Raw genomic sequence first — 57,671 nt, forward strand, 5'->3', positions numbered from 1 at the left:
AAGTGATTAAACAAGGTGCTGGCTCAGACCCCGCAGCAGTCATGTTTGATGCTATTCAAGCTGCCAAATCTCGTAAAGCCGACATCCTTATTTGTGATACTGCTGGTCGGTTACAAAATAAAGTTAATTTAATGAAAGAGCTTGAGAAGGTGAAACGAGTTATTGAACGTGAGGTTCCTGGGGCACCACATGAAGTTTTACTTGCACTAGATGCAACTACTGGCCAAAATGCAATGGTTCAAGCGAAAACCTTTAAAGAAGCAACAAATGTAACTGGAATCGTGTTGACTAAGCTTGATGGAACGGCAAAAGGTGGGATCGTGCTTGCTATTCGGAATGAATTGGACATCCCTGTTAAATTTGTTGGTTTAGGCGAAAAAATGGACGATTTGCAGGAATTTAATGCTGAACAATATGTATATGGTTTATTCGCGGATTTAATCGAAAAAGAAGAAATAGAATAAAAATAAAATCAAAACAGCTGAAAATATTCAGCTGTTTTTTTTGTCCAAGTTCAAGTTGACAAGTTTTACAAAAAGTGTAATATTACACAATAGAGAACGTTTTATCTTGTAGTAGTTCATCATACAAAAAACGTCTATTTATATAAAAGAAAAATTATGACAAAACTTTTTCTTTTTTTTATCGTCTAATTAATATGGAAATTACTTGCTGGAGGAGATTAACATGCACAGAAGTGCACGGGTCATTATCTTATTATTATGTTTTTTCTTATCATTCAATCTAGTTCAAACTGTAAGTGCAAAAGATGAGAAAATCAACATCACGATTAATGAAGGATTTAATGGGAAAATAAAATCTGGAAAGGGATTCCCATTATCTATTAAACTTGAAAACTCTGGAGAATCATTTAGCGGGGATTTATTAATTAATTTTTTCCCGTCATGGAATACTGGAGGGGCTATAGCAATAAATGTTGAGCTTCCTGCAAATAGTGAGAAAACATACGAATTATCAGTACCTGGTATTTCAGAGGATAATCCTTATACATATCAAAATGAGCCTCTCATTTATCTATATAAAGGCGATATGAAAAAGGGGAAAAAGGTTGAATTCAACGGTGCAAATAAATTTAAACCGAAATACATTGATTTGAATGAAACGGTTATCGGTGTGTTAAGTGAAAATTATGATCGTTTAAAAGAACTTCGAATTCTTCCTGCCACATCCATTCAAATGCTTGAAATAAAAAAAGAACAAATGCCGAAACAATCGCTTGGCTTAGAAATGCTCGACTATTTAATAATTGACGAATTTGCCATTTCTCAATTAAACAAAGAGCAGCAGGAGGCAATTAGAGGATGGATTGAAGCTGGAGGCACTTTAATTGCAGGAGCCTCTCCAAATGGTAGTCAAGGCTATGGACAGCTATATTCTCTTTTACCAATGAAATTAGAAAATGAATCTTCTGCAGGAACAGATTTTCTTCGCGGGATGACAAATGTGGAGCCATCTTTTGCTCAATTGCAGTTTTTTACGGGACCAGTTGAGGAATCAGCTATCATTATTGAGAAATCTAGTGATCTTCCAGCCACCATTAAAAAACAATACGGAAGTGGAACGATTTTACAAACAAGTTTCTCACTTGGTGATGAACCATTGTCATCATGGAAAGGCTATAGCGCTTGGTTTGCAGCATTTATTCAAAATGCTAATCATTCAACAATACAATCGGGAAAATATGGACCTGATTTCTACGGATCATTATATTGGGAATTCGTTGATGCAAACGAGTATTTTCCAGCTAGCCATTTTTCAATAGGACAACTAATCGGAATGTTAGCTGGATACCTTTTTATTATCGTTCCGGTCCTTTATTTCATTTTACGAAAATTTGACAAGAGGGAGCATGCTTGGTGGGTTGTCCCAGCCTTAGCCATTGTAATGGCCTCGCTTATTTTTGGAATCGGAGCAAAAGATCGAATTGCCATGCCACAGCTTAATCAAATGGGTGTTTTTAAGGCAGTTGATAACCAATTAACCGGAATTCAGACATCCACTTTATTATCCAATAAAAGTGGTGCCTATACACTGAGCTTTCCAAAAGCAAATTACAATGCAGTAGCTAGCACCCAAAATTCAGGAGGAACATCAACGCTTGACCCATTAAGGAATGCCATCTTTGAGGAAAAACGAGAAAAAATGAACATTATTTTTTCAGAGGTTGGCTATTGGTCGCAGAAATCAATCTTTGGTCAAGCTCAACAAAGTGTTGAAGGTGGATTTATTACGAATCTGAATGTGAATAATGGAAAAGTAACGGGAACAATCGAAAATGGATTTGATTACGATTTTAAAGAAGTGTTCATTTGGTCGGGCAATGAAAAAATTAAACTTGGTTCATTGAAAAAGGGAGAAAAATTAAAGGTTGATAAGCAATTAAAACAATCCTTTTTAACGAGACCGATTGTTTCAGGATACGCAAACTATTCTCAAAATCATACGGATATAGACAAAATGAAATCGGAAAGATTAGAATATGTTGCAGAAAATTATGTGATCGGTCGAAATAATTCAATAAATGAGCCGGTTATAGCAGGTTTAACTAAAGCCTCTATTGTCGATGTAGAGATAACTGGTAAAAAAGCGAAGGAGGATAACCTCAACTTGATACTTGCACCATTTAAGGCGAATAATGAGTTCTCTGGCGCTTTTACCATCAGAAATGAATTTCTTAGTTCAAAATTAAATGCAATAAACGGCAGGATTCAAGATGCTGGAAATATGGAGATCCACCGTGAAGTATGGATTGAAAATGGGGAATATGAGTATATCCTACAATTGCCAAAACAACTTGCTGAAAAATCTATCAATATTGATGAAATATCATTTGTATTTAACAATCATTTCGCTAAATACTCTCTGTACTCTAATGAAACAGGTCAGGAACTTCTGCTCAATGGAAATCAAAATCAGCGGGCAGTTAAGATTGGAAAAGATGAAAATGTAAATCAATACGTATCCAAAAATGGAGAAATAATGATAAAGCTAGTAAAAGAACCAAATGGTGATCAATATGTTCAATTGCCAACGATCACGATTAAAGGGGAAGTGACACCGTGATAGAAATAATAAATTTAACGAAGCGATACGGGAATTTTACAGCTTTAGATTCCCTTAATTTACAAATAGAAAAAGGTACAGTTTTCGGTTTTGTTGGACAAAATGGTGCTGGGAAATCGACAACTTTTTCAATATTAGCGACATTACTCGCTCCAACATCAGGCACTGCTTATGTGAATGGTTTTAATATTCAGAAGGAGCCAAAAATGGTCAGACGGCAGCTCGGGTACATGCCTGACTTCTTCGGGGTTTATGATCAATTAAAAGCGAGTGAATATTTACATTTTTACGGTGCGAGCTATGGCATACCTGTAAAAGAAAGGGAAAAGCTCATTCCGCAATTACTAGAACTTGTGAATTTATCCCATAAACAAGATTCTTATGTTGATTTGCTATCTAGAGGGATGAAACAGCGTCTATGTCTTGCAAGAAGTTTAATCCACGATCCAGATGTACTAATTCTTGACGAGCCAGCTTCTGGGTTAGATCCGAGAGCACGAGTTGAAATGAGAGAAATATTAAAGGAATTAAAAATGATGGGGAAAACGATTCTTATATCATCACATATATTACCCGAGCTTGCGGAAATGTGTGATGTTATCGGGATTATTGATCAAGGTAAACTTGTCGCAGAAGGATCAGTTGCTGATATACAAACACAGCTACGTGGTGAAAAGCTAATTATTGTTAAGTTAGTAGATGATTTTGCTAAAGCAGTTGCCTTTTTTGAAGACGAGCCAAATGTTTCAAAATTACAGCTTCGTGAAGAGGAAAACTATCTTCAATTCACATATAAAGGTACAGATCAAGAACAAACTGAATTATTAAAAAAGGCTATCATGAAAAATTTGGCGATTACGAGTTTTTCTGAAGTAGAAACAGACCTTGAAGATGTGTTTATGGAAATAACAAAGGAGGTAGAGCTGTCTTGAAGAATTTTGTCATCAATCCTGTACTTAATAAAGAATTTAAGCTTCGCTTTCGGTCCTTTAAAAGCTTCTTAGGGATTCTCTTTTATTTATTGGCGCTCGGAATCATTATTGTTGGCTTTGTGTTTATCCAATCGTTTTCAAATACACAAGGTTTTTTTAAACCTGACCAAAGCCGATCCATGTTCATCATGCTCTCCTTTTTACAGATGGCATTAATTTTGTTTATTACTCCAGGATTAACCGCTGGCGTCATTAGCAGTGAACGGGAAAGACAAACTTTGAATATTATGCTAACGACTACACAAAGCTCAGCAAGCATTATCGTAAGTAAGCTAATTTCAGCTATTTCGTATTTACTATTATTAATTATTGCAAGTTTGCCGCTCTATAGTTTTGTTTTCTTATTCGGAGGAATATCTCCGATGCAAGTATTAATGACAATTGGTTTTTATGTATTTACAATGATCGCTTTTGGAAGTATCGGAGTCCTTTTTTCAACATTAATTAGAAAAACGATTGTATCGATGGTGACAACATATGGAGTCACATTGTTTTTAGCGGGAGGAACAGCATTTTTGACAATGATTTTTATGCAATTTGCGAATCGTTATGGATATTCTCCAACAACAACAACGACGAATCCTGCAGCCTACTTTGCGGCAATGTTCAATCCGCCCATTATTTTACTAAGCGCATTTGAACCAAGTTTTGTAGATGAAATTGCAAGGAGTACTGGAATTAAATTTCCCCTTTGGATTTCGTATTTAATCTCATATACCGTAATTTTTATTGTTGCAGTGCTTTTTAGCATCAAGAAACTTCGTCCTAATATGAAAAAAGGGTAAAAAGGATGATTAATATGTCAGAGCGCACCCAGTTTATTAAACTTATTAAGCCGATTAAAAGACAGCTATTTATTGAACATATTCTGAAGGAAGGTCAGCTCCTGCTCGCAACGGCTGGAGCTGCTTCTTGTCTTTTACTAATAATAGCTCGCTTATTTGTTATTCCCTTTATCATTTACTATTTTGCTATAGCAATTTGTATCGTATTGCTTATTTTTTTAGTACGAATTTGGAGGCAACGGCCTAGTTTAAGAGCCGCAGTAGTTATTTATAATCAATTTGTTCCAGATGATCGTGTAATGACTGCATATAGTTTTATAAAAGACGAAGGAGCTATACCAGCACTTCAACTTGCCGATGCTGTAAGGCATATGAAGCAAGCAAGAGAAAAAGTGACTAAACGAAAAAGAATCTATTTTTATCCGAAATGGCTGTTTATTCTCTTTCTATTTGTTGGAGGCTCATTATTAATGCTTAACATGCCGAGTGAAAAAATGGACGAAGCAAGAAAAATTGAGAAAGAAATCAAACTAGTTGCTGAGGAAAAAGAAAAGCTCAAGGAACAAATAGAAAAGGAAAAAAATCCTGTTGTGAAAAAAGAACTTGAAAAAGCACAAGAGAAAATTGAAAACATGAAATCTGCTGAGGACGTTCTGAAGGAGCTTGCCAAGCATAAGAAAGAGTTAGAGCTAAAAGCGATAAAGGAAAAGGAAAAGCAAGTTGCTTTTGAGAATTGGAAAGCAGAGTTAACGAATAAAGGCTTAGCAGCTCTCGAAAAAATGTTAAATGATAAAGATATAGCTGCGATTGAAAAAGAGCTGACAAAATTAAATGAGAAATGGAATGCACTTACTGAGGAACAAAAGGAGATGCTAAGCCAATTATCACAGCAAGATCGGGAGCTTACAGAAGAGGAACTTGCAAAAATGATCGAGCAACTTGAAAAAGCTCTTGAATCAGAAGAGTTTCTTAAGCAGCTTGCCGCTGCCCAAGCTGCTCTTCAAAATGCAGGAATGGCCATGCAAAACCAAATGAATGCGAGTGGTATGCCACCTTCACAATTAGCTTTCTCACAGAGCGGGCAAACAGGGAGTCAAAGCAGTAGTGCGGGCGGCCAACAAGGACAAAGCAACGGGCAAGGTCAGCAGTCAGGTCAGAACGGTCAAAATTCTAATAACGGAAATGGTTCAGGTTCAGGTTCAGGCTCAGGAAGTGGTTCGGGAAGCGGTAGTGGTTCAGGCTCTGGCTCAGGGGCAGGCTCAGGATCAGGGAGTGGGTCCGGTCTTGGGGGCTCTGGAGCTGGAAAAGGTCAAGGCTCACGAGACCTGCTGACAATTCCAGAAGGTGTAGACGGCAAAACGAATATTGAAACAGATAATGGAAGCATTGGGGAAGGGCAATCTGTCGAGCAATCTGAAGGTACAGGCCCAATCTTAAAGGGAAGTATAAGGCCATATAGTGAAGTATTCGGCCAATATGAGAAAACGTATCGCCAAAGTACAGAACGTTATAAATATCCTGCTGATTTAGAAGAAGTCGTCAAAAACTATTTTACGAATATTGATCCGAACAAGGAGTGACGGAAAATGTCTACAACGATAGAAAGAGAACAACAATTTTCAATGGCTACAGATACGATTCAAAAGGTGAAAACAGAAATACAATCCTTTATTGTGGGACAGGAGGAAGTTATTGATCAAGTTTTATGGAGCATTTTTGCTGGCGGCCATGTACTTTTAGAAGGTTTGCCAGGATTAGGGAAAACAATGCTCATCAAGACGATATCTGATTGCCTTGATTTGCGTTTTTCTCGAATACAATTTACACCTGACCTTATGCCATCTGACATAACTGGAACGATGCTTTTGCAACCTGATGAATCAGGAAAGCAAAATTTTGTCTTTCATAAAGGTCCTTTATTCGCCAATATTATTTTGGCGGATGAAATTAACAGAGCGACACCAAAAACACAAAGTGCACTTCTCGAAGCAATGGGCGAGAAAACGGTCACAACGATGGGAGAAACGAAGCGAATGGAAAATCCCTTTTTCGTTCTTGCTACGCAAAACCCAATTGATATGGAAGGAACATATCCACTTCCTGAGGCTCAAACCGATCGTTTTATTTGTAAAGTAAATGTTCAATATCCGACAAAAGAAGAATTAAAGGAAATTGTTGTACGAACAACAGGTTCACAATCAATACAATTACAAAAAATGGCTACGATAGAAGATGTACTCTCTCTGCAAAAATTAACGAAAGATATTCTCGTTTCAGATGAAATGATCGATTATGCTGTTAGAATTGTAACTGCAACACATCCAAATTCAGAAGATTCGCCAGAAATTGTTAAGCAGTATGTTCAATATGGAAGCGGTCCACGTGGTCTTCAAAGTTTAATAAGTATGGCAAAAGCTAGGGCTCTTTGTCTTGGGAGATACCATGTTTCAACTGGTGATATGAAGAAAGTTGCACATCCAGTTTTAAGACATCGACTCTTATTGAATTTTGAAGGGGAGGCAAACGGGATGAGTGCGGATACAATCATAAACCATCTATTAGATGGAGGAGCTAAAGACTAATGAATATACAGCAGGCACTCATTAGTAAATTGCAAAAAAAGAGACTGATTGTGAAGACGAGAAAGAGAGGGATTCATAAAGGCTCGAGACAATCAAGCAAATTCGGTTCTTCCTTAGAGTTTTCAGACTTTCGTGTTTATCAGCCAGGAGATGATGTGCGACTTATCGATTGGAATGTTTATGGCAGAACGAATAAACACTATATTAAAAGATACTTAGACGAGCAGGAGTTATCGATTGCCATCTATCTTGATACGACTTCATCAATGAGAGAAATTAAATCGAAATGGCTGCTAGCTAAACAGCTTGCAGCTGCTTTTAGTTATATTGTGTTAAATAGCGAAGATCGGCTGTATTTTTCAACCGTTTCTTCGGTTCGTGTAGAGCCTATCAAAAGAAAAGGCGCCGTTTATGGGAGAAAAACATTTTTAGAAATCCTTCAACTTGAGGAAATAGAAAGAGCAGGGGGATTTATTCATCATTTGTTAAAAACGGCTGTAAAAAAGCAACAATTATCAATTATCATTACAGATGGGCTAGAGCCTTTGGAGGAACTGGAACAATTATTAAAAAAACTGGCGTCATTTAAACAAGAAATTTGGTTTATCCAAGTACTTAGCACTGAAGAAATCGAACCAAAGCTATCAGGAGACATGAAACTGGTAGATAGTGAGACTGACAAAATAGTAAATGTAAGTATAAGTCCAGTTATTCTAGCAGAATATGAAAAAAGACTAGCTGAGCATAATCGAAAACTTGAACGATTATGTCGGAAATTTGGTGGACATTATCTACTTGCTAGCGATAATCGTGATGTTCAGTCGTTTATTTTCCACGAGTGCTCTGGAAAAGGGTTAGTGAATTGAGGTGAGGCAATGCAATTTTTAAATCCAATCTTTTTTCTCTTAAGTATCTTTATTGCTGCCGTCATTTTGTTTTACTTTTTCCGGAAACAGTATGTTGAGCAATCAATCTCCTCGAATTATCTGTGGGAACAAGTTTTAAATGAATGGCAAGCATCTCCATGGTTAAAAAAGCTGCAGCAAAATCTCTTATTTTGGTTGCAACTATTAGCTTTACTATTATTAATGTTTGCACTTATTAAACCATTTTGGTTTGAAAATTCATTGCGTGGCGAACATATTATTTTAATAATGGATCCTTCTGCTTCAATGTCAGCTAAAGCTGAAAAAAGCAATAGGTTCGAGAGCGCAAAGAACGAGTCACTTGAACTGATTAATCGGCTTTCTGGGCAAGAAGTTACTATCATTAAAGCTGGTGAAAAACCTGAGATACTATTAAGCCAAGAAACCGATCAAACGGTCATCCGAAAACTTATTAACAGTTTGGATTTATCGTATGAGCATGAACAAATGGAAAAAGCAATGAATTTAGCAGTGTCACTTTCATCTGGGAAGGATACTTCGATTCATATATTTTCAGATGCGGTTACAAAACAACAAGTAAATGATCATATGAAAGGACAATATGTTGAAGTTCATAATATTGGCGAAGAAATTGATAATCTTGCACTTCTTTCATTTGGTGTTTCATCTGTGAATGATCAAATTGTTGGAGTTGCAGTTATTGAAAATCAATCTTCGAATGAAAAGGAAGTCGAATTTAACGTAAATAGTGAAAATGAAGTACTGTTTGAGCAGAAAGTAGTCATTGGCGCTAATGAGCAGTTTATCATGCAAATACCACCTCTTCGTGATAAGCCTTATTATGAGGCAATCATATTAACCGAGGACGGCTATATGGCAGATAATTCTGCTACGTCCATACAAACTGATTCCAATAAGAAGGTATACACTGTTGGTGAAATAAACAACTTTGCAATTAAAGGATTCCAAACGCTCGGAACAGAATTACTGCGAACGACTATGGAAAATTTAAAGGATTTGAATCAATCAGGTATTTTAGTTGCAGAAGAAAGTTCATTGCAAAACTTACCTCCTCAGCCACTTATTTTATTTAATAACAATGCTGAAAAAACGAAGCTGACAGAACGAATCGTTGGAACGGATGATCGCCTTCTTCAATATGTCGATTATGAAAAGATTTTTATCGATTCTGCAGTAAAAGCGATAGAAGGTGAGTGGGAAACAATATTATCTAGTGGTGAAGTCCCATTAATTCAAAAAGGAAAAATAAATGGCCAACCGATTATTATTATCAATTTTTCCTTAGCAGATTCAGATTGGCCTTTACAGCCTGGGTTTCCTATCTTTCTCTATAATGCTTTTGAATGGCTTTCACAGCAAACTGATTTTCTTGGTTATTTTTCACCAGGTGAAGAAAAATGGCTGAATATTGATGAAAGAAATAAAGTATGGGAAATATTTACGAATGACAATGAAAACCTGTACACATTAGATTTGACGAAGATGAGCTTTAAGGCCCCATTAGTACCTGGGACCTATCAGGCAGTTTCAGGCGAAAAAATTTATTACTTTTCTGTATTACTAGATGATCGAGAGAAGCAAGCAAAAATTGAACCGGCTTTTACATTAAACGAACGACAATCTGAGGAAAAAGGTCAAATTGAAAGGCCGAATGACAAGCTATGGTTTATCTTTGCTTTAATCGCTCTTTTCTTAATCGCTATAGAATGGGAGGTATATCGTCGTGGGCATCGAGTTTAAATATCCCGTTCTTTTTCTTTTACTAATCCCAGCAGGATTGTTTATTTTTCTTTTTTTAAAGCAGAAAAAACAAATACAAATGAATGAAGCTATATGGATTTCTAGTATAAGAATGCTTATCTTTATGTTGATTATTTCAGCGATTACGATTCCACAAATATTATTGCCGATAAAAGGTGAAACGGTTATTTTTCTTGCTGACCGTTCAGCAAGTGTAAAAAATACAGGTGATGAAGCACTTGCCTGGATTGAAAAAAGTTTATCTCATAAACAAAAAGAAGATGCGTTTGCAGTCGTTTCGTTTGGAAATAATATTGCGCTTGAGCAAAATGTGGGAATAGGCAATCAATTAATTAATGAGTTTAATAGTGAAATAAATGAGGGCGAAACGAATATTGAGGCTGGTATTCAATTTGCTTCTTCATTAATACCTCGTAATTCTAGCGGAAGGATCGTTCTATTTTCGGATGGAAATGAGACGCTCGGGAAAGGTTTGGACGCAGCCAAACTTCTAAAAAACCGCAATATTGAACTTGATTACGTTCTATTAAAAAACCAAGTAGGGGAAGATATGTCATTAACTGAGCTTCATGTTCCACCCTCATTATATAAAGGTGAGGAAGCGCCTATTATGTTTACAATTAATAGCAACACCAACAAAAAGGCAGTCGTTCGGCTATCAGTTAATAACGAAGAAATCATGAAGGAAATCGTTGATGTGAAGGAAGGGAAGAACGTTTTTACTTTTCCCCACATAGCGAATACTTCTGGGCTAACTGTGTATAAAGGTGAAATTGTAACAGATAATGATACATTTATAGAAAATAATACGCTTCATTCTGTTACGAATGTTAAGGGTACGCCAAAAGTCCTGATTGTTCAAGGAAAGGAAGGCGGAAATATAAGTTCTTTAGTTGAGAACTCTGGAGTGGACGTTGATACAATTTCACCTGAAAAGCTGCCAACTGTATTATCTGGATATGTTCAATATCAATCGATCATCTTTAATAATGTCCCTGCAACAGTAGTTACGGAAAATCAGATGAATATGATTGAACAGGCAGTAAAGGAGTTTGGAACAGGTTTTATCATGGCAGGAGGTGATGAAAGCTTTGGGTTAGGTGGTTATTTTAAAACACCCATTGAAAAACTTTTGCCAGTTGATATGGATATTAAAGGAAAAAAGGAAATGCCGTCTCTTGGCCTCGTGATTGTAATGGATCGCTCAGGCAGTATGGCTGGTAATAAACTTGAGCTTGCGAAGGAAGCAGCAGCAAGATCAATTGAGTTATTACGCGATGAGGATACCCTTGGTTTTATCGCTTTCGATGACCGTCCATGGGTAATCGTCGAAACAGAACCTTTGAAAGATAAAAAGGAAGCTGCAGATAAAATTAGACAAGTAACTCCAGGTGGTGGAACAGAAATATTTACATCCCTGCAATTAGCTTACGAGGAGCTTGAAGATTTAAAATTGCAGAGAAAGCATATTATTTTATTGACTGATGGACAGGCTCCAGGTGGAGACTATGAAGGGTTAATCGAAAATGGGAAGGAAAAAAATATTACGCTATCTACGGTTGCTTTAGGCAGTGATGCGGATCGTGGGCTTTTAGAAGAGTTAGCGAACATGGGAACAGGGCGTTTTTACGATGTGACCGATTCATCGGTAATTCCTAGTATCCTCTCACGTGAAACGGTCATGGCTACAAGAACGTATATTGAGGATAATCCGTTTTATCCTGGAGTCCAGCCTTATCCAGATTGGATGAAGCTATTTGAAGCTGGAGTCCCGCAAATGAATGCTTACATCGCTACAACACCAAAGTCACGAGCGCAAGTGCCTATTTTAAGTGAGAAAGAAGATCCTGTTCTTGCGGAATGGCAGTATGGAATGGGATATACACTAGCCTTTACTTCTGATTTTTCTGGAAAGTGGTCAGGGGATTGGGCGCGTTGGCAAAATTGGTCAGCGTTTGTAAATCAACTTGTAACAAAGTCGTTGCCACAGTATGATAGCGAACCCTATCGGATATCTTTTACGAAGGAAAATGGAAATCCGCTGCTTACACTTGAATCGGCAAGAAAACAATCTTTTCCACTTGAGGCCGCACTTATTTCAGAGAATGGGCTAAAAGTAAATACGAATACAAAGCTTATTGCTCCTGGAAAATATGAATTATTATTGCCAAATCAATCTGGGATGTTTTTCTTAAGTGTCAAGCAAACGGATCAGAACGGTGAAATCCAAACATACCAAACAGGTTTTACTGTGCCTTACTCGGATGAGTATTTATTAAATGGGCCAAATGAAAAATTACTAAAGGACTTATCATCGATGACTGGCGGAAGTTTGATTTCAGCAGAAAAAGACATATTCCGGCCGCTGCAAAATAAAACATACAATAAACAGCCAATTAGTCAATGGCTTCTTTTAGCCGCATTTTTACTATTCTTTTCAGAAATAGCTATTCGTCGATTTGGACTAATTGCCTTAATTGGAAAATCAATTAAGAGAAAGAACAAGAAAGTATCTGAAAAAATCGAAAAACCGAAAAGCATTGAACGACTTCAAAAAGCAAAGCAAAATACAGATACTGCTAAAGAAATGATGACGATTGATCAAGAATCGCCTAAATCTTCAATCCGAGGGCAGGAAAGAGACAATAAAAAGAAGCAAAACCCAAAAAGCAAACAGGCTCCAATGGTATCACAAGAAGAACGGGAAGAAAGAATGAAACGGCTACTGGAAGCTAAAAGTCGAAAGAATAAATAAAATCGGATGATACTAGCCATTGAAGCTTGACAAAAGAAGATAAGTGGAAACGTCTTGACTTGTTGTAGTCTTCTCGGTAAACTATTGTTTGTAAAGGCTTTTCACTTAACAAAGAAAAGCTGAGACGGCTTGCAAAGGGCGACAAGCTTAAGACGAGACGTTGAGTAGGTTGTTCTTTAACCTACTCGGCGGATTGGCTTAAGACCTCGAGCCCTTAGCCGTCGAAGCTGGACAAAGAAGCTTGAGACGGCTTGCAAAGGGCGACAAGCTTAAGACGAGCTGGCAAAGCTAGACAATAGGGGGAGTGGCGATGTTAGAAAAAACAACGAGAATGAATTTTCTGTATGATTTTTACCAATCGTTGTTAACTCCTAAGCAACGAAGCTATATGTCCCTTTATTATCTGGATGATTTTTCTCTCGGAGAGATTGCTGAAGAGTATGATGTTAGCCGGCAGGCGGTATACGATAACATTAAACGAACAGAGGCAATGCTTGAAGAGTATGAAGAAAAGCTGTTATTATTTCATAAATTTCAAGAGCGAAGTAAGATTGTTGCTGAGATTAAAAACTTGCTTAACGAAGAGCTCGTAAATACAAAGGCAATGGTTGAAGCTATTGCAAAGCTTGAGAAATTAGATTAGGAGGCGGCAAGATGGCATTTGAAGGTTTAGCCGACCGTCTGCAAAATACAATCCAGAAAATCCGCGGAAAAGGGAAGATAAATGAAGCGGATGTTAAAGAAATGATGCGTGAAGTTCGTCTTGCTCTTTTAGAAGCAGACGTTAACTTTAAGGTCGTTAAAGATTTTGTAAAAAAAGTAAGTGAACGAGCTGTCGGGCAGGAAGTATTAAAAAGTTTAACTCCTGGACAACAAGTCATTAAAGTTGTTAAGGAAGAATTAACCGACTTAATGGGTGGAGAGCAAAGTAAAATTGCTGTTTCTAATCGACCACCAACTGTCATTATGATGGTCGGTTTACAAGGTGCAGGTAAAACAACAACGACTGGAAAGCTTGCTAACTTGCTGCGAAAGAAATACAATCGCAATCCGATGCTTGTTGCAGCTGATATTTATCGTCCTGCAGCAATTAAACAGCTTGAAACTCTTGGTAAACAACTTAATATGCCTGTTTTCTCTCTTGGAGATCAAGTAAGTCCAGTTGAAATTGCGAAACAAGCGATTGCAAAGGCGAAGGAAGAGCATAATGACTATGTTCTCATTGATACGGCTGGTAGATTGCATGTTGATGAAGCATTGATGGCTGAGCTTAAAGAGATTAAAGAACTCACAAAGCCAGATGAAATTTTTCTTGTCGTTGATGCGATGACAGGTCAAGATGCTGTCAATGTTGCCCAAAGTTTTAATGATCTCCTTGGCCTTACTGGTGTTGTGCTAACAAAACTAGACGGAGATACTCGTGGTGGGGCTGCTTTATCCATTCGTTCTGTAACGAACACTCCGATTAAGTTTGTTGGTTTAGGTGAAAAATTGGATGCCTTAGAGCCTTTTCATCCTGAACGAATGGCTTCAAGAATTTTAGGGATGGGTGATGTTCTTACCCTTATCGAAAAGGCGCAGGCAAATGTTGATGAAGAAAAAGCGAAAGAACTTCAACAAAAAATGCGAACGGCATCGTTTACATTTGATGATTTTTTGGAGCAATTAGGGCAGGTTCGTAGTATGGGACCCCTTGACGAGCTGTTAAAAATGATGCCTGGAGCAAACAAAATTAAAGGTTTAAATAATCTTCAAATTGATGAGAAGCAAATTAAGCATGTTGAAGCGATCATTCAATCGATGACAAAGGAAGAAAAAATTCATCCTGAAATGATAAATGCTGGTAGGCGCAAACGGATTGCAAAGGGGAGTGGTAGATCTGTTCCTGAAGTAAACCGTCTATTAAAGCAATTTGAAGATATGAAAAAGATGATGAAGCAAATGTCAGGTATGCAGCAAAAAGGGAAGAAAAAGGGCGGATTTAAGCTTCCGTTCAATCCTTTTTAAATTTTTTCTATGCTGTAAAGAAAAAACTCTTTACAAACTATTTAACAATTGATATTATACTATCTTGTGTGAAACTATTCGGAGGTGCTTATTTAATATGGCAGTAAAAATTCGTTTAAAGCGTATGGGAGCTAATAAATCTCCTTTTTATCGTATCGTTGTAGCTGATTCTCGTTCTCCACGTGATGGACGTTTTATTGAAACAGTAGGAACTTACAATCCGGTTGCAAATCCAGCTATTGTGGAAATCAATGAGGAACTAGCACTTAAATGGCTACAAACTGGGGCTAAACCATCAGATACAGTTCGTAACCTTTTCTCTAAACAGGGCATTATGGAAAAATTCCATAACGCTAAATACGGTAAGTAATTTTTAATCAAATGAAAGAACTTATCGAATCGATTGTTAAGCCCCTTGTTGATTTTCCGGAAGAAGTTCAAGTAAATGTTCTTGAAGAGAATCATCGCGTAACCTATCAGCTTTCTGTCAACAAGACTGACATGGGGAAAGTAATTGGGAAGCAAGGGCGCGTTGCAAAAGCAATAAGAACGGTTGTTTATGCAGCAGGTTCATCGCAACAGAAAAAAATCTTCTTAGAGATTAACGAATAAGAAAAGGAAAAGGAGGGGGAACCCCTCCTTTTTTCCAATTAATCGATCCCTGATTTTGAATTGTTGAACTATATATATCATTATTCGCTCTTAGGAGGGGTTGTTGGTGAAAATACTTCAAACGGTCGTTGTTAAACAAGTTCTAACGGAACATAGTAAACAAGAGCTCCTAAGTACTTACATTTCAAGGAAGCAGCAGCTTGAAAAAGAATGTGGCGAGCTCCATTTTGAAATGAAGAAACTTGAAAAAACGAAGAAGTTTCAGCCGGTTAGCTTAAGAAAGCATTTTGAAAAAGAAATTCAGATTCGCCAAGAAAAAACAAAGCTGCTCGATTTTCAAATCGAACAATTACATATACTACCTTTAGGAAGTGAGCTAAAGGAAAAAGAAGTAAAAGCAATTATCGATGTTAAACAAGGTGATCGTTGGGAAGATATACAAAGTGGAAAAACGATAATTATTAAAGATGGGATTGTTGAAGAAATACGCTAGAGGAGAGTTATGATGGAAAAATGGTTCAATGTTGGAAAACTCGTCAACACTCATGGGATTAAAGGTGAAGCAAGGGTTGTTTCGAAAACTGATTTTGCAGAGGAACGTTACAAGCCTGGAAACAAGCTTTATTTATTTATGGAAGGTAGTCACACACCAATTGAATTAACAGTTAAAACACATCGAACTCATAAATCATTTGATTTAGTCAGTTTTGAAGGCTATGAAAATATAAACGAAATTGAAAAAATGAAGGGCGGCCTTTTAAAAGTCCCTGAAAGCCAATTATCAGAGCTTGAAGAGGATGAATTTTATTATCATGAAATCATTGGTTGCACAGTGAAAACGACGACTGGCGAAGAAATTGGAAAGGTTCGCGAAATTCTTACTCCAGGTGCAAATGATGTATGGGTGATTAAAGGAAAGAGTGGAAAAGATATTCTCATTCCATATATTGCTGATGTTGTGATAAAAGTAGATGTGAAAGAGAAGAGTATTCTCATTGATCCAATTGAGGGCTTGCTTTCATGATGAAAATTGATGTCCTCACTCTTTTTCCTGAAATGTTCACTGGTGTTTTAGGACATTCCATCTTAAAAAAAGCCGCAGAAAATAATGCCGTCAATTATCAAGTTGTTAATTTTAGAGATTATGCTAATAATAAACATCAAACTGTCGATGACTACCCATATGGTGGTGGGGCTGGGATGGTGTTAAAGCCTCAGCCTATATTTGATGCGGTTGCTGATTTACGCGAAAAAGCAAATTCTACTCCAAAAGTTATTTTGCTTTGCCCACAAGGCGAACGGTTTACGCAAAAAAAAGCAGAGGATTTGGCTAAATGCAATCATTTAATCTTTATTTGTGGCCATTATGAAGGATATGATGAAAGAATTCGTGAAAATGTTATCACAGATGAAGTCTCGATTGGCGATTTTGTTTTAACAGGTGGCGAACTTGGTGCAATGGTTGTGATTGATAGTGTTGTTCGACTTTTACCAAATGTTCTTGGGAATGAAGAATCACATCAGCGGGATTCATTTAGCACTGGCCTACTTGAACACCCACACTATACACGCCCAGCAGAGTTTAGAGGGCTGAAAGTACCTGATATTCTACTTTCTGGTAATCATCGTCTAATCGATGAATGGCGAATGAAAGAATCACTGAGAAGGACGATACTTCGTCGACCTGATCTACTTGACCATATCGAGTTATCTGACGAACAAAAAAAATGGCTAGAAGAAATTAAAAAAGAATAGAAATAGCATTGAACTTGCCCTTCTGCTATGATAAAATACTTTTTGTGACTAAAGCTAATATTTTAGCATTTGTCTTAGTAAGATGTTCCGCTGCAATAGATTGTCGTGTGCAAGAGCATCTGTTGGAAGGAGTTGAAAACGATGCATAAATTAATCGAAGAAATCACAAAAGAACAACTTCGTACTGATGTTCCTGCTTTCCGTCCTGGTGATACTGTACGTGTACACGTAAGTATTGTTGAGGGTACACGTGAGCGTATTCAGGTGTATGAAGGAGTTGTGATTAAGCGTCGTGGTGGTGGAATCAGCGAAACTTTCACAGTTCGTAAGATTTCTTATGGTGTAGGCGTTGAGCGTACATTCCCTGTACACACACCTAAGATTGCGAAGCTTGAAGTTATTCGTCGCGGTAAAGTCCGTCGTGCGAAACTTTACTACTTACGTGAATTACGTGGTAAGAAAGCTCGTATTAAAGAAATTCGTTAATAAGAAATGCGGAAGGAGCTTGGTGAACAAGCTCCTTTTTCATAATTATTTATCACGTCTTTTTTCATTAGGCTGTTTTCGTAAAGTTTGTTGCTTTTTAGTGCAATTTTTATTTAGTTCTCTGAGTTGATTGGAGCGGAGGGTACTTGACTCCTGCGGGAATGGAGGGAAGCGTGAGACCCCACAGGCGCAAGCGCCGAGGAGGCTCACGTCCCTCCCCGCGGAAAGCAAGAACCCGCAGCGGAAATCAACGGGCAAAATTTGAAGGCAAAACAACAATATATGCGGAAAGAGTCTTAATCAATTATCGTACTACTATTAATTTAAGTTCCGAGCATGATATTTGCAGCGAACTTATGTAAAATACATAATAGATATACATTTCATAACATGGGAATATTTTTACTGAGGATTGGTGGGAATTATATGGAGGAAAAGAAAAAGAAAAATGAGCTTTGGGAATGGTCGAAAGCCCTCATTATTGCGGTTCTCCTCGCTGTGGTCATTCGATACTTTTTATTTGCTCCTATTGTAGTAGATGGGTTATCGATGATGCCGACACTTCATGATCAAGACAGGATGATTGTGAATAAGTTTAGTTATAAAATCGGAAAGCCGAAACGTTTTGATATCATAGTCTTTCATGCTCCTGAAAACAAAGATTACATAAAAAGGGTTATTGGTCTACCTGGTGATCGTGTTGAATACAAAGATGATACGTTATACATAAACGGTAAAGCCTACGAAGAACCATATCTTGATGAATATAAGAAACAAGTAATTGATGGTCCTTTGACAGAACCATTTACGTTAGAAGAAAAAATTGGTCAGGAGACTGTTCCAGAAGGACATTTATTTGTGATGGGTGATAACCGTAGATTTAGTAAAGATAGCCGGCATATTGGAACTGTTCCGATGGAGAAGGTACTCGGAAATACTGGAATTATTTATTGGCCAATAGAAGATATACGTATTGTGAAGTAGGAGGTGATAGCATTGACTATTCAATGGTTTCCAGGACATATGGCAAAAGCACGCAGACAAGTGACTGAAAAACTAAAACTTGTCGATATAATCTTTGAACTTGTCGATGCGAGAATCCCTTATTCTTCGCGAAATCCGATGATTGATGAAATTATCCAGCATAAACCAAGACTAGTTCTCTTAAATAAAGCAGATATGGCTGATCGAGAAAAAACGAAGCAATGGATTATGCATTTTCAGAAAAAGGGAATAAAGGCATTAGCGATAAATTCTCAAGCTGGTCAAGGGATGAAAGAAATCGTCCAAGCATCACAAGAGATTTTACAAGAAAAGTTTGACAGAATGAGTGCTAAGGGTATAAAGCCTAGAGCAATTCGAGCTATGATTGTTGGGATTCCGAATGCTGGGAAATCAACATTAATAAACAGATTGGCAAAAAAGAATATCGCTAAAACAGGGAATACACCTGGTGTAACAAAGGCTCAGCAATGGATAAAAGTCGGGAAAGAGTTGGAACTTCTTGATACACCAGGTATTCTTTGGCCTAAATTTGAAGATCAAGAGGTTGGCCTTAAACTAGCGCTTACTGGTGCCATAAAAGATACAATATTAAATTTACAGGATGTTGCTGTATATGCTCTGCGATTTCTAGGAGAAAATTATCCAGAACGACTCAAGGAGCGATTTAAGCTTGAGGTGATTTATGAAGATATCGTAGAAATGTTTGACAACATTGGGAAGCAAAGAGGTTGCTTCATGAGCGGTGGTCAAATTGATTATGATAAAGTGACTGAAATTATCATTCGGGAATTTCGAACCGAGAAATTTGGCTCGATCACTTTAGAACAACCAGATCATGATTCTTAATTATTTACCCTATTGGGCCTTCATTTCATGGAAGGCCTTTATTTTTTTATAAAAAAGTCGATATATTTAGTATGGAATTAAAAGGGGAATTATCATGGTGCAACTGAAAATTCAAGAAATTAAAGCTCAATTAGCGAATGAGTTTGATCGGGATAGTCATTTTATCCACTCATTAAAAAAAGATAATCGAAAAGGTGTAATACAACTACTTGAAAAATGGTATCGCCAAAGAGATCAAGAAAAACAACTATATGAAAAGCATGTACGGATGACTGAGTTTGAAATGAAACTTCGCAAGCAAGGTTTTCATCATATTGCTGGGATCGATGAAGTTGGCAGGGGGCCGCTTGCTGGGCCTGTTGTCGCAGCTGCGGTTATTTTACCGGATGATTTTTATTTACCTGGTCTTGATGATTCAAAAAAACTTTCAGAACAAAGGCGAAATGAATTTTATGACATTATTCGTTCAAATGCACTAGCAGTTAGTTCAAGTATTATTAGTGTTGAAGAACTGGATAAAATCAATATTTTTGAAGCGACAAAAAAAGCAATGCTCTCAAGCATTGTAGGATTAAAGGTGGAGCCTGATTTTTTGCTTATTGATGCAGTAAAGCTTAAAACACCTTATCCGCAAGAAGCTATTACAAAGGGGGATGCCAAGAGTGTCTCAATCGCAGCAGCTTCCATCATTGCCAAAGTAACACGTGACCGTATAATGGTGGAATTAAGTAAAGAATATCCTGAATATGGTTTTTCACAGAATATGGGCTATGGAACAAAAGCTCATCTTTCTGCTATTGAAAAATACGGTATTACACCCCATCATCGTAAAAGCTTTGCACCGATTAAAGACTATGTGATAATTTAGTTTACATTAGGTAGGTGAAGATATGAATCCTTTAGGCATTGGTCAAACAATATTGAGCCAAGGGAAGACTTCGGAGAATAGGACATTATCATTTAGAACAGGACAAATATTTAGTGGGAAAGTATTAAAGCTATATCCGAATCAAATTGCAGAAGTACAAGTTGGTTCTCAAAAAATTATTGCTCACTTAGAAACCTCCTTATCTGTTTCTGACCGTCATTGGTTTCAAGTTCAGGCTGGTGAAGGGAAGATTCACCTGCGCGTATTGGAAACTTTAAATGAAAATGGGAAATCTCCCTCTATCGAATCATTATTAAAACAATTTAATCTTCCTATTTCAAAAGATAATCTTTCCGTCATTCAATTATTTTTAAAAGAACAATTTCCCGTCACAAAAGATTCAATTGCGACTGCTTCAGAATGGTTGAAGCAAAGTGATTCACTACAAGATGGACTTCAAGTAATAAAGCTAATGCTATCAAAGCAGTTACCTTTTACGAAAGATGTCTTTCTTTCGTTGTCGACCGTCATAAAAAATGAGTCACTTTCCACATTATTAGCTAATTTGCAAACGCAATTAATGAGTGAGCAGACAGCAAATCATTCAGAAAAATTATTATCCTTGCTAAACGAAATAACGATGACGGAGAAAGAAAAGGTTAACAATATCGGTTTTGCTAAAATTACGAGTGAATGGCTCACCTCCGGCAATAACTCAAATATTGCCTTCAAACTCCTGCAAAATCTTGGTTTTATTAGTAAGACAGCTTCGAATGAGGAGACAGTAAATCAAGTAATGGCTAAATGGCTGAATAATGAACGACAAATTTCATCCTTACAAAATGGGAAGACTTCATTTGATCCGCAATTATTAAATGATATCAATAACCAGAATAATATGGGGAATCGTGAAGGGTTCATATTATCGGTTGTAAAGCTGATGAATCATCTAAAAAACACCCCAGATATAAATATACAAAATAATTATTTAAATGAATGGCAAAAAATCTTAAGTAGTGTTAGAGCAAACCAGCTGACTGTTCCTCTAGATGAAAGCAGACTTCTTTCACTAGAGAAAGAGATTTTTCGCGCTCTTTTTATAGATAGTTCACCGTCATTAAGTAAGAATATTGCTCTCTCACTGCCATCATCTAATCTTTCTGTGGAAACTGGCTTTAAGCAGTTAGAACAAGCTTTCTCGCTGTCGCATAGTACGTTATCGAAAGCTCTATCAAATGAAGAGCAAGTATTGCTCACAAAAATTCGTGATGAAATTCAAATTGAAACAGTAAGATGGGATGATTCTATAGCCGTTAAAGAGCATATGAAAGCCTTAATTAAAGGATTAGGTCTAAATTATGAGCATGAACTAGCTAATCTCTTAAAACAGCAAAATGGCGAGAGTATCGCTAAATTAGAGGCACTGAAACCGTTGTTAATGCAGCTATTAAAAGAGGAAGTAGCTGTACCAATAAAAGAAGCTGCAGAAAAATTAATGTTGAAAATTACAGGGTATCAAGTTCTCTCACAGGAAGCAGGGCCCGTTCAACAATATGTGTTTCAAATTCCCTTATCATTTTGGGAGAAAAAAACAGATTTGACGATGCAATGGAGCGGAAGAAAAACGGCTGATGGCAAAATTGATTCTAATTTTTGTCGTGTACTTTTTTATTTGGATCTTGATTACTTACAAGAAACAATCATTGATTTGCAGGTGCAAAATCGAATTATGAATCTTGCCATCATTAACGAGCGAACGGATTTAAAATCACTTGCAACACCATTTATTCTTCACTTAAAAGAAGGATTATCAAGCCTAAATTATCAGCTTTCATCTGTAACATTTGAACAACCAGCAGAACAAAAGCAATTAGATGAAGTGAATGATGTACTTTCAACGATGATCGTACCAAATACAGTTAGTGGGGTAGATTATCGAATATGAAAAATATGGAGAGGGAAATAAGAAAGGAAGCTGTAGCTTTATCATATAATAAATCTAGACAAGATGCTCCGCGTGTTTTAGCAAAAGGAAAGGGATTAATTGCGGAAGGTATTCTTGAACGTGCGAATGAGCATAATATACCTGTACATGAAGATGGATCATTAGTAGAATTGCTTGGGAAGCTTAATATAAATGAACAAATTCCTGAAGATCTATATCAAGCCGTTGCCGAAGTGTTTGCTTTTATTTATAAAGCTGACCAAGCTGCTAGTGGAAAAAAATAATATTTCTATAATAAAGGTGGACAAGGTTTCTGTCATTTAATAAAATGGAAGCGCAGTCTATTTTTAAAGAGATTGATAGGAGGATGGAAATGAATATTCATGAGTACCAAGGGAAAGAAGTCCTCAGAAAATATGGGGTAGCAGTACCGAATGGTAAAGTTGCTTTTTCTGTTGATGAAGCAGTAGAGGCGGCAAAACAATTAGGTACAGAAGTTTGTGTGGTTAAGGCACAAATCCATGCTGGGGGTCGTGGAAAAGCTGGTGGCGTTAAAGTTGCCAAAAATTTGGATGAAGTACGTACATATGCGAATGAAATTCTCGGAAAAACGCTTATTACGCACCAAACAGGTCCAGAAGGCAAAGAAGTTAAGCGTTTATTAATTGAAGAAGGCTGCGATATCAAAAAAGAATACTATGTTGGTTTAGTATTAGATCGTGCAACTTCACGTGTTGTATTAATGGCTTCAGAAGAAGGTGGAACGGAAATTGAAGAAGTAGCAGCTGAGACGCCTGAAAAAATCTTTAAAGAAGAAATTGATCCGATTGTTGGGTTAACAGCATTCCAAGCGCGCCGTATTGCTTTTAATATTAACATTCCATCAGAGCTTGTTGGACAAGCAGTAAAGTTTATGATGGGCTTATATAAAGCTTACATCGAGAAGGATTGTTCAATTGCTGAAATCAATCCATTAGTTGTGACTGGAGACGGCAAAGTAATGGCATTAGATGCGAAATTAAACTTTGATTCAAATGCTCTTTACCGTCAAAAAGATATATTAGAATATCGTGATCTTGAGGAAGAAGATCCGAAAGAAATTGAAGCTTCAAAATACGATTTAAGCTATGTAGCTTTAGATGGCAATATTGGTTGTATGGTTAATGGAGCAGGTTTAGCGATGTCTACTATGGATATTATTAAACATTATGGTGGAGATCCTGCAAACTTCCTTGATGTTGGGGGCGGTGCAACAGCAGAGAAAGTAACGGAGGCATTCAAAATCATCCTTTCTGACCAAAACGTAAAAGGTATTTTTGTTAATATCTTTGGTGGAATAATGAAATGTGATGTTATCGCAACAGGTGTCGTAGAAGCAGCAAAGCAAGTTGGTTTAAGTGTGCCTTTAGTTGTTCGCTTAGAAGGTACAAATGTTGAATTAGGTAAGAAAATTCTTGCTGAGTCAGATGTTGAAATCATTGCAGCTGATTCTATGGCTGATGGCGCACAAAAAATCGTTTCATTAGTTGGATAATTTAACGTTATTGGGTACAAGAAAGGAGAATTAAAGTGAGCGTATTTATTAACAAAGATACTAAAGTAATCGTACAAGGAATTACAGGCTCTACTGCCCTTTTCCATACGAAACAAATGCTTGAATATGGTACAAAAATCGTCGGTGGTGTAACACCAGGCAAAGGTGGCACTGAGGTTGAAGGAGTACCTGTATTCAATACTGTTGAGCAAGCGGTTAAAGCGACTGGAGCCACTGCTTCTGTTATTTATGTTCCCGCACCATTTGCTGCAGATGCTATTTTAGAGGCAGTTGATGCTGAGCTTGATTTAGCGATTTGTATTACAGAGCATATTCCTGTATTGGATATGGTGAAGGTAAAACGTTATATGGAAGGTAAGAAAACACGTCTTGTTGGACCAAACTGTCCTGGTGTCATAACTGCTGATGAATGTAAAATTGGAATTATGCCTGGATACATTCATAAAAAAGGCCATGTTGGTGTTGTTTCTCGTTCAGGAACATTAACATATGAAGCAGTGCATCAACTTACTCAAGCCGGAATTGGCCAAACAACTGCAGTAGGTATTGGTGGAGATCCAGTAAACGGAACGAACTTTATCGATGTTTTAAAGGCTTTCAATGAAGACCCTGAAACATATGCAGTTATCATGATTGGTGAAATTGGTGGAACGGCAGAAGAAGAAGCGGCAGAATGGGTTAAAGCGAATATGAAGAAGCCTGTTGTTGGCTTTATCGGTGGACGTACTGCACCTCCAGGGAAGCGCATGGGCCATGCTGGTGCCATCATTTCAGGTGGTAAAGGAACAGCTGATGAAAAAATCCGCATCATGAATGAATGTGGAATTGAAGTAGCTGAAACACCTTCTGTTATGGGTGAAACATTAATTAAAGTTCTGAAGGAAAAAGGGCTTTACGAAAAGTGTAAAACGCATTAAGAACATTATTTTTTTAATAAATACATGGCTAAAGTCCCCCTTTCTAGGGGGGGCTATTTTTGCATATTTCCTCATTCACTTCATTGTTCAATAAACTTTTAATAGTATAGGAGGATTCTAAATGGATGAATTTACATTAAGGCTTGCTCATTTACATCATTGCAGGGGGATAAGCTGGGAAACCATCTATCATATATTAAAAGCTGATCCTGAGCTTTTAAACCTCTATAAACTAACCCACGAAGAGACGCTTCTACAAGCCTATCCAACTTCCCCATTCACATTCTATGATCTACAATCAGAGTTTCTCCCAAAACAAATCAAACAGTATCCACTTAATGGAATTCAAATGATTACTCTATTTGACGAGAGATACCCTAGCTTACTAAAAGAAACGTATCAGCCGCCATGGGTTTTGTATGCAAAAGGTGACCTCTCTTTGTTAAACAAAGGCTTGCATTTAGCAGTTGTTGGAGCTAGACAGTATACGGAATATGGTGAAAATGCCATTAATTATTTATTTCCTAAACTAATTGAAAATGGGATTACGATCGTTAGCGGATTAGCTACTGGAATCGATGCAATTGCTCACCGTTCCGCCATTAGGTTTGGTGGAAAAACAATTGCTGTCATTGCGGGTGGCTTGCATCATATTTATCCTGAAGTCAATAAAAAGCTAGCTTTTGAACTAATGAAAAATCATTTAATCATTTCTGAATCTCCACCAGATGTAAAACCAACTCGTTGGCAATTTCCATTGAGAAATAGAGTGATTAGTGGAATAAGTAGAGGAACGTTAATTATTCAAGCAAAAAGTAAAAGTGGTTCCTTAATTACAGCAAATTATGCTGTTCAAGAAGGAAGAGAGGTATTTGCATTGCCAGGTAGCATATTCAGTACATTTTCGAATGGAACGAATGAACTAATCCAGCAAGGTGCAAAGTTAGTGAAATGCCCAGAGGATATTTTAGAAGAATTACATTATTAATGTATTATTTTTGAAAATTTGCTGTATAATTCTAAAAATAAAGGAAAGCTTTTCAAAAAAAATTAAAAAGGGTTGAAAAAGTTTCCAATTTGTTATACATTTTGCAACAGATGTTCGAAAATAAACACAACCGATTTAAAAGATGATTTTCACTAATAATTTGACAAAAACAAAAGAGATGTACAATAATAGGTGATATTTCATAACAAATATAGCGGTTGCAAAAATTTCCTCTTAAGGAGGCCTATTAATGTCGGAGTTTTTAGTAATCGTTGAGTCTCCAGCAAAGGCAAAAACGATTGAGCGTTATCTTGGAAAAAAATATAAAGTGAAAGCATCCATGGGGCATGTTAGAGATTTGCCAAAAAGCCAAATGGGTGTTGATATAGAAAATCATTTTGAACCGAAATATATTACGATTCGTGGAAAAGGTCCTGTCTTGAAAGAGCTAAAAACGGCCGCCAAAAAAGCAAAAAAAGTTTATCTTGCAGCTGACCCTGACCGTGAAGGTGAGGCAATTGCTTGGCACTTAGCACAAAGTTTGAATATGGACGTATCCTCAGATTGTCGTGTAGTATTTAATGAAATAACAAAGGATGCCATCAAAGAATCCTTTAAATATCCAAGGCCGATTAATATGGATCTCGTCGATGCTCAGCAGGCTAGAAGGCTGCTAGATCGACTTGTAGGATATAATATTAGTCCATTACTATGGAAAAAAGTGAAAAAGGGATTAAGTGCTGGTAGAGTTCAATCAGTTGCAGTTCGTCTCATCATTGATCGTGAAAAAGAGATTAAGGCTTTTATTCCAGAAGAATATTGGTCAATAGATGGAGATTTCCTAAAGGGAAAAGATCATTTTCAAGCTACTTTTTATGGGATCAACCATGAAAAACTCGAGTTGAAATCAAAAGATGAAGTTGAGAATGTTCTAAGCAAAATGAAAGGGAATAAATTTATCGTTTCTTCCGTTCTGAAAAAAGAACGAAAGAGAAACCCAGCTGCTCCATTTACAACTTCATCCTTACAGCAAGAAGCGGCGAGAAAATTGAACTTCCGTGCTAAAAAGACAATGATGTTAGCGCAGCAGCTCTATGAGGGGATCGATTTAGGTAAAGAAGGCACTGTCGGTCTAATCACATATATGAGAACAGACTCTACACGTATTTCTGAAGTTGCCTTAGGGGAATCTGAACAATATATTGAAAAAATATATGGAAAAGAATTTCTGCCGACAGAGAAGAAAAAGGAAAAGAAAAAATCAAACTCTCAAGATGCTCACGAAGCCATTCGGCCGACTAGTGTTTCTAGGGAGCCTGCTAGTGTAAAAGATTTTCTTTCACGTGATCAATTGCGATTATACCGATTGATATGGGAGCGCTTTATCGCAAGCCAAATGGCACCAGCAGTAATGGATACGATGAGTGTAGACTTAAAAAACGAAGATATTATTTTCAGAGCAACAGGTTCAAAAGTGAAATTTCCAGGGTTTATGAAGGTTTATGTTGAAGGAACAGACGATCAGTCAGAAGAAAAGGAAAGAATTCTCCCTGACCTGCAAGAAGGTGATGTTGTTCTTAAGAAAGATATCGAACCGAAGCAACATTTTACACAACCACCGCCAAGATATACAGAGGCACGACTTGTAAAAACACTTGAAGAATTAGGAATTGGACGTCCTTCTACGTTTGCTCCTACATTGGACACGATTCAAAAAAGGGGCTATGTTGCATTAGATAACAAAAGATTTATACCGACAGAGCTTGGAGAAATTGTTTTAGAACTTATATTAGAGTTCTTCCCTGATATTTTGGATGTGGAATTTACAGCAAAAATGGAAAGGGACTTAGATTATATTGAAGAAGGAAAAGTGAACTGGGTTCAAATTATCGATGATTTCTATGTTGATTTTGAAAAGCACTTAGAAATTGCAGAAAAAGAAATGCAGGAAGTCGAGATTAAAGATGAACCAGCTGGAGAAGATTGTGAGCTATGTGGAAATCCAATGGTATTTAAAATGGGTCGATACGGTAAATTTATGGCTTGCAGCAATTTTCCAGATTGCCGAAACACAAAACCAATTGTGAAAGATATCGGTGTTGAATGTCCAAAATGCAAAGAAGGTCAAATTATCGAAAGAAAAAGTAAGAAGCGGCGAGTTTTTTATGGCTGTAACCGATTCCCAGAATGTGATTTTATTTCTTGGGATAAACCTTTGTCACGTAACTGTCCAAAATGTGAGAATATATTAGTTGAAAAGAAGCTTAAAAAAGGTGTTCAAGTTCAATGCGTTGAATGTGATTATAAGGAAGAAAAGCAAAGTTAAGGAAGGAGTGAGCATAATGCTCACTCTTTTTTCTATTCTTAGTTGCTAAAGCTTTATTAATTTTCATTCGTATTGTAAAATGCTAGAGGACAATATATTGGGTAGAATATGAATGATACGCGTTCAGAATACAGCAATCAATAATATTAAATGTAGAAATAGATTTGGAGGTAACAACATGCAATATCCAAAAGTGAATGTCATCGGTGCAGGTTTAGCTGGAAGTGAAGCTGCTTGGCAAATCGCAAATCGAGGAATTCAAGTAAATCTTTATGAGATGCGGCCAGTAAAGCAAACCGCCGCTCATCATACAGATAAATTCGCAGAATTAGTTTGCAGCAATTCCCTTCGGGCAAATACACTAACAAATGCAGTTGGTGTATTGAAAGAAGAAATGAGAATATTAAATTCAGTTATCATACAATCTGCAGATGCATCTGCAGTTCCCGCTGGGGGGGCACTAGCTGTTGATCGTCATGAATTTGCTGCACGAGTTACAAACAAAGTAAAAGAGCATCCAAATGTAACCGTTCATCATGAAGAAGTGACCGATATTCCCGAAGGACCAACAATTATTGCAACTGGACCGCTAACGAGCGAGGCGCTATCAGCAAAACTTAAAGCGCTGTCAGGGGAAGAGTATTTATATTTTTATGATGCTGCAGCACCAATAATCGAAAAAGATTCCATTAATATGGATAAAGTATATTTAAAATCACGCTATGACAAGGGAGAAGCAGCTTATTTAAATTGTCCAATGACTGAAGAAGAATTTGAAAGATTTTATGAAGCGTTAATAACAGCAGAGACTGTTCCGTTAAAAGAATTTGAAAAGGAAGTTTTCTTTGAGGGATGTATGCCGATTGAAGTCATGGCGTCAAGAGGAAAGAAAACGATGCTTTTCGGTCCGATGAAACCAGTAGGACTTGAAGATCCAAAAACGGGAAAAAGACCATTTGCTGTCGTTCAGCTTCGTCAAGATGACGCTGCAGGTACGCTTTATAATATTGTTGGATTTCAAACACATTTAAAATGGGGACCACAAAAAGAAGTCATTCAACTTATTCCTGGTTTAGAACATGCAGAAATTGTTAGGTACGGTGTAATGCACCGCAATACGTTTATTAATTCTCCTAAAGTGTTGCGTCCAACCTATCAATTCATAAATCGCGAGGATTTATTCTTTGCTGGGCAAATGACAGGAGTGGAAGGTTATGTTGAATCTGCTGCAAGTGGGTTAGTTGCTGGAGTGAATGCTGCTCGTTATATTCAAGGAATGGAGCCGCTCGTTTTTCCAACTGAAACGACGATCGGAAGCATGGCACGCTATATTACATCAGCAAATGAGAAAAATTTTCAACCGATGAATGCCAATTTTGGTTTATTGCCTGAACTTCCAGTCAAAATTAGAGGGAAAAAAGAACGTAATGAAGAGCATGCGAAAAGGGCATTACATACAATTCAGAACTTTGTGAAAAGTAAGGAAGTTTAATTGCAAGGGCTTTTAAAATATGATACTATTTAGAAGCCCTTGTGAGGTGACAATGATGAGTGGAAATGTGAACAATTCGTTAAATATGTTTATTGAATATTTACAAATTGAAAAAAATTACTCACAATATACTATTGAACATTATCAACATGATATTGATGAATTCTTTATGTTCATGAATGAACAAGCAATAATAAATGTAACTGATGTAACATATTATGATGTTCGCATATTTTTAACTAAGCTTTATGATAAGAAATTGGCTAGAAAATCTGTCGCTCGAAAGATTTCTTGTTTACGTTCTTTTTATAAATTTCTTGTAAGAGAAAAAATAGTAGCGGAAAATCCTTTTACCCTTGCTTCAATTCCAAAGGCTGAAAAAAAGCTGCCGGAATTTTTTTATGAGGAAGAGTTATCACAGTTATTTAAAGCTTGTGAGACTGAAACGCCATTAGGGCAAAGGAATAAAGCGCTTTTAGAGCTTTTGTATGCAACTGGAATGCGTGTAAGTGAATGTAGTCAAATTCGGCTAAAAGACTTAGATATGAGCCTCTCAACGGTATTAGTTCGAGGAAAAGGGAAAAAAGAACGATACATTCCATTTGGAAGCTTTGCCTCTGATGCTTTGTATGTTTACATCCAAAATGGACGAAAAAGTTTACTTTATCAAAATAATGTCAATGATTTTTTGTTTCTTAATTTTCGTGGAGGGCAGCTGACTTCAAGAGGAATTAGATTAATATTAAATAAACTGATTGAACAATCTGCTTTAACTGGTAAAATCCATCCTCACATGCTTAGGCATACATTTGCGACACATTTACTTGCAAATGGAGCGGATATGAGAACTGTTCAAGAGCTACTAGGTCATGCTTTTCTGTCATCTACACAAATTTATACACATGTTACGAATGAATATTTAAGAAAAACGTATATGACCCATCACCCTCGTGCATAAAATAGAAACAATTTTTAATATGTATTAATAACTTAGAATTATAGGCCGATAAATAATATTGAAACAGGAGGTATAAGATTATGTCTCAATTCCATGCTACAACGATTTTTGCTGTCCATCATGAAGGCAAATGTGCAATGGCAGGAGATGGTCAAGTTACTTTCGGTAATTCTGTTGTGATGAAACACACAGCACGAAAGGTAAGGAAATTATTTAATGGTAAGGTGATAGCTGGATTTGCAGGATCAGTTGCTGATGCATTCACTTTATTTGAAATGTTTGAGGGTAAACTAGAAGAATATAACGGCAACTTACAACGAGCTGCTGTCGAGCTAGCAAAGCAATGGAGAAGTGACAAAGTGCTGCGTAGGCTTGAAGCGATGTTAATCGTAATGAATACTGAAAATTTACTGCTAATTTCTGGTACTGGCGAAGTGATTGAACCCGATGACGGAATATTAGCCATCGGTTCTGGTGGGAATTATGCTTTAGCTGCTGGTAGGTCATTAAAACGCTATGCTGGTGAGCATCTGACTGCAAAAGAAATTGCGAAAGCTTCTCTCGAAATGGCAGCAGAAATATGTGTTTATACAAATACAAATATTATTGTTGAAGAACTTTAAGGAAGGTGTGAATATCGATGATTAAAGGAACGAATTTAACACCCCGCCAAATTGTAGAGAGACTTGATCAATATATTATTGGTCAAAAGGAAGCAAAAAAAGCAGTCGCAGTAGCACTAAGAAACCGCTACCGTAGAGGTTTGCTCGAAGAGAATCTTCGTGATGAAATTAGTCCGAAAAATATATTAATGATTGGTCCAACGGGTGTTGGAAAAACTGAAATTGCTCGTCGAATGGCTAAATTAGTTGGAGCACCATTTGTAAAGGTAGAAGCTACAAAATTTACTGAAGTTGGCTATGTAGGACGAGATGTTGAATCAATGGTTAGGGATTTAGTTGAAACGTCCGTTCGACTTGTTAAGGAAGAAAAAATGGCAAGTGTGAAGGAAAGAGCAGAAGAAAATGCGAATAGGATTCTTGTCGAGTTACTAGTTCCTTCAAATAAAAAAACGGTTAATTATAAAAATCCACTTGAGATGTTTTTTGGAAGCGGTAACGACCAAGCTGAAGATGAATCAACTAAAACAGATGATTTGACACTTCAAGCAAAACGTAAAGTTGTGAAAGAAAAACTTGCGCTCAGTGAACTAGAAAATGAAATGATTACTGTAGAATTAGAAGAACAGCAACCATCAATGTTTGATATGTTACAGGGCTCTGGAATGGAACAGATGGGAATGAATATGCAAGATGCGCTTAGCGGATTGATTCCAAAACGTCGTAAGAAGAGAAAATTGACTGTCCGGGAAGCGAGAAAAGTATTAACAAATGAAGAGGCACAAAAATTAATTGATATGGATGAAGTGACTCAAGAAGCAGTATTCCGTGCAGAGCAGTCAGGAATCATTTTTATTGATGAAATTGACAAAATTGCGAGTAAAAATAGTGGTGGGTCTACTGCAGATGTATCTCGTGAAGGAGTACAAAGAGACATCCTTCCAGTTGTTGAAGGCTCGACGGTCGTAACGAAATATGGAACGGTGAAAACGGATCATGTCTTATTTATGGCAGCAGGAGCTTTTCATATGGCAAAGCCTTCCGATTTAATCCCTGAATTACAAGGGCGCTTTCCGATTCGTGTAGAGCTTACAAAACTGACAGTTGAAGATTTCGTCAATATTTTAGTTGAACCTGATAATGCGTTAATTAAACAATATGAGGCATTATTAGCTACTGAAGGTATACAAATTGAATTTTCTGACGATGCTATTCGTAGAATTGCAGAATTTGCATTTGATGTTAATCAAAACACTGATAATATTGGTGCAAGACGCCTTCATACGATATTGGAGAAATTATTAGAAGATTTATCATTTGAAGCGCCTGAAATTTCGATGGAGAAGATTACGATTACTCCACAGTACGTAGAAGAAAAATTGGGAGCCATCTCACGCAATAAAGACTTGAGCCAGTTCATTTTGTAGATTATATTTCAACTAAATGTGAAATGTTAGACAAGTTGAAATTTCTGCAAATTTAATGGATAAAAAATTTAATGACTTCACGATTGTGTAGGTTGTTTTATTTAAGAAAAACGTATTTTGTTTTAGCAAATAGGAGGAAGAAAAGATGGACTTATTAACAAGAACTAGAAAAATTAATGCAATGCTTCAACGGGCAGCTGGAAAACCAGTTAACTTTAAGGAAATGGCTGAAACTTTAAGTGATGTTATCGAAGCAAATGTGTATGTAGTTAGCCGCCGTGGTAAACTTTTAGGATATTCAACAACTCAACAAATCGAAAACGATCGTATGAAAAAAATGCTTGAAGAGCGTCAATTCCCTGAGGATTATACGAACAGCCTATTTAATATTCAAGAAACATCTTCAAATATTGACGTAAATAGTGAGTATACAGCATTCCCAGTTGAAAACAGAGAATTATTCAGCAACGGGTTAACAACTATCGTTCCAATTATCGGTGGTGGTGAACGCCTCGGAACGCTCATTTTAGCAAGACTACAGGAACAATTCCATGATGATGATTTAATTCTTGCTGAATATGGAGCTACTGTTGTTGGGATGGAAATCCTTCGTGAAAAAGCTGAGGAAATTGAAGAAGAAGCTCGTAGTAAAGCGGTTGTCCAAATGGCTATAAGCTCACTTTCATATAGTGAACTTGAGGCAATTGAGCATATTTTTGAAGAATTAAATGGCAACGAAGGCTTGCTTGTTGCTTCAAAAATTGCTGACCGAGTTGGCATTACCCGCTCTGTTATTGTAAATGCGCTAAGAAAATTAGAAAGTGCGGGTGTAATAGAATCTCGCTCTCTAGGGATGAAAGGTACTTACATTAAAGTTCTAAATGATAAGTTCCTATTTGAATTAGAAAAGTTAAAATCAAATTAATAATATGTATAAAAAATCGCTTATTTTTCGACAAAATAAGCGATTTTTTTTTATGTGTTTATTACAAAAATATGACACTTTTGCAGGAGGTTGCTTTTTGGGTAATAAGCACTATTGTAAATTAGAAAGTTATATAGATATAGTGTAATCCCAAACTTTAAATAAATTAGCTATAAAATTATTCGGAAATTAGTTGTTTTTTAAATTGATTTCCTATTTTAAAACCACTATTATAATTTTATAATAAAAATGGGTCGAAGGTCATGCCATAAGTTTCCTATTATACATAGACATATTTTTTCATTTTCATTACAATATGAATAAGTCGACATTTTCTGTCTTTAATCACCAAAAAACTACAAAGATATCATATATTTTCTTGCATAGAAAAGCATAAAAATGAGGTGTCATATGAAACTATTTTCCAATACAATGGCAACGATTGAAAAGGGCTTGAATTATTCTACCCTTAAGCAAAAAGTAATTTCTCAAAATATTGCAAATGAAGCTACTCCTGGATATAAAGCAAAGTCAGTCAGCTTCAAAGCCTCAATGCAAGAGGCAGTAGAACAATCATTAAATGCAAGACGTACAGATGAAAGGCATTTTACATTTAACGGAAGGCCTTCGATTGTTCCTGGGGTCGTCGCAAAAAAGAATGTATCCTTCAACAATAATGGCAATAGTGTTGATGTTGATAATGAAATGGCAGATTTAGCTACAAACCAAATTTATTACAATGCATTAATTGATCGAATGAGCGGAAAGTTCTCTAGTTTGCAAAATGTAATTAGAGGAGGAAAATAAAAATGTCTATGTTTCATAGCATGAATAACACGGCATCTGCATTATCAGCTCAGAGGCTGAGAATGGATGTTATTTCATCAAATATGGCAAATGTTGATTCAACTAGATCAAAATATGTGAATGGAGAATGGCAGCCATACAGACGGAAATCAGTCGTTCTTCAGCCGAAAGAAGGGCAGTTCTCTAACTTTCTAAATGTCGCAATGAATAAGAGTGATAAAAACACAATTGGTAATGGAGTAAAGGTAACAAGGATAGTCGAGGATGATACTCCTTTTAAGCTCGTATATAATCCAGAACATCCTGATGCAAATGAAGATGGCTATGTCGAATTGCCGAATGTTGACCCGTTAAGGGAAATGGTTGATTTAATTAGTTCGACAAGATCTTATGAGGCAAATGTTACTGTTTTCAATGCTTCAAAAGGAATGATGATGAAAGCCTTGGAAATCGGAAAGTAAAGGAGAGCAAATAAATGAATAAAGTTGGATTTCAACCATACATACCGACTGTAACACCACAGAAAAATATTCAATCCCATACATATACACCATACGAAGCACATAAAAGTTTTGCGTCCGTATTAAAAGAAACAATTAATAATGTGAATGAACTACAAGTTAAATCTGATGAAATGACGGAGAAACTTGTTAATGGAGAAAATATCGATTTACATCAAGTCATGATCGCTTCACAAAAAGCAAGTGTAACGATGAGTGCAACATTGGAAATTCGCAATAAAGTGATTGAAGCATATCAAGAAATTATGAGAATGCCAGTTTAATTAATAGGCAGAGGCAATAGTTGCTTCTGCTAGATTAAAATAAAACTAAAAACTACAGTCATTTGCGGTTAGTAGCTGCCAAAGAATGAGACAGAATGACCGGGGGATTGAAATGAAGGAATTGTTTCAAAAATACATAGGAAAATCTAAAGAATATTGGACAAACCGTACAAAAAAACAAAAAATGATCCTTATCGGTTCCGTCTTTCTGTTTCTATTAATTGTTGTAGGTGCCTCGATATTTGCAACAAGAACGACATTAGTGCCCCTCTATAAAGATTTATCTCCTTCTGAAACAGGTACGATAAAAGAAAACTTGGATGCTAGAGGAGTTAAATCAGAGATCACGAATGGTGGAACGACTATTAGAGTGCCTGAAGAAATGGCTGAAACTTTACTAGTCGAACTTGCTTCAGAAGGATTACCGAAATCTGGCGGCATTGACTATTCGTTCTTCAGTCAAAACGCTGGAATAGGGATGACAGACAATGAGTTTAACGTATTAAACCTCGATGCGTTGCAATCAGAAGTTGCAAACTTATTAAAACGCATAGATGGTGTGAAAGACGCAAAGGTTAATATTACTCTTCCAGAAAAGGGAATTTTTATTACTGATGCCGAAGGGGAAGCCACTGCTGCAATTATTCTTAATACTAAACCAGGCTACCAATTCGAGGAACAGCAAATTAAAGCGATTTATCATTTAGTGGCGAAGAGTATTCCAAACCTTCCTATTGATAATATCGTCATGATGAACCAAAATCTTGAGTATTTTGATTTAAAAAATGACCAAGATTCTTCTCCAAGCTCTGCTTTTGCAGCACAGCATGAAATAAAAAAGCAGATTGAACGTGATGTACAGCGTCAAGTTCAAGGAATGCTAGGCACTTTAATGGGAAGAGATAAAGTAGTTGTTTCTGTATCAGCTGATATTGATTTTACTCAGGAAAATAGGGAAGAAAATCTAGTAACCCCTGTAGATGATGAAAACATGGAAGGAATCGCCATCAGCGCTCAAAAAATTACTGAGACTTTTACAGGAAATGCTGATCAAGCTGGAGGAATTCCACAAGGAGAAGATCCTGCTGATGCTCTTGGTTCAAGTTATTTAGAAGGCAATGGAGCAAATGGGGATTATGAAAGAATCGAAGAAACAATTAATAATGAAGTAAATAAAATTCGCAAAGAAATTGTTGAAAGCCCATATAAAATTCGTGATTTAGGAATACAAGTAATGGTTGAGCCTCCAGTAGCTGATGACCCTAACTCGCTTCCACAAGAGAGAGTAGATGATATCACAAAAATCCTTGGAACGATCATTCGAACTACGATTGATAAAAAAGCTGGAGCGGTTGAGTTAACAGATGAAGAAATAAATAATAAGATTGCTGTTTCCGTCCAACCATTTAATGGGAAAATTGAGTTTCCAAGTGATGCTAAGCAAGTATTGCCATTATGGGCATATATCGTTGGTGGAGTATTGCTAGCAATTATCGCTCTGCTTGTTATCTTATTCATTAGAGCAAAACGAAAACAAAAACAAGAAGAAGAAAATGCGGAATTTGAAGAAAGCATTAATGTTCCAGATGTTAATGAAGAACATGAAACGGAAAGTACAATGCGTAAGAAACAGTTGGAGAAAATGGCGAAGGAAAAGCCAGAGGACTTTGCGAAGCTATTACGCACATGGATTTCTGAGGATTAGGAGTGAAGTTTAATGGCAAAAAAAGATCAAAAAGAACTTACAGGTAAGCAAAAAGCGGCCATTCTTCTTATATCTCTCGGTCCAGATGTGGCTTCTTCTGTCTACAAGCATTTGAGCGAAGAAGAAATCGAAAAGCTAACTTTAGAAATATCTAGTGTTAAAAAAGTTGATTCATTGGCAAAGGAAGAGATTCTTGAAGAATTTCACAATATCGCATTAGCTCAAGATTATATTTCTCAAGGTGGAATTGGATATGCTAAAACGGTCCTTGAGAAAGCTCTTGGGAGTGAACAGGCATCCATTATTATTAACAGGCTTACTTCATCTTTACAAGTAAGACCGTTTGATTTTGCGAGAAAAGCGGATCCAACACAAATATTAAATTTTATCCAAAATGAGCATCCACAAACGATTTCATTAATCCTTTCCTATTTAGATGCTGCTCAAGCTGGACAAATATTATCGGAGCTTCCACAGGAAATGCAAGCAGATATCGCAAAAAGAATTGCGGTTATGGATAGTACTGCACCTGAAATCATTAATGAAGTGGAACAAATTCTTGAAAGAAAATTATCTGCCACTGTCACACATGATTATACACAGACTGGTGGGATAGAAGCGGTTGTAGATGTCCTTAATGGAGTTGACCGCTCGACAGAACGAACGATATTAGATGCGTTAGAAATTCAAGATCCTGAGCTTGCAGAGGAAATTAAGAAAAGAATGTTTGTATTTGAGGATATTGTTACGCTTGATAATCGTGCGATTCAGCGTGTTATCCGTGATTGTGAAAATGAAGATTTAATGCTTTCACTGAAAGTATCAAGTGATGAAGTGAAAGATATTATCTTCAAAAACATGTCAACACGGATGGTTGAATCCTTTAAAGATGAGATGGAATTCATGGGACCTGTAAGACTTCGTGATGTAGAAGAAGCTCAATCACGAATAGTTGCAATCATTCGTCGCCTTGAGGAGGCTGGTGAGATCGTCGTCGCTCGTGGTGGAGGAGATGATATCATTGTCTAAGGTCATTAAATCGCAGTGGGCTGAATCTAGCCTTAACGAAAAAAAAATTATCTCCATTAAAGTATTTGAACATTTAAAGGATGAAATAATTGAAGTCGAACCGGTTGAAAATGAGATTGATATTGAAAACGTATTGAGAGAGGCCGAGCTTCAAGCCGAAACCATTATTTCCAAAGCAAGACAAGAAGCTGCTTCTCTACAACAGCAATTAGATGAACAAAGACAAGCCTTCCAGTTTGAAAAAGAAGCAATAGCTGAGCAAGCTCGTGAAGAAGGGTATTCAGCTGGTTTTCATGAAGGGCAACAAAAAGGATATTTTGAGTATCAGGAAATCATTCAGTCTGCGAAACAAGTAGTCTATTCTTCAAAATTAGATTATGAGAAGCATATCGAATCTTCTGAAAGAGAGATCCTTAAATTAGGGTTAATAGTTGCTGAAAAGATACTTGGGAAAAAACTTGCTGATCATAATGAGGAATTTCTGTCCATTGTGAAGCGGGCTTTAAAAGAAGCAAGAGATTATCAAGAAGTTCAGTTACACGTTCATCCCGTTCATTATGATTTACTTCTCGCAAATAAGGATGAATTAGTCATGTTATTCCCGAAAGAAGTTCGCTTCTATATTTATCCAAATGATGAATTAAATGAGTCTAGCTGTTTTATTGAATCCGAAAACGGAAGAATCGATGCAAGTATCGATAGCCAGCTCGAAGAAATAAAACGTAAGCTGTTTGAATTGCTGGAGGGTGAGTAGGAAATGAAGCTTGCCGAAGTAATAGAAGAAATCGATCAACTTGATTCGTTTAAACGTTATGGACGTGTAAAAAGAGTAGTCGGATTGATGATTGAATCTCAAGGCCCAGAAAGCTCAATTGGCGATGTTTGTTATATTCATGTTGGCAATAAACGTAAGCGAATCATTAAAGCTGAAGTAGTTGGGTTTAAAAATGAAGATGTAATATTAATGCCATATACAACAATTAATGATATCTCTCCAGGCAGTTTAGTTGAAGCGAGCTCCAAGCCTTTAGAAATAAAAGTTGGTGCACAGTTAATTGGTACTGTTCTTGATTCAGTCGGACAGCCACTTGATGGATCACTACTTCCAAAAGGGCTTAAATCAGTCCCAACAGAGCAAGCACCACCAAACCCACTGCAAAGGCCACCAATATCAGAGGCAATTGAGGTAGGAGTCAGGTTGATTGATAGTCTATTAACGGTTGGAAACGGGCAACGCGTAGGGATTTTCGCTGGTAGTGGAGTAGGGAAAAGTACATTACTAGGAATGATTGCCCGAAATACTAAAGCAGATTTGAATGTAATCGCGTTAATAGGTGAGCGTGGTCGTGAAGTAAGAGAATTCATCGAGCATGATTTGGGCCCAGAAGGTTTAAGCAGGTCAATTGTGGTTGTGGCGACATCTGACCAGCCAGCGCTTATGAGAATTAAAGGTGCTTATACCGCTACAGCCATTGCCGAGTACTTTAGGGATAAAGGTATGAATGTCATGTTGATGATGGATTCAGTTACGAGGGTCGCAATGGCACAGCGGGAAGTTGGTTTGGCGATCGGTGAACCGCCAACAACAAAGGGCTACACACCTTCTGTATTTTCTGTACTTCCGAAGCTACTTGAGCGAACGGGAACGAATGAACAAGGTTCAATTACAGCTTTTTACACTGTATTAGTAGATGGTGATGATATGAATGAACCAATTGCTGATACGGTTCGAGGTATTTTAGATGGTCACTTCGTACTTGATCGTGAACTGGCGAATAAAGGTCAATATCCTGCAGTCAATATATTAAAAAGTGTTAGTAGGGTTATGAATAATATTGTTCAGCCTGAACATGTGCGCGCTGCTGAACATTTACGTGAAGCTTTGAGTACGTATATAAACTCAGAAGATTTAATTAACATCGGTGCTTACAAAAAAGGTTCTTCTGTGGAAATCGATAATGCCATTAATCTTTATCCTTCGATCATTTCATTTTTAAAACAAGGAACGCAAGAGAAGGTCTCATTTCAGGAAAGTGTTCAGCAGTTATCGAATCTTGTCAGGAGAGGTGATTGATCTCTATGCAATATCAATATAAATTTGAAAAAATCCTTGTCATAAAAGAGAGAGAAAAGGATGAGGCTTTGAATATTTATAGTCAGGCAGTAAAAAGGTTTGAGGAAGCTGCTGAAAAGCTGTATGAACTTCTAAAGAAAAAAGAAGATCTTGAGAGCCATCAATCTTCGAGGTTAGTGAGTGGCTTACCTGTACAAGAAATAAGACATCATCAATATTTCTTGCAAAATTTAGAGAAAACAATAAGTCATTATCAACAAATCGTCATCAACGCAAGGAATCATATGAACTTTTATCAAGAAAAATTAATGGAAAAAAATATTGAAGTGAAGAAGTATGAAAAAATTAAAGAAAAAGATTTAAGTAAGTTTACTGAAAATCAAAAGCAATTAGAGGGCAAACAAATGGACGATATCTCGATCCAACAGTTTATGAATCGGGGAAATTAGGTGGTATAGTGGAAAAAATAATCGAAGAAAAAGAATCGAAAAAGACTTCAAGGTTTCAAGGCTTCATTTATGTTGTCGTCATTCCGCTGTTATTCGCCATAACGGTCGCCCTCATTGCCATGACCTCACTTGGTTATAATGTTTTTGAATTAACAAAGGAATATGGTCAAAAAATCCCGTTCATCTCATCGATGTTTAATGAGGAAAAAACGAAATCGGTAGAGGGCCTTGAAAAAGAAATGGTTGATCTTGAGGCAGAGATAAACGATCGTGAAGCAAAAATTGCGCAGCTGCAAACTAAATTAGAAAGTAAAGATAAAGAAATTTCAAAGGCTCAGCTGGAAAAAGAAAGACTTGAAGATGAAATTGTCGAGTTAACAGAAATGAAGGAAAAAAACAAACGCGCTTTTAAAGATATTATCAAAACGTATGAAACTATTTCAGCGAAAAAGTCTGCTCTGATCATTACACAAATGGGTGAAGATGAAGCCTTACAAATTTTATCTAGTGTGAAGGCTGATACATTAGCTGCAATTATGGAAAAAATGGACCCTGAAGAAGCTGCTCGATATACTGAATTATTGACAGTTAAGGCAGAAGATAGTACGGCTAATTAACTAATCATTTGATTGAAAGGGGGTGAAAAGATGGAATTGAGCAGCTTAGGAGTAATAAATACTGCTTTAAGTCAAGGGGCTAAGCCTAGTAGCACTGGAAAACCCGGATCAGGCTTTGGATCACTGTTTGCTAATTTAATGGGGAACGAGTCAACTGCAGCCCAAAATAGTTTAGGAGAACAACAGCAATCTGCTATGTTAAACGGTGGGGAGTTGGCAGGTCTTCTTACTTTTCTGCAAAAGAATGATATTCTTGAGCTGGAAAATGGGATGGAGCTATTAGAGAAAGTGGCATTTCAAACTGATGCTAATGTTATTAACATGATCGGGGAGCAACTTAATTTATCATCTAAGGAGCTTTTAGATTCATTAAGTAAATTGTATGAGAAATTAAGTTCTCACTTTGAGAATGACGCGAAAACGTCTCAAGACGTAAGCTCCGAAAATATGAATCTTGCAATGAGTATAGAAGAAATGATTGCACAAATGATTGAAGCGATCCTATCGTTGCAAGTTCAAAATATGACAGTGAAACCTGATCAAGATTTTAGTGAAGCAATGAAAATTATGAAACTATTTGAATTATTATCGGCAAATAAAGATTCATTAGCTAATCAAGATAAGTTGCATGAATTTATGCGCGCGATAAATGAGAAATTAGAAATGCTGTTAAATAATTCTGCTTCACCAAATAGACAAGAGTATTTACAAAAAACGTTTAATAATTTGCTTCAAGAGATTAACGAAAAAAGTCCCGCTCAAGCTGAAAAAGCAGGCGAGAATACTACGAAAGTTTTTAGTAAGACCGAAAATTCACATCAAGGTTATATGCAATTTCAACAGATGTCTCGACCTGAGCAATTAACTTTATTAGCGAATCAATCTAAAAGTTCAGTCTCTGCAGAAGACCTGATTAAACAGTTTGAAAATATTTTATCGCGGAGCCAATTTACTAAAGCTGGTGGAACGCAAAGATTATTTATTAAATTAAACCCAGAGCATCTTGGAGCATTGAGAGTAGAATTGATCCAAAAGGATTCGGCGATTATTGCCCGTATTCTCACATCCACTTCTGTAGCGAAGGAAATGATGGAATCACATTTGAATGGACTAAAGCAAGCATTCAACTCCCAAAACATTCAAGTAGAGAGAGTAGAAATTTCACAGCAATTTACCCAGCATGAACGAACTTTTAATCGGGAACAACAGCAAGACGGTGGAAGACAAGGGCAACAGCATGAGGATTCCCACGAACAGCAAACGAGCGATTTTACTGACTCGTTTGAAGAGGCACTTCTCAATATTGAAGCTTAAGGTGTGATGAACATATGACTAATTCAATTGATTCCTCGATGTACTTATCAAGTTATAAAGAATCACAAAGAAAAACGGGCTCTGACATTTTAGGTAAAGATGATTTCTTGAAAATTTTGATGGTTCAGCTTCAAAATCAAGATCCGACGAATCCGATGCAGGATAAGGATTTTATAGCACAAATGGCGACATTCTCGACGCTAGAGCAAATCACAAATATGGGAAAGACGATGGAAAAGTTTGTGAAGGTTCAAGAGCAAAGTCAGCTTATTGCTTATAACCAGTTCGTCGGCAAAGATATTACTTGGCATAAAATTACTGAAGCAAAAGATAATTATGGGATGCCAGTAATCGAAGAAGGAACTGGAAAAGTTGCATCGGTACAATTTAAGGAAAATAATGTTATTTTCATTCTTGATAATGGTATGAAATTGGAACCGGGGAATATTTCGCAAATAAATGAAACATCGAAAGAAAATGCACTTGTCCAAGCAAGTATGATGATTGGGAAAAATGTTACTTATTTAGAAGATAAGGCTGAAAAAACAGCAGTAATAAAATCCGTATCTTTTAAGGACGGTAGAATCCAATATCAGTTAGACGATGACAAAACGACGATTACAGGTTCGCAAATCATCAAAATTGAATAAGGGGAAGGTGATTGAATGGATAAAATGATCTTTCATCCGATTCAATCGAAGGCCGTTATTAACCCAAAAATCAAACCTTTCAAGCAAGAAATACAAAGCAACAATAAATTTGCTGCCCATTTACAAAATGCTCTTCAATCAGATAATAAATTAATTGTGAGCAAGCATGCGAAAGAACGACTACAGCAAAGAGCGATACATATTGATGAAGCTCACTGGAAGCAAATTGGAGACAAAGTTGTTGAGGCAAGAAAAAAGGGTGTCAATGAATCACTCGTATTGCTTAAAGATGCAGCTTTAATCGTAAGTGCAAAAAACAATACAGTGATAACGGCAATGGATCGGGAAGAAGCCCGAACACAAATATTCACAAATATCAATGGCACGATTATATTAGATCAATAAAAACAGGCTGGACCTGAATAAGGAAGCCAATGCTGTGGAATGACAGAAGCAGCTAATAGGAGAGGAGCAATTATTTAATGCTACGTTCAATGTATTCAGGAATAAGTGGACTCAGAAATTTCCAAACAAAGCTAGACGTTATCGGTAATAATATTGCCAACGTAAGCACTGCCGGCTTCAAAAAAGGGCGTGTTACATTTAAAGACACAATGAGCCAAACGATTGCAGGTGCAAGTGCTTCAACAGAAAATCGCGGTGGTAAAAATGCGATGCAAGTTGGATTAGGATCTTCCCTTTCAACAATTGACACGATTCATACAGGCTCAAGTATTCAAACGACAAATCGACCTGAGGATATTGCTATTCAAGGTGATGGCTATTTAGTCGTTAAAGTTGGAAACTCACAATATTATACTCGTGCTGGAAATCTGTATCTTGATGATAATGGAACTTTAGTAAATGGTGATGGATATAAAGTCCAAGCCTATCAAGTTAATGAAAATGGAGATCCATTTGGGGCGATTAGGGACGTAACGATAAATGTTAATGCCCAGTTACCAGCAACGACAACTGATAAAATTAAGATGTTAGGAAATTTAGACCCGAAAACAATCATATCAGCTGAAAATATTATCACTCAGCAAATAAAAGTTGTTGATAATAATGGAGTTGAACATACGATTGATGTTCATTATAAAAAAACAACACCAGCTGGTGAGGTTCCAAGTGAATGGTCAGTTTATTACAATAAAACAATAGACTATGTAAAAGATGATAATAAAGCAGGTGATGCTACTCTTTCAATAGCTGCTGATGGTACTGTAACCCCAGATTCAGAAGATATAACTATTGATTTAGATCCGGATACACCAGATACTACCACGATTGATGTCAATATAGATTTTAGTGGACTTACAGCTGTTTCAGGCGTTGGAAACAATGTAATGTCAGCACCAAATGGCTATACTGCCGGAAAGCTAGAAAGCTTTAGCATTGGTCAAATGGGTGAAATTAATGGCGTCTATTCAAATGGACAAGTTTCAACTCTCGGTCGTCTAGCTCTTGCGAAATTTAGTAATACTACAGGGCTAAACAAGGTAGGTGGGAACCTTTTCCAAGAGACGATCAACTCTGGAGTAGCAGATATTGGGGCAGCTGGTGAAGGTCGAGGGACAATTGCTTCTGGTTCGCTTGAAATGTCGAACGTTGACCTATCTGAAGAATTTACCGAAATGATTACGGCTCAACGTGGGTTCCAAGCTAATACACGGATTATTACAACGTCTGATGAAATTTTACAAGAATTAGTGAACTTAAAACGATAGGTTAAGGGAGGGACAGGGTTGAAGGTTCTGCCTTTAACCCTGAAAATTCATTGATAAAGGTCACTCGTTTAAATGGTAAACCATTTACGTTAAATGCAATTTATATTGAAACTATCGAGTCTTTTCCCGATACGACGATTACGTTAACGAATGGACGGAAATATGTTGTAAGGGAACCAGAGGATTCTGTTTGCGAACTCGTAAGGGAATTCTATCAATCCATCAGCCTTCTAGGGCAACAAATGGGGGAAACTGAAAGTGAAGAATAATAAGCTAATAACGATTATGATCATTCTGCTTGTTGCCATTACCCTAGTTGGAACGATTTTAATTGTCGTATTAAAACAATTGAATGAAAACACAGGAAATGGACAGCCGTCAATTGACCAAATATTAGAGTCTTCAGTAGATGTTGAGCAAGTCACGACAAATCTAGCAAGCAATGATTTTATTCGTATTTCATTCAAAATTCAAACAAATAGTAAAAAAGCAAAAAAAGAATTGGAAAAAAGAGAATTTCAGGTAAAAGATGTTGTTATTCAGGAATTATCCGAAATGAAAGCAAATGAAATCCAAGGTAAAGATGGACAAGCAAAAATAAAAGAGGCGTTAAAGTTGAAATTAAATAGCCTCATGCAAAATGGTCAGGTCGTAGAGGTGTATATTACTGAATCTCTCCTCCAATAATTAATATTTTACATAAGAAAAAAATAAATGCTCTTTTGCATAGCTACAATGGAGGTGAGATTTCATGCCTGGAGAAGTTCTATCCCAAAACGAAATAGATGCACTGTTATCTGCTTTATCTACAGGTGAAATGGATGCAGATGAGCTGAAAAAAGAGCAGTCTGAGAAAAAAGTTAAGGTTTATGATTTTAAACGAGCGCTTCGTTTTTCGAAGGATCAAATTAGGAGCTTAACGAGAATTCATGAAAACTTTGCCAGATTGCTAACGACATTTTTCTCTGCTCAGTTAAGAACATATGTGCAAATAACGGTTGGTTCTGCGGATCAAATACCATATGAAGAATTTATTCGTTCTATTCCAAAAATGACGATATTAAATGTTTTTGAAGTGCCTCCTCTTGATGGAAGAATCCTTATGGAGGTAAATCCGAATATCGCCTATGCTTTAATGGATCGAATGATGGGTGGAAAAGGTTCGAGCATTAATAAAGTTGATAATTTAACAGAAATTGAAACAAAAATTATGTCTGCTACTTTTGAACGTGCTTTTGAAAACTATATAGAGGCATGGGGTACGATTGTCGAAATTGATCCGCTATTAGCAGATTTTGAAGTGAATCCACAATTTTTGCAAATGGTTTCTCCAAATGAAACGGTCGTTGTTATTTCGTTAAATACGACAATTGGAGAGACTAGCGGCATGATGAATATATGTATACCACACGTAGTTCTTGAACCTATCATTCCAAAACTATCAGTCCATTATTATATGCAGACAGATAAGAAGGAAAGGGTTCCAGAAGAATTAACTCGTTTAGAGAAACATATTCAACATTCTGAAGTAAAAGTAATTGGTGAACTTGGAACTTCTGAAATTAGTATTCAGGAATTTTTAATGCTAGCTGCTGGAGATGTTATTGAATTGAATAAGAAAATTGATCAACCGCTTTTAATAAAAGTTGGAGATATTCCTAAATTTATTGGACAACCAGGAAAAGCAGGCAAAAAACTAGCGATTCAAGTATTAGATGTTGTGAAAGGGGGAGACGACGATGATGAGTGATGATATGCTTTCACAAGATGAAATCGATGCTCTTTTACGTGGCTCAGACGATGAAGATACTGGAGATTTTGAGGAGCAGAATTTTTTCGTAGAAGATTATCTTTCGCTAATGGAACAAGATGCTTTAGGTGAGATTGGAAATATCTCTTTTGGCAGCTCAGCGACAGCATTATCCACATTATTAAATCAAAAGGTAGATATCACGACACCTACAGTAACGGTCATACAACAAAAGAAATTACCAGAGGAATTTCCCCATCCATATGTTGCGATTCACGTAAGCTATACAGAGGGGTTTTCTGGAAGTAATTTATTAGTGATTAAGCAAACGGATGCAGCAATTATCGCCGACTTAATGCTTGGTGGTGATGGGCGGAATCCATCTGAAGATTTAGGTGAAATTCAGTTGAGTGCCGTCCAGGAAGCGATGAACCAGATGATGGGTTCTGCAGCAACATCAATGTCGACTATTTTTAGTAAACGAGTTGATATTTCTCCACCTGCAATTGATATGTTAGATGTGCCGCAAGGTGAAGGAACAGATAGAATCCCTGGGGATGATATTCTCGTAAAAGTCTCTTTTCGCTTGAAAATAGGTGAATTAATTGATTCGAATATTATGCAGCTTTTGCCGCTTCAATTTGCTAGAAGTTTAACTGAGGAATTGTTAAATCCTGGTGCAGCTCAAGCTGCAGCAACTTCTACAATGGAAGAAATGGCACCTCCGGCTGAAGCTATGAACCAAATGGAAACAGGATATGCGAAAACACCAATGATGGAGCAATCACAGCAGAATGTACAATATTCGGGGCAGCAAAATCCGCAGATGATGCATGCAGCTCCTCAAAGTGGCTTGCAGCAAGAACAGGCGTATTATGCTCCGCCACAATTTGCAGCACCTCAAACTGGGCCACAGCATTTTGGTGCCGCACATCATGGGGGAGTGCAGCCGACCGTTCAACCAGCAATGTTTTCTAACTTTGAATCCTATCAGCTTCAAGAATCTGAATCGAAAAACCTTAACCTTCTACTCGATATCCCACTTCAGGTAACAGTAGAACTTGGAAGGACTAGACGTTCAGTTAAAGAAATTCTTGAGTTATCTGCTGGATCGATTATCGAATTAGATAAGCTGGCAGGGGAGCCTGTCGATATACTTGTTAACAATCGTTTAATCGCTCAAGGAGAAGTAGTTGTTATTGATGAGAATTTCGGGGTGCGTGTAACAGATATTATTAGTCAAAGTGACCGTATAAAAAAACTTAGATAAGCAGATGGAGGTTTATAAAAATGGCGCATAAAATTTTAATTGTTGATGATGCGGCTTTTATGAGAATGATGATAAAAGATATTCTTTCGAAAAATGGCTTTGATGTAGTTGGTGAAGCTGCTGACGGTGCGCAAGCTGTCGAGAAATATAAAGAAACTCAGCCGGATTTAGTAACGATGGATATCACGATGCCAGAGATGGATGGGATTACAGCTTTAAAGGAAATTAAAAAAATTAATCCGAATGCTAAAGTGATTATGTGTTCTGCAATGGGGCAGCAAGCGATGGTTATTGATGCGATCCAAGCTGGTGCTAAAGATTTTATTGTCAAGCCATTCCAGGCAGACCGTGTTATCGAAGCAATTTCTAAAACATTAAGCTAATAAACATATTTGTTAGAGGGTGCAGTATATTGCAAGATGTAAAACGAACATTTCTTTTGCTGCTTCTAATTTGGATTGCTCTGCAAGGGTTAACAGTTCCAGCCTATGCAGAGCAATTGGATAATAGTGTAAAAAGCTGCATTGAACACCCAGAGACATGTGATGAAAATCAGCCAACTGAGAAAACGGAAACGAAGGAAGTAGAAAAACAAATTAATAGTGAGTCTAATCGTATTGGTCTTAGTGCTTGGGATTTTCTCAAGATGATTTTTGCTACTATATTTGTTATTGCTTTACTCTATTTCTTATTAAAATACATGAATAAGAAGAGCAAAACGTTCAAAAGTACACAGCTAGTTGAAAATTTAGGCGGTACTGCACTTGGAACAAATCGGTCTATCCAATTAATAAAAGTAGGGAATCGTATTTTGATTGTTGGTGTTGGTGAAAATATTCAGTTGTTAAAAGAGGTAAGCGATCCAGATGAATGCAAACAAATTATTTCAGATTATAATAACAAAATGGATCAGCTGATTCAGCCAAGCGATATTGTGACAAAGGTACTTCAAAGAACAAAGAGTGCCAAGACAAACAAGAATATAGGGAACACTCCCAAATTTCAATCAGTGCTTCAGCAGCAGCTAGAGGATATTTCAAAAGATAGAAAAAAAATCTATGAAGAGATGGAGAAGAAAGGGTCAGACGAGCGATGAATGAGTTTATGGAGTTTTTTAACAATAGTTCGCCCGAAAATGTTTCGACATCAGTTAAGTTAATGTTAATGCTGACTGTCTTGTCGCTGGCACCAAGTATTCTCATTATGTTGACATGTTTTACTAGAATTGTGATCGTTCTCTCCTTTGTCAGAACGGCGCTTGCGACACAACAAATGCCTCCTAATCAAGTTTTGATAGGATTAGCATTATTTCTTTCATTTTTTATTATGGCACCTACATTTCAACAAGTGAATAAAGAAGCTTTAACACCGCTTTTTAATGAAGAAATAAATTTGGAACAGGCTTATGAAAAGGCCTCGATTCCTTTTAAGGAATTTATGAGTTCACATACGAGGCAAAAAGATTTAGCACTGTTTCTTGATTATTCTAAAGCAGAACGTCCAAAATCAGTAGAAGATATCCCATTAACAGCACTTGTTCCAGCATTTGCCATTAGTGAAATCAAAACTGCATTCCAAATTGGGTTTATGATTTTCATTCCGTTTCTAGTAATAGATATGGTTGTAGCTAGTGTACTAATGTCGATGGGGATGATGATGTTACCACCCGTTATGATTTCGTTGCCTTTTAAAATTCTATTATTTGTGCTTGTTGACGGATGGTACTTAGTAGTGAAATCTCTCTTACAAAGCTTTTAAATTTCAAGCAGGTGAACTAAACAATGACTCCCGAAACCGTTATTTCAATTGCTGAGCAAGGCATTACTACTGTTTTATTAGTTTGTGGTCCTTTACTATTACTGGCACTCGTTGTCGGTTTAACGGTTAGTATTTTTCAAGCAACGACACAAATTCAAGAGCAAACTTTGGCATTTATTCCAAAAATCGTTGCTGTATTAGTAGGTATTGTATTCTTTGGACCTTGGATGCTTAGTCACATCCTTGCTTATGCGGGGGATATTTTCTCAAACTTAACGAAATTTGTAGGATGATGATATGGTAGACTTTTTACCTTCTTTTCCAGCCTTTTTATTAGTTTTTGTGCGGGTAACATCTTTTTTCTTGATGATGCCCCTTTTTTCATATCGATCCATCCCAGCTTCTCATAAGATTGGCTTAGGTTTTTTCATGGCATGGATTATCTTCTTTACCATTGATGCACCACTGTTAGAAATAAACAGTACGTATTTCTTTTTAATAATGAAGGAAGCACTTGTTGGCCTGACAATTGGTTTTGTAGCATATATGATTTTAGCAGCTATTCAAATTGCTGGCGGGTTTATTGACTTTCAAATGGGATTTGCTATTGCAAACGTAATCGATCCACAAACTGGAGCACAGAGCCCGTTAATGGGGCAATATTTGTATACGATCGGTCTTCTCCTCCTATTGACAGTAAATGGCCATCATTTGTTGTTAGATGGGGTTTTCAATAGTTATCGATTTATTCCACTTGAACAGCCCTGGATACCATTTGGCAATGAAAATATGGTGGAATTCGTAATAAAAGCTTTTAACACCATGTTTATCATTGCATTCCAAATGGCCATTCCAGTTGTTGGCAGTTTGTTTTTAGTTGATGTTGCCTTAGGGATTGTTGCTCGAACGGTTCCTCAGCTTAATGTATTCGTCGTTGGTCTTCCATTGAAAATAGGAGTAAGTTTCATCGTCCTAATTGCTGTAATGAGTGTTATTTTGCTTGTTGTTTCACAGTTGTTTGAAATAATGCTTACGACAATGCGAGGTCTTATGGAGCTTATTGGAGGTTCATAGAAGATGAAACGATTAATTAAATTAGATTTACAATATTTTGCTGGAGAAAAAACAGAAAAAGCAACACCTAAGAAAAGACAGGACTCCAGAAAAAAAGGACAGGTTGCTAAAAGTCAAGATGTAAATACAGCTATTGTCCTTTTAGGGGTATTTTCATTTCTATCATTCTCTGGCTCTTATTTAAAGGATATTGTCATTGGTGTTATGCGTCATACTTTTCAAGAGTTTATGCTTCAAGAATTAACAGAAAATAATATATTTACGATTTTTCTAGCAATCTTGAAAGAGCTTGTATTATTTCTTGGGCCGATTATGTTAGTTGCAATGCTTGCAGGTATTGCAAGCAATTATATGCAAGTCGGCTTTCTATTTTCGACTGAAACGATACAGCCAAAATTAGAAAAATTAAATCCATTAAAAGGGTTTAAGCGAATTTTTTCTTTAAGAGCCATTGTTGAACTTTTTAAATCAATATTAAAAATTAGCTTTGTTGGCATTATTACGTTTCTCGTTTTATGGAATAGAATAGATGAAATTTTAATATTGTCGCAAAAGTCTGTAGGTGCCGCACTTGGTACTATTGCAAGCTTAACAGTACAAATGGGTTTATTTGCTTCGGGAGCACTTCTTTTTCTATCCATCCTTGACTATATGTATCAAAAATATGATTTTGAAAAAAATATCAGGATGTCAAAACAAGATATTAAGGATGAATATAAGAATATAGAAGGGGATCCTCTCATTAAATCAAAAATAAAGCAGAAGCAGCGTGAAATGGCGATGAGTAGAATGATGCAGGAAGTCCCGAATGCCGATGTCGTTATTACGAACCCAACACATTATGCTGTTGCTTTAAAGTATGATGAAAATAAACTAGATGCACCATATGTTGTCGCGAAGGGCGTTGACTTTATCGCTCAAAAAATTAAATTGATTGCGAAGGAACAAGATATTATAACTGTTGAAAATCGGCCTCTTGCGAGAGCTTTATATAGTCAGGCAGAGATCGGTGACGCAATACCTGAAGAATTTTTTAAAGCGGTCGCCGAAATTTTAGCCTATGTTTATCGAACTAAAAATAAAATCTAATATTTTATTTTAATAGAATGGATGATCCGAATTTTTGAGTTAGATGGATGTCTATCTCTAGTTCATACGCTTTTTATAGGAGAGAAAACAAATGCGAGTAAGAGACTTATCAGTTGTGATCATGGTAATCATTATAGTAGCCGCACTTATCATTCCTTTTCCAGCATGGCTACTTAGTATATTAATAATGATTAATATTACTTTAGCTCTAATTGTTTTGCTTACTTCGATGAACATGACTGAGCCACTGCAATTTTCAGTTTTCCCGTCATTATTATTATTATTAACTTTATTTCGCTTAGGATTGAATGTTTCAACTACCCGCTCCATTCTTACACACGGAGAGGCTGGAGGAGTAGTTGAGACCTTTGGTACTTTCGTTATCGGTGGAAATGTTGTTGTCGGACTTGTTGTGTTTTTAATCCTTGTCATCATTCAGTTTATCGTTATTACAAAAGGGGCTGAACGTGTTTCTGAGGTTGCAGCACGTTTTACTCTCGATGCAATGCCAGGTAAACAAATGAGTATTGATGCCGATCTGAATGCTGGTATGATTTCTGAACAGGAAGCTCGTTCAAGAAGGGAAAAGGTTGGCAGGGAAGCTGATTTTTACGGTTCAATGGATGGGGCAAGTAAGTTTGTCAAAGGGGACGCAATTGCTGGAATTATCATTGTCATCATCAACCTAGTATTCGGTATTATTATTGGAATGACGCAACTTGGATTACCAATCGGTGAAGCAGCACTAAAGTTTTCATTATTAACGGTTGGTGATGGTCTAGTCAGTCAAATCCCAGCTTTATTAATTTCTACGGCAACTGGTATTATTGTTACGAGAGCAGCCTCTGATGGCAATCTTGGAAGTGACATCATTTCGCAATTATTTGCTTATCCGAAAATGCTCTATGTAACAGGTGGAACTATATTAATGTTTGGATTATTTACACCAATTAGTAATTTTTTAACAATGCCAATCGCTAGTCTTTTATTTTTTGGTGGTTATATGATTACTCGTTCCCCTGAAATTGATAAGGAACTATTGCCGGAAATGGATGAGGATTTAGAAACAGGTGAAATGAAAAGTCCTGAAAGTGTTGTAAGTTTATTAAATGTCGACCCTATTGAATTTGAATTTGGTTATGGGTTAATCCCGCTGGCTGATGCGAGTCAAGGAGGAGACCTGCTCGATCGAATTGTTATGATTAGAAGACAACTAGCAATTGAACTAGGACTTGTTATCCCTGTCGTAAGAATTCGTGATAACATCCAGCTCCAGCCAAATGAATACCGACTCAAAATTAAAGGGAATGAATTGGCTCGTGGGGAGCTTCTGCTTGATCATTACTTAGCAATGAGCCCAGGAATTGAGGATGATTCAATCGAAGGGATTGACACAATCGAACCATCATTTGGACTTCCGGCGAAATGGATTACAGAAGATATGAAGGAACAGGCAGAAATATTTGGCTATACGGTAGTAGACCCACCTTCTGTCGTGTCGACTCATATTACTGAGATAATTAAAGGGAATGCCCATGAACTACTTGGCCGTCAAGAAACAAAGCAATTAATTGATCATCTAAATGAAAGCTATCCGATTCTTGTTGAAGAGGTTACACCGAACCCACTAACTGTAGGAGAAGTTCAAAAGGTACTTGCAAAGCTGTTAAGGGAAAATGTATCAGTTCGTAATTTACCAATCATTTTTGAAACTTTAGCGGATTTTGGAAAAGTGACGAGTGATACTGATTTATTGACAGAATATGTTAGACAGGCATTGGCTCGCCAAATCACCAATCAGTTTTCACAATCAGGTGATTCATTAAAAGTTGTCACCTTATCGGGAAAAGTTGAGAAGCTTATAGCCGATGGAATCCAACAGACTGAGCATGGGAATTATTTATCAATTGATCCTGGAGCTTCGCAGGAAATTTTAGAATCAATTGCTTCGCAAGTTGAGCAATTGTCACTTATTGAACAAACACCGATCGTACTATGTTCTCCAGCAGTTAGAATGTATGTACGTCAGTTGACAGAAAGGTATTTTCCACAAATACCAATCCTTTCTTACAATGAGCTTGAAGCGAACGTTGAAGTTCAAAGCGTTGGGGTGGTGAATATTGGGTGAAGGTAAAAAAATATGTCGCTTCATCAATGGGTGAAGCGATGAAGCAAATTCGTTCTGAGCTAGGTAGCGATGCTGTCATTTTAAATTCTCGTGAAGTTTTTACAGGTGGTTTACTTGGCTTTTTTAAAAAAAGAAATATTGAAGTTCTGGCTGCTATTGACGAAAAGCCGAAACAACAGCAAGTACCAATAATAAAACAAAAGCAAATAAAGCCTTTAGAAGCAGCCCCATTGTTACAAAAGGAAAAAATATTAGAGCTAAAGGTGAACGAAGCTAAGCAAAAGCCTCCTAAAGAGGTAGTAAAAGAATTAAATGAGTTAAAAAATATGATTCGAAATTTGTCTACAACGAATCATACTGCAACACCATCATACCCAACGGTTTTGCAAATGCTGCAAAAAATATTGACTGATCAAGAAGTGGAGCAGTCAATTCAAGAATCCATTTTAACAACCCTATTGGAGAAATGGTATGTTGGTGGTTCGAATGCTTCGATCGATGAAGTGTATGGATGGCTTGAAAAAGAACTCGCTCAACGAATTGCACATATTCCATTCGGAGGTATTTCTTTTTCGAAAAAATTCGTAAATGTTGTCGGTCCTACAGGTGTAGGCAAAACAACAACATTAGCAAAAATTGCAGCGGAGTGCGTCATTACTCATAAGAAAAAAGTTGCCTTTATTACAACAGACACATATCGGATTGCTGCCATTGATCAGTTGAAGACATACGCGAAAATTTTAAATGTTCCTATGGAAGTGTGCTATTCAATTGATGATTTTAAGAAAGCTACGCAGGATTTTAGTGATTATGATGTCGTTTTAATCGATACTGCTGGAAGAAATTTTCGCAACAAGCAATATGTTGAGGATCTAAAGGAAGTTATCGATTTTGAACATGATATGGAAACTTTTTTAGTTCTTTCATTGACCTCAAAACAACGAGATATGGAAGATATATTTAATCAGTTTTCACTTATTCATATTGATAAATTTATTTTTACAAAAGCGGATGAGACGTCTAGTTATGGATCTATGTATAATATGCTCACAAAGTATAGTAAGGGTGTTGCATACATGACAAATGGACAAAATGTTCCAGACGATATGGTTGCAACGAAACCTAATATAATTGCAAAAATGATTATTGGGGTCGAATAGGATGAAAGACCAGGCAGAAGACTTAAGGTTAAAATTAAGTATGACGAAGAAGGCAAGTGAAAAACCAATTGGATCCCCAAAAACTGTAGCAGTAGTAAGCGGGAAAGGAGGAGTTGGAAAATCAAATATTTCTCTTAGTTTTTCTCTTTCATTAATCCGAAAAGGATATAAAGTTTTATTATTCGATATGGATTTGGGAATGGGAAATTTGGATATCTTAATGGGCAAATCATCAGAATATTCAATTGTTGATTTCTTTGATGGGAAAACGTCATTACGAGAAACCATTATGATGGGGCCAACTGGACTTAAATATATCGCGGGAGGCTCTGGACTTAATCATTTAGTTGGTCTAGATGATCAGCTTGTTGAAAAATTTACGAACGAACTTTATGGACTTTTTAAAGAATACGATTATGTCATTTTTGATATGGGTGCTGGTGTTACGGAAGGAACATTAAAATTTATTTTAGCTGTTCAAGAAATTATCGTCATAACAACACCGGAACCGACTTCGCTGACGGATGCCTATGGAATGATGAAGCATATTCATTTAATGGATGATACAATCCCTTTCTATATTGTCGTCAATCGAATACAATCGCCTAAAGAAGGGCAGCAAACGTATTCCCGCATTTCTAAAGTGATGAAGAATTTTTTAGGAAGAGATTCAGTTCATTTGGGGGCAGTGCCCGATGATCGTATCATTCAACAAGCAGTGAGAAAGCAAATTCCTTTTGTCCTTTTTAATGAGAAAGCTCCAGCTTCAAAGGCTATAGCAGACATTACTGAACGGTACGAACAGAGACAATTCAATGAAAAACAAACCGAAACAGGCTTCCGCTTTATTTCTAAACTAAAGCAATTTCTCTTCGAAAGGTGAGATTCAGCATGAAGAAAATAAATGTGCTTGTCGTCGATGATTCGGCCTTTATGAGAAAGCTTATTTCTGATTTTTTATCAGAAGATCCCCAGATTAAAGTAATTGGAACAGCTAGAAATGGGGAAGATGGAATAAAAAAATTAAAGAATTTAAAACCTGATGTTATTACGATGGACGTTGAAATGCCTGTCCTAAATGGGTTGGACGCTCTAAAATACATTATGGAAAATCACCCGATTCCGATTGTTATGCTTTCAAGTACGACGAATGAAGGGACAAATGATACATTAACAGCCATTCAAAATGGCGCAATTGATTTCATCGCTAAGCCATCTGGTGCTATCTCTTTAGATCTACATAAAATTAAAGAAGATTTGATTAGGAAAGTGATTTCCGCAAGCAACGTAAATAAAAAACAATTGATTAATTTATCGACTAATCAAAATTTAACTGTCAAACAGGATGAAAGTTATAGTAAAATAGGGCTAGAGAAATCTTCCAGTCTTTCTAATAAAGTAGGAAAAAATCATCATCTGAATAAGCTAGTATGCATTGGTACATCAACTGGAGGACCAAGAGCGCTTCAAACAGTACTTACGAAGCTTCCTGCCAATATTGATGCAGGGATTCTAGTCGTTCAACATATGCCAGCTGGGTTTACTAAGTCATTAGCGGTTCGTTTAAATTCATTATGTGAAATAAGAGTGAAAGAAGCTGAAGACGGTGAAGTTGTTCAAAAGGGCACTGCATATATTGCCCCAGGTGGTTACCATCTAAAAATACAACAAAAAGGTAATAATTTAGCTATCCATCTTGATCAGTCTGAGGCAAGAAACGGTCATAGACCAGCAGTTGATGTCATGTTCGAATCAATTAGCGAAGTAAATGGTTATGAGAAAGTAGCAGTCATTATGACTGGCATGGGCTCAGATGGGGCATACGGTCTTAAAACGCTGAAGAAAAATAGCGATGTTAAGGCAATAGCTGAGTCACAGGAGACATCGATTGTATATGGAATGCCTAAAGCTGCAATTGAAACAAAATTAATCGATGAAATCCAAGATGTTGATAACATTGCAAGATCAATTTTGAAATATGTTTAAATGCGAGATACATGCATTAGCCATATTATTGATTACCGAAGGGTGTGAAGCTCATGGATATGAATCAGTATTTAGAAGTATTTATCGAAGAAAGTAAAGAACATCTACAGTCATGTAATGAACAGCTTCTTGAATTGGAGAAAAACCCAGAAGATATCACAATTGTTAATGAAATTTTTCGTTCTGCACATACACTAAAAGGGATGTCTGCAACGATGGGGTATGAGGACTTAGCAAACCTAACCCATAAGATGGAGAATGTACTTGATGCCATTCGTAATCACAAGATTAAAGTTAACCCTGAAATTTTAGATGTTGTTTTTCTTGCGGTTGATGATTTAGAAGCAATGGTGCAATCAATTGCAGATGGTGGCGATGGAAAAAGAGATGTATCAGCAGTAGTCGAGAAATTATTGTTGATTGAAAAAGGTGAAAGCCCGATTCAAGCATCGGCGAAATCAGAAGTTGCTGCTGCAGTAGAAGTTCAAACGACAGCAACGAAAAGTAAATATGATGAATTTGAGTTCACCGTTCTTCAACAGTCTAAAGAACAAGGATTTGAAGCGTATGAAGTAAGCGTCTCTTTACGAGAAGATTGCTTATTAAAAGCTGCAAGAGTATTCATGGTGTTCGAAATATTAGAGAAGATAGGTGAGGTAATTAAAGCAAACCCACCTGTGGAACAACTCGAAGAGGAA

Annotated in this window: 59 protein-coding genes (2 of these 59 only partly in view); all 59 read left to right on the forward strand. The window is 36.8% G+C overall.

Annotated features, from left to right (window positions below):
- Window positions 1–464, forward strand: the 3' end of a protein-coding gene (gene ftsY / locus KDN24_RS10210; protein WP_409974752.1) for a signal recognition particle-docking protein FtsY. The gene continues 529 nt to the left of window position 1, outside the view; only the last 464 of its 993 coding nucleotides appear in the window; its start codon lies beyond the left edge, outside the window; its stop codon occupies window positions 462–464.
- Window positions 465–687: 223 nt separating this feature from the next.
- The gene (locus KDN24_RS10215; protein ID WP_409974753.1) at window positions 688–3,084 is read left to right on the forward strand and encodes a DUF8725 domain-containing protein; all 2,397 of its coding nucleotides are present in this window, start codon (window positions 688–690) and stop codon (window positions 3,082–3,084) included.
- Window positions 3,081–4,016 carry an ABC transporter ATP-binding protein gene (locus KDN24_RS10220; RefSeq protein WP_409974754.1) on the forward strand — a complete coding sequence of 312 codons (936 nt, stop codon included), beginning with the start codon at window positions 3,081–3,083 and terminating at the stop codon, window positions 4,014–4,016. Before KDN24_RS10215 ends, KDN24_RS10220 begins: the two co-directional genes overlap by 4 nt.
- Window positions 4,013–4,861: an ABC transporter permease gene (locus tag KDN24_RS10225; protein ID WP_409974755.1), complete on the forward strand. Its 849-nt coding sequence runs from the start codon at window positions 4,013–4,015 to the stop codon at window positions 4,859–4,861. The genes KDN24_RS10220 and KDN24_RS10225 overlap by 4 nt, the downstream gene beginning before the upstream one ends.
- Window positions 4,862–4,875: 14 nt before the next feature.
- Window positions 4,876–6,441, forward strand: coding sequence for a DUF8809 domain-containing protein (locus tag KDN24_RS10230; RefSeq protein WP_409974756.1), 1,566 nt, complete (start codon window positions 4,876–4,878; stop codon window positions 6,439–6,441).
- A 6-nt stretch (window positions 6,442–6,447) separates the two neighbouring features.
- Window positions 6,448–7,443 (forward strand): AAA family ATPase, encoded by a 996-nt coding sequence (locus KDN24_RS10235; RefSeq protein WP_409974757.1) that lies wholly within the window; start codon window positions 6,448–6,450, stop codon window positions 7,441–7,443.
- Window positions 7,443–8,309 carry a DUF58 domain-containing protein gene (locus KDN24_RS10240; protein ID WP_409974758.1) on the forward strand — a complete coding sequence of 289 codons (867 nt, stop codon included), beginning with the start codon at window positions 7,443–7,445 and terminating at the stop codon, window positions 8,307–8,309. Before KDN24_RS10235 ends, KDN24_RS10240 begins: the two co-directional genes overlap by 1 nt.
- 9 nt (window positions 8,310–8,318) lie before the next feature.
- Window positions 8,319–10,091 (forward strand): vWA domain-containing protein, encoded by a 1,773-nt coding sequence (locus tag KDN24_RS10245; protein WP_409974759.1) that lies wholly within the window; start codon window positions 8,319–8,321, stop codon window positions 10,089–10,091.
- Window positions 10,075–12,867, forward strand: a complete 2,793-nt coding sequence (locus KDN24_RS10250; protein ID WP_409974760.1) for a VWA domain-containing protein — start codon at window positions 10,075–10,077, stop codon at window positions 12,865–12,867. Before KDN24_RS10245 ends, KDN24_RS10250 begins: the two co-directional genes overlap by 17 nt.
- Window positions 12,868–13,177: 310 nt before the next feature.
- Complete coding sequence (locus tag KDN24_RS10255) at window positions 13,178–13,510, forward strand: putative DNA-binding protein (RefSeq protein WP_409974761.1); 333 nt, start codon at window positions 13,178–13,180, stop codon at window positions 13,508–13,510.
- 11 nt (window positions 13,511–13,521) lie between these two features.
- Window positions 13,522–14,874 (forward strand): signal recognition particle protein, encoded by a 1,353-nt coding sequence (ffh, locus tag KDN24_RS10260; RefSeq protein ID WP_409974762.1) that lies wholly within the window; start codon window positions 13,522–13,524, stop codon window positions 14,872–14,874.
- Between the two features lie 97 nt (window positions 14,875–14,971).
- Window positions 14,972–15,244 carry a 30S ribosomal protein S16 gene (gene rpsP, locus KDN24_RS10265; protein ID WP_409974763.1) on the forward strand — a complete coding sequence of 91 codons (273 nt, stop codon included), beginning with the start codon at window positions 14,972–14,974 and terminating at the stop codon, window positions 15,242–15,244.
- Window positions 15,245–15,255: 11 nt separating this feature from the next.
- Entirely contained in the window at window positions 15,256–15,486 is a 231-nt protein-coding gene (locus tag KDN24_RS10270) for a KH domain-containing protein (protein ID WP_409974764.1), read from the forward strand.
- A 106-nt stretch (window positions 15,487–15,592) separates the two neighbouring features.
- Window positions 15,593–15,979 (forward strand): YlqD family protein, encoded by a 387-nt coding sequence (locus KDN24_RS10275; protein ID WP_409974765.1) that lies wholly within the window; start codon window positions 15,593–15,595, stop codon window positions 15,977–15,979.
- A 12-nt stretch (window positions 15,980–15,991) separates the two neighbouring features.
- Entirely contained in the window at window positions 15,992–16,510 is a 519-nt protein-coding gene (gene rimM, locus KDN24_RS10280; RefSeq protein ID WP_409974766.1) for a ribosome maturation factor RimM, read from the forward strand.
- A complete protein-coding gene (gene trmD / locus KDN24_RS10285) occupies window positions 16,510–17,241 on the forward strand; it encodes a tRNA (guanosine(37)-N1)-methyltransferase TrmD (protein WP_409974898.1) in 732 nt (243 codons plus the stop codon). Before rimM ends, trmD begins: the two co-directional genes overlap by 1 nt.
- A 141-nt stretch (window positions 17,242–17,382) precedes the next feature.
- Entirely contained in the window at window positions 17,383–17,727 is a 345-nt protein-coding gene (gene rplS / locus KDN24_RS10290; RefSeq protein WP_409974767.1) for a 50S ribosomal protein L19, read from the forward strand.
- 426 nt (window positions 17,728–18,153) lie between these two features.
- The gene (gene lepB / locus KDN24_RS10295; RefSeq protein ID WP_409974768.1) at window positions 18,154–18,711 is read left to right on the forward strand and encodes a signal peptidase I; all 558 of its coding nucleotides are present in this window, start codon (window positions 18,154–18,156) and stop codon (window positions 18,709–18,711) included.
- A 12-nt stretch (window positions 18,712–18,723) separates the two neighbouring features.
- The gene (ylqF, locus tag KDN24_RS10300; protein ID WP_409974769.1) at window positions 18,724–19,578 is read left to right on the forward strand and encodes a ribosome biogenesis GTPase YlqF; all 855 of its coding nucleotides are present in this window, start codon (window positions 18,724–18,726) and stop codon (window positions 19,576–19,578) included.
- A 94-nt stretch (window positions 19,579–19,672) separates the two neighbouring features.
- On the forward strand, window positions 19,673–20,446 hold the full coding sequence (gene rnhB / locus KDN24_RS10305) for a ribonuclease HII (RefSeq protein WP_409974770.1): 774 nt from the start codon (window positions 19,673–19,675) through the stop codon (window positions 20,444–20,446).
- A 22-nt stretch (window positions 20,447–20,468) separates the two neighbouring features.
- Window positions 20,469–22,391, forward strand: a complete 1,923-nt coding sequence (locus KDN24_RS10310; RefSeq protein WP_409974771.1) for a TP0910 N-terminal domain-containing protein — start codon at window positions 20,469–20,471, stop codon at window positions 22,389–22,391.
- Window positions 22,388–22,675, forward strand: a complete 288-nt coding sequence (locus KDN24_RS10315) for an EscU/YscU/HrcU family type III secretion system export apparatus switch protein (RefSeq protein ID WP_409974772.1) — start codon at window positions 22,388–22,390, stop codon at window positions 22,673–22,675. Before KDN24_RS10310 ends, KDN24_RS10315 begins: the two co-directional genes overlap by 4 nt.
- Window positions 22,676–22,764: 89 nt before the next feature.
- The gene (gene sucC, locus KDN24_RS10320; RefSeq protein ID WP_409974773.1) at window positions 22,765–23,925 is read left to right on the forward strand and encodes an ADP-forming succinate--CoA ligase subunit beta; all 1,161 of its coding nucleotides are present in this window, start codon (window positions 22,765–22,767) and stop codon (window positions 23,923–23,925) included.
- A 35-nt stretch (window positions 23,926–23,960) separates the two neighbouring features.
- Complete coding sequence (gene sucD / locus KDN24_RS10325; RefSeq protein ID WP_409974774.1) at window positions 23,961–24,863, forward strand: succinate--CoA ligase subunit alpha; 903 nt, start codon at window positions 23,961–23,963, stop codon at window positions 24,861–24,863.
- A gap of 121 nt (window positions 24,864–24,984) precedes the next feature.
- Entirely contained in the window at window positions 24,985–25,851 is an 867-nt protein-coding gene (gene dprA, locus KDN24_RS10330) for a DNA-processing protein DprA (RefSeq protein ID WP_409974775.1), read from the forward strand.
- A gap of 250 nt (window positions 25,852–26,101) precedes the next feature.
- Entirely contained in the window at window positions 26,102–28,177 is a 2,076-nt protein-coding gene (gene topA, locus KDN24_RS10335) for a type I DNA topoisomerase (RefSeq protein WP_409974776.1), read from the forward strand.
- 178 nt (window positions 28,178–28,355) lie between these two features.
- Entirely contained in the window at window positions 28,356–29,669 is a 1,314-nt protein-coding gene (trmFO, locus tag KDN24_RS10340; RefSeq protein WP_409974777.1) for an FADH(2)-oxidizing methylenetetrahydrofolate--tRNA-(uracil(54)-C(5))-methyltransferase TrmFO, read from the forward strand.
- Window positions 29,670–29,724: 55 nt separating this feature from the next.
- Window positions 29,725–30,627: a tyrosine recombinase XerC gene (gene xerC / locus KDN24_RS10345; protein ID WP_409974778.1), complete on the forward strand. Its 903-nt coding sequence runs from the start codon at window positions 29,725–29,727 to the stop codon at window positions 30,625–30,627.
- Window positions 30,628–30,707: 80 nt separating this feature from the next.
- Window positions 30,708–31,250 (forward strand): ATP-dependent protease subunit HslV, encoded by a 543-nt coding sequence (gene hslV / locus KDN24_RS10350; RefSeq protein ID WP_409974779.1) that lies wholly within the window; start codon window positions 30,708–30,710, stop codon window positions 31,248–31,250.
- 17 nt (window positions 31,251–31,267) lie between these two features.
- Window positions 31,268–32,674, forward strand: a complete 1,407-nt coding sequence (hslU, locus tag KDN24_RS10355; protein WP_409974780.1) for an ATP-dependent protease ATPase subunit HslU — start codon at window positions 31,268–31,270, stop codon at window positions 32,672–32,674.
- 145 nt (window positions 32,675–32,819) lie between these two features.
- The gene (codY, locus tag KDN24_RS10360) at window positions 32,820–33,599 is read left to right on the forward strand and encodes a GTP-sensing pleiotropic transcriptional regulator CodY (protein ID WP_409974781.1); all 780 of its coding nucleotides are present in this window, start codon (window positions 32,820–32,822) and stop codon (window positions 33,597–33,599) included.
- A 411-nt stretch (window positions 33,600–34,010) separates the two neighbouring features.
- Complete coding sequence (gene flgB / locus KDN24_RS10365) at window positions 34,011–34,406, forward strand: flagellar basal body rod protein FlgB (RefSeq protein ID WP_409974782.1); 396 nt, start codon at window positions 34,011–34,013, stop codon at window positions 34,404–34,406.
- Between the two features lie 2 nt (window positions 34,407–34,408).
- Window positions 34,409–34,867 carry a flagellar basal body rod protein FlgC gene (gene flgC / locus KDN24_RS10370; RefSeq protein ID WP_409974783.1) on the forward strand — a complete coding sequence of 153 codons (459 nt, stop codon included), beginning with the start codon at window positions 34,409–34,411 and terminating at the stop codon, window positions 34,865–34,867.
- Window positions 34,868–34,881: 14 nt separating this feature from the next.
- Window positions 34,882–35,190 carry a flagellar hook-basal body complex protein FliE gene (gene fliE / locus KDN24_RS10375; protein ID WP_409974784.1) on the forward strand — a complete coding sequence of 103 codons (309 nt, stop codon included), beginning with the start codon at window positions 34,882–34,884 and terminating at the stop codon, window positions 35,188–35,190.
- Window positions 35,191–35,302: 112 nt separating this feature from the next.
- Entirely contained in the window at window positions 35,303–36,895 is a 1,593-nt protein-coding gene (gene fliF, locus KDN24_RS10380) for a flagellar basal-body MS-ring/collar protein FliF (protein WP_409974785.1), read from the forward strand.
- A 12-nt stretch (window positions 36,896–36,907) separates the two neighbouring features.
- The gene (fliG, locus tag KDN24_RS10385; protein ID WP_409974786.1) at window positions 36,908–37,924 is read left to right on the forward strand and encodes a flagellar motor switch protein FliG; all 1,017 of its coding nucleotides are present in this window, start codon (window positions 36,908–36,910) and stop codon (window positions 37,922–37,924) included.
- Entirely contained in the window at window positions 37,908–38,678 is a 771-nt protein-coding gene (gene fliH, locus KDN24_RS10390) for a flagellar assembly protein FliH (RefSeq protein ID WP_409974787.1), read from the forward strand. The genes fliG and fliH overlap by 17 nt, the downstream gene beginning before the upstream one ends.
- Window positions 38,679–38,681: 3 nt before the next feature.
- Window positions 38,682–39,998, forward strand: coding sequence for a flagellar protein export ATPase FliI (gene fliI / locus KDN24_RS10395; RefSeq protein ID WP_409974788.1), 1,317 nt, complete (start codon window positions 38,682–38,684; stop codon window positions 39,996–39,998).
- Between the two features lie 5 nt (window positions 39,999–40,003).
- On the forward strand, window positions 40,004–40,447 hold the full coding sequence (gene fliJ / locus KDN24_RS10400) for a flagellar export protein FliJ (protein WP_409974899.1): 444 nt from the start codon (window positions 40,004–40,006) through the stop codon (window positions 40,445–40,447).
- Window positions 40,448–40,455: 8 nt separating this feature from the next.
- Window positions 40,456–41,064: a MotE family protein gene (locus tag KDN24_RS10405; RefSeq protein ID WP_409974789.1), complete on the forward strand. Its 609-nt coding sequence runs from the start codon at window positions 40,456–40,458 to the stop codon at window positions 41,062–41,064.
- Window positions 41,065–41,094: 30 nt separating this feature from the next.
- Complete coding sequence (locus KDN24_RS10410) at window positions 41,095–42,378, forward strand: flagellar hook-length control protein FliK (RefSeq protein WP_409974790.1); 1,284 nt, start codon at window positions 41,095–41,097, stop codon at window positions 42,376–42,378.
- Between the two features lie 14 nt (window positions 42,379–42,392).
- On the forward strand, window positions 42,393–43,028 hold the full coding sequence (gene flgD / locus KDN24_RS10415) for a flagellar hook assembly protein FlgD (RefSeq protein WP_409974791.1): 636 nt from the start codon (window positions 42,393–42,395) through the stop codon (window positions 43,026–43,028).
- Window positions 43,029–43,043: 15 nt separating this feature from the next.
- Window positions 43,044–43,433 carry a TIGR02530 family flagellar biosynthesis protein gene (locus tag KDN24_RS10420; protein ID WP_409974792.1) on the forward strand — a complete coding sequence of 130 codons (390 nt, stop codon included), beginning with the start codon at window positions 43,044–43,046 and terminating at the stop codon, window positions 43,431–43,433.
- A gap of 77 nt (window positions 43,434–43,510) precedes the next feature.
- A complete protein-coding gene (locus KDN24_RS10425; RefSeq protein ID WP_491348405.1) occupies window positions 43,511–44,758 on the forward strand; it encodes a flagellar hook protein FlgE in 1,248 nt (415 codons plus the stop codon).
- A gap of 50 nt (window positions 44,759–44,808) precedes the next feature.
- Entirely contained in the window at window positions 44,809–45,027 is a 219-nt protein-coding gene (locus tag KDN24_RS10430; RefSeq protein ID WP_409974794.1) for a flagellar FlbD family protein, read from the forward strand.
- On the forward strand, window positions 45,017–45,445 hold the full coding sequence (gene fliL / locus KDN24_RS10435) for a flagellar basal body-associated protein FliL (RefSeq protein ID WP_409974795.1): 429 nt from the start codon (window positions 45,017–45,019) through the stop codon (window positions 45,443–45,445). Before KDN24_RS10430 ends, fliL begins: the two co-directional genes overlap by 11 nt.
- 64 nt (window positions 45,446–45,509) lie before the next feature.
- Window positions 45,510–46,508, forward strand: coding sequence for a flagellar motor switch protein FliM (gene fliM / locus KDN24_RS10440; RefSeq protein ID WP_409974796.1), 999 nt, complete (start codon window positions 45,510–45,512; stop codon window positions 46,506–46,508).
- Window positions 46,498–47,778 (forward strand): flagellar motor switch phosphatase FliY, encoded by a 1,281-nt coding sequence (gene fliY, locus KDN24_RS10445; protein WP_409974797.1) that lies wholly within the window; start codon window positions 46,498–46,500, stop codon window positions 47,776–47,778. Before fliM ends, fliY begins: the two co-directional genes overlap by 11 nt.
- Before the next feature lie 20 nt (window positions 47,779–47,798).
- A complete protein-coding gene (gene cheY / locus KDN24_RS10450) occupies window positions 47,799–48,161 on the forward strand; it encodes a chemotaxis protein CheY (RefSeq protein ID WP_409974798.1) in 363 nt (120 codons plus the stop codon).
- Window positions 48,162–48,190: 29 nt separating this feature from the next.
- Entirely contained in the window at window positions 48,191–48,874 is a 684-nt protein-coding gene (locus tag KDN24_RS10455) for a flagellar biosynthetic protein FliO (RefSeq protein ID WP_409974799.1), read from the forward strand.
- Complete coding sequence (gene fliP / locus KDN24_RS10460) at window positions 48,871–49,536, forward strand: flagellar type III secretion system pore protein FliP (RefSeq protein ID WP_409974800.1); 666 nt, start codon at window positions 48,871–48,873, stop codon at window positions 49,534–49,536. Before KDN24_RS10455 ends, fliP begins: the two co-directional genes overlap by 4 nt.
- 23 nt (window positions 49,537–49,559) lie before the next feature.
- Complete coding sequence (gene fliQ, locus KDN24_RS10465) at window positions 49,560–49,829, forward strand: flagellar biosynthesis protein FliQ (protein ID WP_409974801.1); 270 nt, start codon at window positions 49,560–49,562, stop codon at window positions 49,827–49,829.
- A 4-nt stretch (window positions 49,830–49,833) separates the two neighbouring features.
- Window positions 49,834–50,610, forward strand: coding sequence for a flagellar biosynthetic protein FliR (fliR, locus tag KDN24_RS10470; protein ID WP_491348406.1), 777 nt, complete (start codon window positions 49,834–49,836; stop codon window positions 50,608–50,610).
- A gap of 3 nt (window positions 50,611–50,613) precedes the next feature.
- Window positions 50,614–51,699: a flagellar biosynthesis protein FlhB gene (flhB, locus tag KDN24_RS10475; RefSeq protein WP_409974803.1), complete on the forward strand. Its 1,086-nt coding sequence runs from the start codon at window positions 50,614–50,616 to the stop codon at window positions 51,697–51,699.
- A gap of 91 nt (window positions 51,700–51,790) precedes the next feature.
- Window positions 51,791–53,827, forward strand: coding sequence for a flagellar biosynthesis protein FlhA (gene flhA, locus KDN24_RS10480; RefSeq protein ID WP_409974804.1), 2,037 nt, complete (start codon window positions 51,791–51,793; stop codon window positions 53,825–53,827).
- Window positions 53,824–54,987: a flagellar biosynthesis GTPase FlhF gene (gene flhF / locus KDN24_RS10485; RefSeq protein WP_409974805.1), complete on the forward strand. Its 1,164-nt coding sequence runs from the start codon at window positions 53,824–53,826 to the stop codon at window positions 54,985–54,987. The genes flhA and flhF overlap by 4 nt, the downstream gene beginning before the upstream one ends.
- Before the next feature lies 1 nt (window position 54,988).
- Window positions 54,989–55,870: a MinD/ParA family protein gene (locus KDN24_RS10490; protein WP_409974806.1), complete on the forward strand. Its 882-nt coding sequence runs from the start codon at window positions 54,989–54,991 to the stop codon at window positions 55,868–55,870.
- A gap of 8 nt (window positions 55,871–55,878) precedes the next feature.
- The gene (cheB, locus tag KDN24_RS10495) at window positions 55,879–56,973 is read left to right on the forward strand and encodes a protein-glutamate methylesterase/protein-glutamine glutaminase (protein WP_409974807.1); all 1,095 of its coding nucleotides are present in this window, start codon (window positions 55,879–55,881) and stop codon (window positions 56,971–56,973) included.
- Between the two features lie 53 nt (window positions 56,974–57,026).
- Window positions 57,027–57,671 carry the 5' portion of a chemotaxis protein CheA gene (locus tag KDN24_RS10500; RefSeq protein ID WP_409974808.1) on the forward strand. Its footprint extends 1,407 nt past the window's final position, so the window shows 645 of its 2,052 coding nt (coding positions 1–645); its start codon is at window positions 57,027–57,029; its stop codon lies off the right edge, out of view.

This window comes from Cytobacillus sp. Bva_UNVM-123 (genome assembly GCF_046351715.2).
Lineage (GTDB): Bacteria > Bacillota > Bacilli > Bacillales > Cytobacillaceae > Cytobacillus.

Bases quoted from the DNA above. Each gene is read 5' to 3' on its own strand.
- KDN24_RS10215 (WP_409974753.1), top strand. From the start codon at position 688: ATGCACAGAAGTGCACGGGTCATTATCTTATTATTATGTTTTTTCTTA.
- KDN24_RS10230 (WP_409974756.1), top strand. From the start codon at position 4,876: ATGTCAGAGCGCACCCAGTTTATTAAACTTATTAAGCCGATTAAAAGA.
- KDN24_RS10235 (WP_409974757.1), top strand. From the start codon at position 6,448: ATGTCTACAACGATAGAAAGAGAACAACAATTTTCAATGGCTACAGAT.
- KDN24_RS10240 (WP_409974758.1), top strand. From the start codon at position 7,443: ATGAATATACAGCAGGCACTCATTAGTAAATTGCAAAAAAAGAGACTG.
- KDN24_RS10245 (WP_409974759.1), top strand. From the start codon at position 8,319: ATGCAATTTTTAAATCCAATCTTTTTTCTCTTAAGTATCTTTATTGCT.
- KDN24_RS10255 (WP_409974761.1), top strand. From the start codon at position 13,178: ATGTTAGAAAAAACAACGAGAATGAATTTTCTGTATGATTTTTACCAA.
- ffh (WP_409974762.1), top strand. From the start codon at position 13,522: ATGGCATTTGAAGGTTTAGCCGACCGTCTGCAAAATACAATCCAGAAA.
- rpsP (WP_409974763.1), top strand. From the start codon at position 14,972: ATGGCAGTAAAAATTCGTTTAAAGCGTATGGGAGCTAATAAATCTCCT.
- KDN24_RS10270 (WP_409974764.1), top strand. From the start codon at position 15,256: ATGAAAGAACTTATCGAATCGATTGTTAAGCCCCTTGTTGATTTTCCG.
- rimM (WP_409974766.1), top strand. From the start codon at position 15,992: ATGGAAAAATGGTTCAATGTTGGAAAACTCGTCAACACTCATGGGATT.
- trmD (WP_409974898.1), top strand. From the start codon at position 16,510: ATGAAAATTGATGTCCTCACTCTTTTTCCTGAAATGTTCACTGGTGTT.
- rplS (WP_409974767.1), top strand. From the start codon at position 17,383: ATGCATAAATTAATCGAAGAAATCACAAAAGAACAACTTCGTACTGAT.
- lepB (WP_409974768.1), top strand. From the start codon at position 18,154: ATGGAGGAAAAGAAAAAGAAAAATGAGCTTTGGGAATGGTCGAAAGCC.
- rnhB (WP_409974770.1), top strand. From the start codon at position 19,673: ATGGTGCAACTGAAAATTCAAGAAATTAAAGCTCAATTAGCGAATGAG.
- KDN24_RS10310 (WP_409974771.1), top strand. From the start codon at position 20,469: ATGAATCCTTTAGGCATTGGTCAAACAATATTGAGCCAAGGGAAGACT.
- KDN24_RS10315 (WP_409974772.1), top strand. From the start codon at position 22,388: ATGAAAAATATGGAGAGGGAAATAAGAAAGGAAGCTGTAGCTTTATCA.
- sucC (WP_409974773.1), top strand. From the start codon at position 22,765: ATGAATATTCATGAGTACCAAGGGAAAGAAGTCCTCAGAAAATATGGG.
- dprA (WP_409974775.1), top strand. From the start codon at position 24,985: ATGGATGAATTTACATTAAGGCTTGCTCATTTACATCATTGCAGGGGG.
- topA (WP_409974776.1), top strand. From the start codon at position 26,102: ATGTCGGAGTTTTTAGTAATCGTTGAGTCTCCAGCAAAGGCAAAAACG.
- trmFO (WP_409974777.1), top strand. From the start codon at position 28,356: ATGCAATATCCAAAAGTGAATGTCATCGGTGCAGGTTTAGCTGGAAGT.
- xerC (WP_409974778.1), top strand. From the start codon at position 29,725: ATGAGTGGAAATGTGAACAATTCGTTAAATATGTTTATTGAATATTTA.
- hslV (WP_409974779.1), top strand. From the start codon at position 30,708: ATGTCTCAATTCCATGCTACAACGATTTTTGCTGTCCATCATGAAGGC.
- hslU (WP_409974780.1), top strand. From the start codon at position 31,268: ATGATTAAAGGAACGAATTTAACACCCCGCCAAATTGTAGAGAGACTT.
- codY (WP_409974781.1), top strand. From the start codon at position 32,820: ATGGACTTATTAACAAGAACTAGAAAAATTAATGCAATGCTTCAACGG.
- flgB (WP_409974782.1), top strand. From the start codon at position 34,011: ATGAAACTATTTTCCAATACAATGGCAACGATTGAAAAGGGCTTGAAT.
- flgC (WP_409974783.1), top strand. From the start codon at position 34,409: ATGTCTATGTTTCATAGCATGAATAACACGGCATCTGCATTATCAGCT.
- fliE (WP_409974784.1), top strand. From the start codon at position 34,882: ATGAATAAAGTTGGATTTCAACCATACATACCGACTGTAACACCACAG.
- fliF (WP_409974785.1), top strand. From the start codon at position 35,303: ATGAAGGAATTGTTTCAAAAATACATAGGAAAATCTAAAGAATATTGG.
- fliG (WP_409974786.1), top strand. From the start codon at position 36,908: ATGGCAAAAAAAGATCAAAAAGAACTTACAGGTAAGCAAAAAGCGGCC.
- fliH (WP_409974787.1), top strand. From the start codon at position 37,908: ATGATATCATTGTCTAAGGTCATTAAATCGCAGTGGGCTGAATCTAGC.
- fliI (WP_409974788.1), top strand. From the start codon at position 38,682: ATGAAGCTTGCCGAAGTAATAGAAGAAATCGATCAACTTGATTCGTTT.
- fliJ (WP_409974899.1), top strand. From the start codon at position 40,004: ATGCAATATCAATATAAATTTGAAAAAATCCTTGTCATAAAAGAGAGA.
- KDN24_RS10410 (WP_409974790.1), top strand. From the start codon at position 41,095: ATGGAATTGAGCAGCTTAGGAGTAATAAATACTGCTTTAAGTCAAGGG.
- flgD (WP_409974791.1), top strand. From the start codon at position 42,393: ATGACTAATTCAATTGATTCCTCGATGTACTTATCAAGTTATAAAGAA.
- KDN24_RS10420 (WP_409974792.1), top strand. From the start codon at position 43,044: ATGGATAAAATGATCTTTCATCCGATTCAATCGAAGGCCGTTATTAAC.
- KDN24_RS10425 (WP_491348405.1), top strand. From the start codon at position 43,511: ATGCTACGTTCAATGTATTCAGGAATAAGTGGACTCAGAAATTTCCAA.
- fliM (WP_409974796.1), top strand. From the start codon at position 45,510: ATGCCTGGAGAAGTTCTATCCCAAAACGAAATAGATGCACTGTTATCT.
- fliY (WP_409974797.1), top strand. From the start codon at position 46,498: ATGATGAGTGATGATATGCTTTCACAAGATGAAATCGATGCTCTTTTA.
- cheY (WP_409974798.1), top strand. From the start codon at position 47,799: ATGGCGCATAAAATTTTAATTGTTGATGATGCGGCTTTTATGAGAATG.
- fliP (WP_409974800.1), top strand. From the start codon at position 48,871: ATGAATGAGTTTATGGAGTTTTTTAACAATAGTTCGCCCGAAAATGTT.
- fliQ (WP_409974801.1), top strand. From the start codon at position 49,560: ATGACTCCCGAAACCGTTATTTCAATTGCTGAGCAAGGCATTACTACT.
- fliR (WP_491348406.1), top strand. From the start codon at position 49,834: ATGGTAGACTTTTTACCTTCTTTTCCAGCCTTTTTATTAGTTTTTGTG.
- flhB (WP_409974803.1), top strand. From the start codon at position 50,614: ATGAAACGATTAATTAAATTAGATTTACAATATTTTGCTGGAGAAAAA.
- flhA (WP_409974804.1), top strand. From the start codon at position 51,791: ATGCGAGTAAGAGACTTATCAGTTGTGATCATGGTAATCATTATAGTA.
- KDN24_RS10490 (WP_409974806.1), top strand. From the start codon at position 54,989: ATGAAAGACCAGGCAGAAGACTTAAGGTTAAAATTAAGTATGACGAAG.
- cheB (WP_409974807.1), top strand. From the start codon at position 55,879: ATGAAGAAAATAAATGTGCTTGTCGTCGATGATTCGGCCTTTATGAGA.